50 protein-coding genes and 1 tRNA gene (2 of these 51 cut by a window edge) are annotated in these 56,487 nt (G+C 68.4%); 28 read left to right on the top strand and 23 right to left on the bottom strand.

The window, feature by feature from the left end; all coding sequences use genetic code 11:
* On the top strand, positions 1-2,442 hold the 3' portion of the coding sequence (ligD, locus tag J7528_RS08135) for a DNA ligase D (RefSeq protein ID WP_291872652.1). 150 nt of this gene lie to the left of the window's left edge; only the last 2,442 of its 2,592 coding nucleotides appear in the window; the start codon falls outside the window, past its left edge; the stop codon is at positions 2,440-2,442.
* 59 nt (positions 2,443-2,501) lie between these two features.
* On the opposite strand, the gene J7528_RS08130 is transcribed toward ligD, so the two are convergent.
* The 3 genes from J7528_RS08130 to J7528_RS08120 form a co-directional block, all read right to left on the bottom strand.
* The gene (locus tag J7528_RS08130) at positions 2,502-3,338 is read right to left on the bottom strand and encodes a Ku protein (RefSeq protein ID WP_291872650.1); all 837 of its coding nucleotides are present in this window, start codon (positions 3,336-3,338) and stop codon (positions 2,502-2,504) included.
* A gap of 12 nt (positions 3,339-3,350) precedes the next feature.
* Entirely contained in the window at positions 3,351-4,382 is a 1,032-nt protein-coding gene (locus tag J7528_RS08125) for a DNA topoisomerase IB (RefSeq protein ID WP_291872648.1), read from the bottom strand.
* A gap of 129 nt (positions 4,383-4,511) precedes the next feature.
* Positions 4,512-4,919 carry a helix-turn-helix transcriptional regulator gene (locus tag J7528_RS08120; protein ID WP_291872646.1) on the bottom strand — a complete coding sequence of 136 codons (408 nt, stop codon included), beginning with the start codon at positions 4,917-4,919 and terminating at the stop codon, positions 4,512-4,514.
* A gap of 218 nt (positions 4,920-5,137) precedes the next feature.
* Here J7528_RS08120 and J7528_RS08115 point away from each other — a divergent pair, with 218 nt between their 5' ends.
* Together J7528_RS08115 and J7528_RS08110 are read left to right on the top strand one after the other, a co-directional pair.
* Entirely contained in the window at positions 5,138-6,148 is a 1,011-nt protein-coding gene (locus J7528_RS08115) for an FAD-dependent oxidoreductase (RefSeq protein WP_291872642.1), read from the top strand.
* Positions 6,149-6,170: 22 nt separating this feature from the next.
* A complete protein-coding gene (locus J7528_RS08110) occupies positions 6,171-7,334 on the top strand; it encodes an acyl-CoA dehydrogenase family protein (RefSeq protein ID WP_291872640.1) in 1,164 nt (387 codons plus the stop codon).
* Positions 7,335-7,412: 78 nt separating this feature from the next.
* Here J7528_RS08110 and J7528_RS08105 read toward each other — a convergent pair whose 3' ends face one another.
* Positions 7,413-8,135: an energy transducer TonB gene (locus J7528_RS08105; RefSeq protein WP_291872638.1), complete on the bottom strand. Its 723-nt coding sequence runs from the start codon at positions 8,133-8,135 to the stop codon at positions 7,413-7,415.
* Positions 8,136-8,328: 193 nt separating this feature from the next.
* Here J7528_RS08105 and J7528_RS08100 point away from each other — a divergent pair, with 193 nt between their 5' ends.
* Entirely contained in the window at positions 8,329-9,195 is an 867-nt protein-coding gene (locus J7528_RS08100) for a transglycosylase SLT domain-containing protein (RefSeq protein WP_291872634.1), read from the top strand.
* Between the two features lie 135 nt (positions 9,196-9,330).
* Here the strand turns inward: J7528_RS08100 and J7528_RS08095 are convergent, their stop codons facing one another.
* The 3 genes from J7528_RS08095 to J7528_RS08085 form a co-directional block, all read right to left on the bottom strand.
* On the bottom strand, positions 9,331-10,518 hold the full coding sequence (locus J7528_RS08095) for a CaiB/BaiF CoA-transferase family protein (protein ID WP_291872632.1): 1,188 nt from the start codon (positions 10,516-10,518) through the stop codon (positions 9,331-9,333).
* A gap of 90 nt (positions 10,519-10,608) precedes the next feature.
* Entirely contained in the window at positions 10,609-11,028 is a 420-nt protein-coding gene (gene rnk / locus J7528_RS08090) for a nucleoside diphosphate kinase regulator (protein ID WP_291872629.1), read from the bottom strand.
* Between the two features lie 218 nt (positions 11,029-11,246).
* Entirely contained in the window at positions 11,247-13,043 is a 1,797-nt protein-coding gene (locus J7528_RS08085; RefSeq protein WP_291872761.1) for an ATP-binding protein, read from the bottom strand.
* A 153-nt stretch (positions 13,044-13,196) separates the two neighbouring features.
* On the opposite strand from J7528_RS08085, the gene spbR reads away from it, so the two are divergent.
* Positions 13,197-14,345, top strand: coding sequence for a pole-localized protein SpbR (spbR, locus tag J7528_RS08080; protein WP_291872626.1), 1,149 nt, complete (start codon positions 13,197-13,199; stop codon positions 14,343-14,345).
* 68 nt (positions 14,346-14,413) lie between these two features.
* A complete protein-coding gene (locus J7528_RS08075) occupies positions 14,414-15,178 on the top strand; it encodes an NUDIX hydrolase (protein WP_291872622.1) in 765 nt (254 codons plus the stop codon).
* Positions 15,179-15,312: 134 nt separating this feature from the next.
* On the opposite strand, the gene J7528_RS08070 is transcribed toward J7528_RS08075, so the two are convergent.
* The 4 genes from J7528_RS08070 to J7528_RS08055 are packed head-to-tail and all read right to left on the bottom strand — an operon-like array spanning position 15,313 to position 18,831.
* A complete protein-coding gene (locus J7528_RS08070; RefSeq protein ID WP_291872758.1) occupies positions 15,313-15,939 on the bottom strand; it encodes an ABC-type transport auxiliary lipoprotein family protein in 627 nt (208 codons plus the stop codon).
* A 5-nt stretch (positions 15,940-15,944) separates the two neighbouring features.
* The gene (locus J7528_RS08065; protein WP_291872619.1) at positions 15,945-16,883 is read right to left on the bottom strand and encodes an MlaD family protein; all 939 of its coding nucleotides are present in this window, start codon (positions 16,881-16,883) and stop codon (positions 15,945-15,947) included.
* Entirely contained in the window at positions 16,883-17,719 is an 837-nt protein-coding gene (locus J7528_RS08060) for an ABC transporter ATP-binding protein (RefSeq protein ID WP_291872615.1), read from the bottom strand. Before J7528_RS08060 ends, J7528_RS08065 begins: the two co-directional genes overlap by 1 nt.
* Entirely contained in the window at positions 17,716-18,831 is a 1,116-nt protein-coding gene (locus J7528_RS08055) for an MlaE family lipid ABC transporter permease subunit (RefSeq protein ID WP_291872613.1), read from the bottom strand. The genes J7528_RS08060 and J7528_RS08055 overlap by 4 nt, the downstream gene beginning before the upstream one ends.
* A 254-nt stretch (positions 18,832-19,085) precedes the next feature.
* Between J7528_RS08055 and J7528_RS08050 the strand changes: the two genes are divergently transcribed.
* Positions 19,086-20,639 carry a globin-coupled sensor protein gene (locus J7528_RS08050; RefSeq protein ID WP_291872610.1) on the top strand — a complete coding sequence of 518 codons (1,554 nt, stop codon included), beginning with the start codon at positions 19,086-19,088 and terminating at the stop codon, positions 20,637-20,639.
* A 6-nt stretch (positions 20,640-20,645) separates the two neighbouring features.
* Here J7528_RS08050 and J7528_RS08045 read toward each other — a convergent pair whose 3' ends face one another.
* Positions 20,646-21,698 carry a LacI family DNA-binding transcriptional regulator gene (locus J7528_RS08045; protein ID WP_291872606.1) on the bottom strand — a complete coding sequence of 351 codons (1,053 nt, stop codon included), beginning with the start codon at positions 21,696-21,698 and terminating at the stop codon, positions 20,646-20,648.
* A gap of 249 nt (positions 21,699-21,947) precedes the next feature.
* Here J7528_RS08045 and J7528_RS08040 point away from each other — a divergent pair, with 249 nt between their 5' ends.
* From J7528_RS08040 to J7528_RS08030, 3 genes are all read left to right on the top strand, one after another.
* Positions 21,948-23,204: an MFS transporter gene (locus J7528_RS08040; RefSeq protein ID WP_291872604.1), complete on the top strand. Its 1,257-nt coding sequence runs from the start codon at positions 21,948-21,950 to the stop codon at positions 23,202-23,204.
* A 19-nt stretch (positions 23,205-23,223) separates the two neighbouring features.
* Positions 23,224-24,030 carry an RNA methyltransferase gene (locus tag J7528_RS08035; RefSeq protein WP_291872601.1) on the top strand — a complete coding sequence of 269 codons (807 nt, stop codon included), beginning with the start codon at positions 23,224-23,226 and terminating at the stop codon, positions 24,028-24,030.
* Between the two features lie 77 nt (positions 24,031-24,107).
* Positions 24,108-25,091: an alpha/beta hydrolase gene (locus J7528_RS08030; RefSeq protein WP_291872598.1), complete on the top strand. Its 984-nt coding sequence runs from the start codon at positions 24,108-24,110 to the stop codon at positions 25,089-25,091.
* Here the strand turns inward: J7528_RS08030 and J7528_RS08025 are convergent.
* Complete coding sequence (locus J7528_RS08025; RefSeq protein WP_291872595.1) at positions 25,088-25,816, bottom strand: YafY family protein; 729 nt, start codon at positions 25,814-25,816, stop codon at positions 25,088-25,090. The two genes, J7528_RS08030 and J7528_RS08025, sit on opposite strands and share 4 nt — an antisense overlap.
* 94 nt (positions 25,817-25,910) lie before the next feature.
* On the opposite strand from J7528_RS08025, the gene J7528_RS08020 reads away from it, so the two are divergent.
* Together J7528_RS08020 and J7528_RS08015 are read left to right on the top strand one after the other, a co-directional pair.
* A complete protein-coding gene (locus tag J7528_RS08020) occupies positions 25,911-26,639 on the top strand; it encodes a glutathione S-transferase family protein (protein WP_291872592.1) in 729 nt (242 codons plus the stop codon).
* Positions 26,640-26,952: 313 nt separating this feature from the next.
* Positions 26,953-27,732, top strand: coding sequence for a FadR/GntR family transcriptional regulator (locus tag J7528_RS08015; RefSeq protein WP_291872589.1), 780 nt, complete (start codon positions 26,953-26,955; stop codon positions 27,730-27,732).
* Positions 27,733-27,809: 77 nt separating this feature from the next.
* On the opposite strand, the gene J7528_RS08010 is transcribed toward J7528_RS08015, so the two are convergent.
* Positions 27,810-30,206 carry a TonB-dependent receptor gene (locus J7528_RS08010; protein WP_291872586.1) on the bottom strand — a complete coding sequence of 799 codons (2,397 nt, stop codon included), beginning with the start codon at positions 30,204-30,206 and terminating at the stop codon, positions 27,810-27,812.
* A gap of 353 nt (positions 30,207-30,559) precedes the next feature.
* On the opposite strand from J7528_RS08010, the gene kduI reads away from it, so the two are divergent.
* The 4 genes from kduI to J7528_RS07990 all read left to right on the top strand — a co-directional run bounded on the left by kduI (position 30,560) and on the right by J7528_RS07990 (position 33,838).
* Entirely contained in the window at positions 30,560-31,408 is an 849-nt protein-coding gene (gene kduI / locus J7528_RS08005; RefSeq protein ID WP_291872584.1) for a 5-dehydro-4-deoxy-D-glucuronate isomerase, read from the top strand.
* 29 nt (positions 31,409-31,437) lie between these two features.
* On the top strand, positions 31,438-32,628 hold the full coding sequence (locus J7528_RS08000) for a glycoside hydrolase family 88 protein (protein WP_291872582.1): 1,191 nt from the start codon (positions 31,438-31,440) through the stop codon (positions 32,626-32,628).
* A gap of 31 nt (positions 32,629-32,659) precedes the next feature.
* Positions 32,660-33,415 carry a FadR/GntR family transcriptional regulator gene (locus tag J7528_RS07995; RefSeq protein ID WP_291872579.1) on the top strand — a complete coding sequence of 252 codons (756 nt, stop codon included), beginning with the start codon at positions 32,660-32,662 and terminating at the stop codon, positions 33,413-33,415.
* Between the two features lie 96 nt (positions 33,416-33,511).
* Positions 33,512-33,838 (top strand): hypothetical protein, encoded by a 327-nt coding sequence (locus J7528_RS07990; RefSeq protein WP_291872576.1) that lies wholly within the window; start codon positions 33,512-33,514, stop codon positions 33,836-33,838.
* On the opposite strand, the gene J7528_RS07985 is transcribed toward J7528_RS07990, so the two are convergent.
* The 3 genes from J7528_RS07985 to J7528_RS07975 are packed head-to-tail and all read right to left on the bottom strand — an operon-like array spanning position 33,839 to position 37,870.
* Positions 33,839-35,284 carry an efflux transporter outer membrane subunit gene (locus J7528_RS07985; protein ID WP_291872573.1) on the bottom strand — a complete coding sequence of 482 codons (1,446 nt, stop codon included), beginning with the start codon at positions 35,282-35,284 and terminating at the stop codon, positions 33,839-33,841.
* Complete coding sequence (locus J7528_RS07980) at positions 35,268-36,794, bottom strand: DHA2 family efflux MFS transporter permease subunit (RefSeq protein ID WP_291872570.1); 1,527 nt, start codon at positions 36,792-36,794, stop codon at positions 35,268-35,270. The genes J7528_RS07985 and J7528_RS07980 overlap by 17 nt, the downstream gene beginning before the upstream one ends.
* A complete protein-coding gene (locus tag J7528_RS07975; RefSeq protein ID WP_291872567.1) occupies positions 36,794-37,870 on the bottom strand; it encodes an HlyD family secretion protein in 1,077 nt (358 codons plus the stop codon). The genes J7528_RS07980 and J7528_RS07975 overlap by 1 nt, the downstream gene beginning before the upstream one ends.
* Before the next feature lie 121 nt (positions 37,871-37,991).
* Between J7528_RS07975 and J7528_RS07970 the strand changes: the two genes are divergently transcribed.
* Positions 37,992-38,936 (top strand): LysR family transcriptional regulator, encoded by a 945-nt coding sequence (locus J7528_RS07970; RefSeq protein ID WP_291872564.1) that lies wholly within the window; start codon positions 37,992-37,994, stop codon positions 38,934-38,936.
* A gap of 80 nt (positions 38,937-39,016) precedes the next feature.
* On the top strand, positions 39,017-39,736 hold the full coding sequence (locus J7528_RS07965) for a response regulator transcription factor (protein WP_291872562.1): 720 nt from the start codon (positions 39,017-39,019) through the stop codon (positions 39,734-39,736).
* Here the strand turns inward: J7528_RS07965 and J7528_RS07960 are convergent.
* Together J7528_RS07960 and J7528_RS07955 are read right to left on the bottom strand one after the other, a co-directional pair.
* Positions 39,733-41,730 (bottom strand): ATP-binding protein, encoded by a 1,998-nt coding sequence (locus tag J7528_RS07960; RefSeq protein WP_291872560.1) that lies wholly within the window; start codon positions 41,728-41,730, stop codon positions 39,733-39,735. The two genes, J7528_RS07965 and J7528_RS07960, sit on opposite strands and share 4 nt — an antisense overlap.
* Positions 41,727-42,452, bottom strand: a complete 726-nt coding sequence (locus J7528_RS07955; protein WP_291872557.1) for a response regulator transcription factor — start codon at positions 42,450-42,452, stop codon at positions 41,727-41,729. The genes J7528_RS07960 and J7528_RS07955 overlap by 4 nt, the downstream gene beginning before the upstream one ends.
* Positions 42,453-42,797: 345 nt before the next feature.
* On the opposite strand from J7528_RS07955, the gene J7528_RS07950 reads away from it, so the two are divergent.
* Positions 42,798-44,006, top strand: coding sequence for an MFS transporter (locus J7528_RS07950; protein ID WP_291872555.1), 1,209 nt, complete (start codon positions 42,798-42,800; stop codon positions 44,004-44,006).
* Here the strand turns inward: J7528_RS07950 and msrA are convergent.
* From msrA to gph, 3 genes are all read right to left on the bottom strand, one after another.
* Positions 44,003-44,518 (bottom strand): peptide-methionine (S)-S-oxide reductase MsrA, encoded by a 516-nt coding sequence (gene msrA / locus J7528_RS07945; protein WP_291872552.1) that lies wholly within the window; start codon positions 44,516-44,518, stop codon positions 44,003-44,005. The two genes, J7528_RS07950 and msrA, sit on opposite strands and share 4 nt — an antisense overlap.
* A gap of 113 nt (positions 44,519-44,631) precedes the next feature.
* A tRNA-Val gene (locus J7528_RS07940) sits at positions 44,632-44,706 on the bottom strand.
* Positions 44,707-44,756: 50 nt separating this feature from the next.
* Positions 44,757-45,470 carry a phosphoglycolate phosphatase gene (gene gph, locus J7528_RS07935; RefSeq protein WP_291872549.1) on the bottom strand — a complete coding sequence of 238 codons (714 nt, stop codon included), beginning with the start codon at positions 45,468-45,470 and terminating at the stop codon, positions 44,757-44,759.
* A 70-nt stretch (positions 45,471-45,540) separates the two neighbouring features.
* Here gph and glmU point away from each other — a divergent pair, with 70 nt between their 5' ends.
* The 8 genes from glmU (at position 45,541) to J7528_RS07895 (ending at position 55,483) form a co-directional block, all read left to right on the top strand.
* Positions 45,541-46,917: a bifunctional UDP-N-acetylglucosamine diphosphorylase/glucosamine-1-phosphate N-acetyltransferase GlmU gene (gene glmU / locus J7528_RS07930; RefSeq protein WP_291872546.1), complete on the top strand. Its 1,377-nt coding sequence runs from the start codon at positions 45,541-45,543 to the stop codon at positions 46,915-46,917.
* Positions 46,914-47,597, top strand: a complete 684-nt coding sequence (rpiA, locus tag J7528_RS07925) for a ribose-5-phosphate isomerase RpiA (RefSeq protein ID WP_291872544.1) — start codon at positions 46,914-46,916, stop codon at positions 47,595-47,597. The genes glmU and rpiA overlap by 4 nt, the downstream gene beginning before the upstream one ends.
* A 47-nt stretch (positions 47,598-47,644) precedes the next feature.
* Positions 47,645-49,045 (top strand): glutathione-disulfide reductase, encoded by a 1,401-nt coding sequence (gor, locus tag J7528_RS07920; protein WP_291872542.1) that lies wholly within the window; start codon positions 47,645-47,647, stop codon positions 49,043-49,045.
* Positions 49,046-49,095: 50 nt separating this feature from the next.
* A complete protein-coding gene (locus tag J7528_RS07915; RefSeq protein ID WP_291872539.1) occupies positions 49,096-50,268 on the top strand; it encodes an O-antigen ligase family protein in 1,173 nt (390 codons plus the stop codon).
* A 112-nt stretch (positions 50,269-50,380) separates the two neighbouring features.
* Positions 50,381-51,760, top strand: a complete 1,380-nt coding sequence (locus tag J7528_RS07910) for a class II 3-deoxy-7-phosphoheptulonate synthase (RefSeq protein ID WP_291872536.1) — start codon at positions 50,381-50,383, stop codon at positions 51,758-51,760.
* A gap of 104 nt (positions 51,761-51,864) precedes the next feature.
* Positions 51,865-52,734, top strand: a complete 870-nt coding sequence (locus J7528_RS07905; RefSeq protein WP_291872533.1) for an aspartyl protease family protein — start codon at positions 51,865-51,867, stop codon at positions 52,732-52,734.
* Positions 52,735-52,835: 101 nt separating this feature from the next.
* Positions 52,836-54,626 (top strand): long-chain-acyl-CoA synthetase, encoded by a 1,791-nt coding sequence (locus J7528_RS07900; protein WP_291872530.1) that lies wholly within the window; start codon positions 52,836-52,838, stop codon positions 54,624-54,626.
* A 38-nt stretch (positions 54,627-54,664) separates the two neighbouring features.
* Entirely contained in the window at positions 54,665-55,483 is an 819-nt protein-coding gene (locus J7528_RS07895) for an alpha/beta hydrolase (protein WP_291872755.1), read from the top strand.
* Here the strand turns inward: J7528_RS07895 and J7528_RS07890 are convergent.
* Entirely contained in the window at positions 55,480-56,277 is a 798-nt protein-coding gene (locus J7528_RS07890) for a DUF2306 domain-containing protein (RefSeq protein ID WP_291872527.1), read from the bottom strand. The genes J7528_RS07895 and J7528_RS07890 overlap by 4 nt on opposite strands.
* A 126-nt stretch (positions 56,278-56,403) precedes the next feature.
* On the opposite strand from J7528_RS07890, the gene J7528_RS07885 reads away from it, so the two are divergent.
* Positions 56,404-56,487, top strand: partial view of an AraC family transcriptional regulator gene (locus tag J7528_RS07885; RefSeq protein WP_291872524.1) — the beginning only. Its footprint extends 882 nt past the window's final position; only the first 84 of its 966 coding nucleotides appear in the window; the start codon lies at positions 56,404-56,406; the stop codon falls past the right edge of the window.

The following is a 56,487-nucleotide window of genomic DNA, read 5'->3' as shown; positions in this document are numbered from 1 at the left end:
CTGGAGCACGAGGGTGTGTTCCTGTCATGGGCGGTGACCCGGGGGCCGTCGCGCGATCCGCACGACAAGCGCCTGGCCGTCCATGTCGAGGATCATCCGCTGGCCTATGGCGACTTCGAGGGCACGATCCCGGAAGGCCAGTACGGCGGCGGCACGGTGATGCTGTGGGACCGCGGCTGGTGGGCGCCCGAGCCGGGCTTCGACCTGGAGAAGGGGCTCAAGAAGGGCGAGATCAAGCTGGTCTTCGCCGGCGAGCGGATGAAGGGCGGCTGGGTCCTGGTGAAGATTCACAACGACAAATTCGGTGGCGGCAAGCGCGAGAACTGGCTGCTGATCAAGCATCGCGACGAGTTCGCGATCGAGGGCGACCAGGACTTCCTGGAGGACACCAGCTTCTCGATCGCCTCGGGCCGGACGATGGACACGATCGCCGCCGGCAAGGGCAAGGCGCCCAAGCCGTTCATGACCGACGCGGGGCCGGCGCCGGACGCGGTCTGGAACAGCAGGAGCTCGCCCGAGGCCAGCGGCGAGAAGGCGGCCAAGGACGCCGGCGCGCCGAAGCGCAAGCCGGTAAAGACCAACACCGCCAAGATCCCCGACTTCATCCCGCCGCAGCTGTGCAAGCTGGTCGACAGGCCGCCCGGCGGCGCCGGCTGGGTCCACGAGATCAAGTTCGACGGCTACCGCATGCAGCTGCGGATCGAGGGCGGCAAGGCGGCGCTGCGCACCCGGACGGGCCTGGACTGGAGCGATCGTTTCCCCCAGATGATCAAGGACGCGGCGGACCTGCCAGACGCCTTGATCGACGGCGAGGTCGTGGCGCTGGACGAGGCCGGCTCGCCCAGCTTCGCGGGGCTGCAGGCGGCGCTGTCGGACGAAGCCACCGACGACCTGATCTTTTTCGCCTTCGACCTGCTGCATGCCGGCGGCGAAGACCTGACCAGCCTGCCGCTGGCCGAACGCAAGGACCGGCTGAAGGCGCTGCTGCCCAAGGACGGCGAGCGCATCCGCTATGTCGAGCACTTCAAGAGCGGCGGCGAGGCGGTGCTGCAATCGGCCTGCCGGATGTCTCTGGAAGGCGTGGTCTCAAAGTCGCTCGACGCGCCTTATCGCTCGGGCAAGTCGGCCACGTGGACCAAGGCCAAGTGCCGGGCGGGCCACGAGGTGGTGATCGGCGGCTGGACCACGACGGGCGAAGCGTTCCGCTCGCTGATCGTCGGCGTCTACAAGGACGGCGACCTCGTGCATGTCGGCCGGGTCGGCACGGGCTTTGGCCGTGACAAGGTCGCGAAGCTTCTGCCGGCGCTTAAAAAGTTGGCCCGCAAGACCTCGCCGTTCAGCGGCAAGGGCGCGCCCAGGGGCGGCACGGGCGTGCATTGGGTCTCGCCCGAGTTGGTCGCCGAGATCGAGTTCGCGGGCTTCACGGGAGAGGGTTCGGTGCGCCAGGCGTCGTTCAAGGGACTGCGCGAGGACAAGCCCGCCAAGGCCGTCGAGGCCGAGGCTCCTGCCCCGGTCGAGGAGGCGCAGCTGGTGACGCCGAAAGCCGGCAAGGCCGCGGTGCTGGGCGTGGCGATCTCCAATCCCGACAAGCCGCTGTGGCCGGACGCCGGCGACGGCAAGCCGGGGACCAAGCTGGACCTGGCCCGCTACTTCGAAGCCGTCGGTCCCTGGATGCTGGAGCATGTGAAGGGCCGGCCGTGTTCGGTCATCCGCATGCCCGACGGCATCGGCGGCGAGACCTTCTTCCAGCGTCACTCGGGTAAGGGCGTTTCGGCCCTGATCGACGAGGTGACGGTCAGCGGCGACCGCAAGCCGTATCTGGTCTTCAACACGGTCGAGAGCCTGGTCGCCGCCGCCCAGTGGGGCGCGACCGAGCTGCATCCGTGGAACTGCCGGCCGGACGATCCCGAGGTCCCGGGTCGCCTGGTCTTCGACCTGGATCCCGCGCCGGATGTAGGCTTCGACGCCGTGGTCGAAGGGGCGCGCGAAATTCGCGACCGGCTGGAGGCCCTGGGCCTGGTCCCGTTCTGCAAGACCACCGGCGGCAAGGGGCTGCACGTGGTCACGCCCCTGAAGGGCAAGAGCGTGGACTGGGACGCCGCGAAAGCCTTCGCTCGCGAGGTCTGCGCCCGCATGGCCGCCGATAGCCCCGATCAGTACCTGCTGAACATGTCCAAGAAGGAGCGGGGCGGGAAGATCTTCCTGGACTACCTGCGCAACGACCGCATGAGCACGGCGGTGGCCCCGCTGTCGCCGCGTGGCCGGCCCGGCGCGCCGGTGTCGTGGCCTGTGGCCTGGACCCAGGTGCGCAAGGGCCTGGACCCCTCGCGGTTCAACATCCGCACCGTGCCGGGGCTGGTGAAGGATCTCGACGCCTGGGACGCCTATGCGGAGAGCGAGCGGGACCTGGCGGCGGCGATCAAGAAGCTGGGCAAGGAGTGACCCACATCCACATCCGATCCTCCGTTTCCCCGGCTTTCGCCGGGGAAACGGGAGAGCGGTTAGCTGGCTTTCTTTCGCGCCGCCGGAGCCTTCTTGGCCGCCGGCTTGGCCTTGGCCGGAGCCTTGCCCAGGCTGCTGCGCAGGGCCTCCATCAGGTCGACGACATTGGTGTCCTCGGGCTCTTCGACCACGACCTTGCGGCCCTTGCCCTTCTGCTTGTCCTTGATCAGCGCCCGCAGCGCGTCCTCGTAGCGGTCGTTGAACTGCTCGGGATCGAAGGGGCCTTCCTTCTGCTCGATGATCTTCTGGGCGATCTGGATCATCGCCGCATCGGGCTTCTTGTCGGGGATGTCGTCGAAATAGTCGGCGACGGCGCGGACCTCGTCGTGATTGCGCAGGCTCCAGGCGACCATGCCGTTGTCGCGTGGCTCGATGGCCAGCAGGCGTTCGCGCTGGTGCATGACCACCCGGCCCAGGGCGACTTGGCCGGCCTTGCTCATCGCCTCGCGGATCACGCCATACGCCTCGGCGGCAAGTTTGCCGTCGGGGACCAGGAAATACGGATTGTCCCAGTACAGGCGGTCGATCTCGTCTGCGCTGACGAAGCGCTCGATGTCGATGGTGCGGGTGCTCTCCAGGCGGACGCTGTCGATCTCGTCCTGGGTGACGACCACGTACTCGCCCTTGCTGACCTCGTAGCCCTTGACGATGTCGGCGCGTTCGATGGGGCCTAGGTCCGGATCGGTCGGGATCATCCGGATGCGGTTATGCGTCTTCTTGTGCAGCATGTTGAAGTGCACGTCGCTGCTGGCGTCTGTGGCGGTGTAGAGCGCGACGGGGCAGGTCACGAGCGACAGGCGCAGGTGGCCCTGCCAGGTGGGACGGCCGGCGGCCATGGGCGCTCTCCTCTAGGCTTGGGCGCACGAGGCCTGGGCGGCCTCCAGGAAGCGGATAACGGCCAACTCGAACGCACGCTCCGAGCGGCCGGCCTTCAGCGGCAGCACGCCTTGCTGATAGGCCTCCAGCACCAGCGGGTGGATGTACGAGCCCCGGCAGACGGCGGCGGTGTTGCCCAGCAGGCCCGCGACGGCCTTCACGCAGGTATTGACGTTGCGCTTGGCCTCCGCGGCGCTGCCAGCCTTGGGGATCAGGCACAGAGCCCGCGCGGCGGCCAGGGTGCCGGCCCAGGTGCGGAAGTCCTTCGCCGAGAAGTCCTGGCCGATGGCCTCGCGGATATAGGCATTGACGTCGGCGCTCCCGACCGAGCGACGCTGGCCGTCGTCGTCGAGATACTGGAACAGGCGCTGGCCGGGCACGTCCTGGCAGGCCTTGACGATGCGAGCCAGGCGGCGGTCGCGGAAGCCGGTCGTGTGCGTCACCCCGCTCTTGCCCTTGAACGTGAACGTACCGCCCATGCTGGACAGCTTGGCGTGGCGATCGCGCAGGGTGGTGAGACCAAAGCTCTTGTTGGTTTGCGCGTATTCCTCGTTGCCAACCCGGATCAGGGTCAGCTCCATCAGACGGACGACGGCGGCGATGACCTTGTCGCGCGGCAGGCCCCGGCGGGCGAGGTCGGCCTCGACCCGGGCGCGCAGCTTGGGCAGGGCGCGGCCGAAGGCGATCATGCGGCCGAACTTCAGTCCGTCGCGGTCGCGCCGCCAGGCCTCGTGATAGCGGTACTGCTTGCGGCCCTTCAGGTCGCGGCCGGTCGCCTGGATGTGGCCGCGCGGCGAGGGGCAGATCCAGACGTCGGTCCAGGCCGGCGGGATGGCCAAGGCCTTGATGCGGTCCAGCGTGGCGGCGTCGTCGACCTTGTCGCCGTCCGGATCGCGGTAGGTGAAACCGTCGCCCGCCTTGATCCGGCGCAGCCCCGGATCGTCGTCGTTCACATAGAGCAGGCCGGTCGCCACCGGCTGGAGTTCGAGCGTATCGCGCGGCATGTCGCCAGCCCTCTTGCCTTCGCCGGATCAACGACGGGCGAGGGGGCGGGTTCCGGCGGGCTCCGAATGCGAAAAGGCCCGCGCCTTTAGAGGACACGGGCCTTTCGAAGCGTACTGATCTGGCGAGGCTTACGGGGCCTCGTCGTCCACCATGGCGCGGACCAGGTCGACCACCCGGCGACGCAGGCGACGATCGGCCAGGCGCGGGAACAGGCTGGCCAGTTCCAGGCCTTCCGGCGTGGAGACGAACTCGGTCATGCGCTGGGCGAAGCCGTCGTCGATGCCGCCGTCGGTCTCGTCCAGGCCCTCGAAGAAGTAGGACACCGGCGCCTGTAGCAGCTTGGCGGCGTCATACAGCTTGCTGGCGCTGATGCGGTTGGCGCCGCGCTCGTACTTCTGGATCTGCTGGAAGGTGATGCCCAGGGCGTCGGCGACTTGGGTCTGGGAAAGACCCATCATCTTACGGCGAATTCTCAGCCGGGCGCCCACATACAGGTCCACGGGGTGGGCTGGTTCGACTGCGGGTCGATCGTTCATCCGCCTCTATTCCAATTGCGCCGCGCGGAGGCGGCCTCATGCCAATATTAACGGGTATAGACACAGCTTGGCTGCATCGTCACGTCCGGACGTGCACGGAACGGGTCTTCGCGCCAAAGTGTCGCGCTCGATTTACTATCGTTAATGATGAATAGCCGAAGGATAGACGTGGTCGTTCCGGACTTGACGTCGGCGCCCTCCAGAGGTGTCTGCGCGCCATGACAGTTCAATCGGGCGTGCGTATCGCCGTGGCTGGGGCCGGGGCGCTGGGATCCGCGGCGGCTTTGCGCCTGGCGCGGGCCGGTTTTCAGGTCACCGTCTTCGATCCGGCGGCGCCGGGGGACAACGCCTCGGGCGTGGCCGCGGGCATGCTGGCGCCGGTCAGCGAGGCGCTTTTCGATCCGGCTTCGCGCGATCATTTGGCCCTGATGCGGCGCGCTCGCGACCTGTGGCCGGCCTTTGCCGAGGGGCTGGGAATCGAAATCTACCGCGCCGGCGTGCGAATCGAAGGCTCCGAAACCTGGCGCGGCGAGGTCGGTCGTAAGCTCGAGGACCTGGGCCTGCCGGCTGACGAAACCATTCCCGAGGACTGGCGCATCGAGGCTCGGCCGGCGCTGGCGGCGCTGCGGACGGCAGCGCAGGCGGAAGGCGTGCGGTTCGAGGCTGTGGCGGTCGAAGGCTTTGCGCCTGGCGCTCTGCGTCTCGCCGATGGCCGCACCGAAGCCTTCGACATCCTCGTGCTGGCCACCGGTCCCGGCGCGCGGGACGGCCAACTGGCTCCGGAGACCGCCGCCCTGGCGCCGATAAAGGGCCAGCTCCTGCGGACCTCGGCCGGCGAAGGCGACATGGTCGTGCGGGGCGAGGGGGTCTATCTGGCCCCCGGCGAGACCCTGGCCATCGGCGCGACCATGGAGGCCGGCCGTGACGACCTCGAACCCGACGCCTCGGCGACCCAGACCCTGCGCGCCGCCGCCTGGGCGCTGCGACCGGACCTGGACCTCAACGCCGCCAGCGTCGAGGTCGGCGTGCGCGTCACCACGACTGACGGCCTGCCGCTGGTCGGCTGGAGCAAGGCCCCCGGTGTCATGCTGGCCGTCGGCGCGCGGCGCAACGGCTGGCTGCTCGCGCCGCTTGTGGCCGACATGGTCGCGGCGTATCTGAATGGCGATCACCCGGGCCCGGACGCCGCCGCCATGGACGCGCGACGCTTCGAGAAGCTTGGGGACTAGCAACGCAGGGGAGTAGGGCCGGATGTCCGGATTCTGGTTGACCGAAGAGCAGGAAGCCATCCGCGAAGGCGTCGCCAAGGTGTGCGCGGCCTTCGATGACGAGTACTGGCACCGCACCGACGAGACCGGAATCTTCCCCGAGGAATTCGTCGCCGCCATCGCCGAGGGCGGCTGGCTGGGTGTCGCGATGCCGGAGAGCGTCGGCGGCGCGGGCCTGGGCCTAACCGAGGCGGCCGTGATGATGCAGACCGTGGCCCAGTCGGGCGCGGGCTTCTCGGGCGCCAGCGCCATCCACCTCAACATCTTCGGCCCGATGCCGCTGGTGAAGTTTGGCAGCGACGAGCAGCGCGAGCGCCTGTTGCCGCGGATCATCTCGGGCGAGGACAAGATGTGCTTCGCGGTGACCGAGCCGAACTCGGGCCTGGACACCGCCAGCCTGGAGACGCGGGCCGAGAAGGTCGACGGCGGCTACCGCCTGAACGGCCGGAAGATCTGGACCACCGGCGCCCAGCGCGCCAACAAGATCCTGATCATCGCCCGCACCATGCCCAAGGATCAGTGCGCCAAGCCGCACCAGGGCCTGAGCCTGTTCTACACCGACGCCGAGAAGATCGAGGCCAAGCCGATCCCGAAGATGGGCCGCAAGGCCGTCGAGTGTAACATGCTCTTCATCGAGGACCTGTTCGTCCCGGCGCAGGATCTGGTCGGCGAGGAGGGCAAGGGCTTCCAGTACCTGCTGCATGGGCTGAACCCCGAGCGGGTGCTGTTCGCCGTCGAGGCCATCGGCCTGGGCCGGGCGGCGCTGGCTAAGGCGACCACCTATGCCAATGAGCGGGTCGTGTTCGGCCGGCCGATCGGCCAGAACCAGGGCGTAGCCCATCCGCTGGCCAAGTCGTGGGCCGAGCTGGAAGCCGCCAACCTGCTCGCCTTCAAGGCCGCTGCCCTCTACGACCAGGGCAGAGACTGCGGGGCCGAAGCCAACGCCGCCAAGTACCTGGGCGCCGAGGCCGGCTTCCACGCCTGCGAGAACGCGGTCCTGGCCCATGGCGGTATGGGCTATGCCAAGGAATACGACGTCGAGCGCTACTTCCGCGAGGCGATGATCGCCCGCATCGCGCCGGTCAGCCGCGAGATGATCCTGAACTTCATCTCCGAGCGCGTGCTGGGGCTGCCGAAGAGCTACTAGCAATTAGAAGAGAAAGGGCCGGATCGCCGATACGGAAGCGATCCGGCCCCCTCCGCTTCAAGGAGGCGCGAGGGCGTATCAGGCGCCTGCGTTGAAGCGGATCGGGATGCGGACGGTTGCGCCGTCCACGGCCTCGCCGTTCTCGGTCTGTGGTTTCATCTTGAAGAAGCGCGAGACCTTCAGGGCGGCGGCGCCGAAGCCCTCTTCGCTTGGGGTCTCCGACAGGACCGAACAGTCGCGAACCGTGCCGTTGACCGCCACCACGCAGTTCAAGGTCGCCGAGCCCGACACCCCGCGCCGCTGGGCGCTTTCCGGATAGTAGCGGGCCATGTCGTCGGCCGAGGGCAGCCGCAGCCAGTTGGCGCGCGTGATGACTTTGGCTGGCGGCGAGGGCGGGGCCGGAGGCGCGGGCGGTGTCGGCGTCAAGGTCGTGAGGGGACCCGTCGCCGGCGGCCCATCCGTTCTGATCGTCGGATCGGCCACCAGGGGCGGGGGCGCTTCGAAGGAGGTCTGCAAGGGGATATGCAGCTTCGGCGCGGCGGCCTGCGGCGGCGGCTGATCGGTCGGCGGCGGAGGGGGCGGCGCCTTTGGCGGCGTGTAGAGCGGTTCCAGAACCAGCGGCGGCGTCTCGACCATTGTCGGCAGTGGCGAGACCCACTTCTGATAGGCCAGATAACCGATCAGCCCGGCGTGCAGTGCGGCCGAAACGCCCAGGCCGATCATCAGCACCTTCGAGGGTTTGCGGGGCGGGGCGTCTAGGCCGGGAATACCGGAGCCGCTGGGGTGGAGAGCCAGGTTCATGTCAATCTCCTACGCTGAATTACATCTGTAGGATCAGGTCAGCACGAACCGCTTGGGCTGTAAATTGACATTCGTAATTTGCGTGACGATTTGTCTTACGTCTGTAAGAGTGGGTGCGGCATCTCGTCCCCGGACGCAGGGCTCCGAACGTGGTTAATCCTGAATTAACCATGATCGCCGACTCCTGAGGCCCATGCCCGCCGTCAGTTCCATCCGCAGCGTCGTCGAGTCGGCGATCCAGCGCGCGTCCAGCGCGACTGGTGTCGATTTCACGTTCCTGATGGGCACGGCCAAGCGCGAAAGCGGCTTCAATCCCGCCGCCAAGGCGCGGACCTCGTCGGCTTCGGGCCTGTTCCAGTTCGTCGACCAGACCTGGCTGTCCACGCTGAAGAAGCACGGCGCCAAGTATGGCTACGCCCGCTACGCCGACCTGATCAGCCAGGGCAGCGACGGTCGTTACCGCGTCGACGGCGACGAGGCGCGCAAAGCCGTGCTGGGGCTGAAGACCGATCCGCACGCCGCCTCGCTGATGGCCGGCGAGCTGGCCAGCGACCACGCCTCGTATCTGCGCGGCCGGGTGGGGCGCGACCCCACGGCCGGCGAGCTGTACGCTGCTCACTTCCTGGGTCCGTCGGGCTCGGCGCGTTTGATCCAGGCCGCCACGGCCTCGCCGGGGGCCAGCGCCGCGGCGATGTTCCCGGACGCGGCCCAGGCCAACCGCTCGATCTTCTATCGTGACGGCCGCGCCGCCACGGTAGGCGAGGTCTATGCCAACCTGACCAAGACCGGCGGCGCGACGCGCGTCGACATGGGGCCCGCTCAGGCGCCGGCGGTTCAGGCCGATCAGGGCTTCCTGCAATATGCCGGTGGCCGTCGCCTGGAGCGCATCCGCCAGCAGGAGGCGATGGTCGACCTGATCCTGCGCGGCTCGCAGGATGTCGGCAATCCGTTCAGCGGCGACAGCGCCAGCATGGGCGGCGGTCAGCGCCTGGCCAGCTCGATGTTCTCGGCCGAGATGCTGCGCGTCCTGTCCGACGCCAACGACAAGATCAAGCGCTAGCCTTGATCCGTTTCCCCGGCGAAAGCCGGGGCCCAGATCCAATCCGGTGAGGCTGACTGGATCGACGCGGAGTTTCGGAGCCCACTTCAGCGCCATTCCATCTGGGTCCCGGCTTTCGCCGGGAAGACGGATTGGTTAGGTGGAGGTGGAAACGAGCTTAGCCACCTGGTCCTCCGACCAACCCAGTTCCCTGAACACCACCGCCGTATCCGCGCCCAGTTTCGGCGCGGGACCGCGCGGGCCATCTTCTGAACCCGGGAAGCGGGCTGGGGCCGCCGGGGCCTTGAAGGTTCCGCCGGCGCCGTCGGGCGTGTCCACGAAACAGCCCGCCGCCTCGGCTTGGGCGTCCACGGCCAGCTCGCGCGGGGTCTGGTAGGGCGCCCAGGTGATGTCGCCGGCGTCCAGCGCCTCGGCGGCGTCGTCATAGGCCATGGCTCCGAACGCCTCGTCCAGGATGTCGACCAGCGCCTGGCCGTTCTCGCGGCGGGTCTTGGCGGAGGCAAAGCGCGGATCGTCGACCAGCTCGGGCCGGCCGGCGGCGGCGGCGATGCGGGGCCAGTCCACCGAGCCCTGACGGGGCAGCAGGCAGATCCAGCGGCCGTCGGCGGTCTTGTAGAAGTTGGCCAGTGGCTGCACGGATTCCCGTCGGCCACGGGTGGAGGCCAGCCTCCCGAAGCGCAGCTGAATCGCCATGTCCGAGCCGATCGCATAGACGCCGGTGCGCAGCAGCGAGGTCTCGACCAGCCGACCGACGCCCGTGTTGGTGCGTTCGTGGACCGCCGCCAGGATCGCGGACACCGTCGCCAACGAGGTGACGTGGTCGCCCATGCCGGTGCGGATCGGGAAGGGCTCGGTTCCTTTGGGCGCGGTGATCGATCCGACCCCGGCGCGGGACCAGAACGCCGCCACATCCATGCCGGGCTTGTCACGATCGGGCCCGGTCAAGCCATAGCCTGTCAGGCTGCAATAGATCAGGCGCGGATTGAGCGCCTTCAGGGTCTCGTAGTCGACGCCGGCGCGGGCCAGGGCGGCGGGGCGGACATTGGTCAGGAAGATGTCGGCGGTGGCGGCCAGGGCCTTCAGCGCGTCGCGGCCCAGGTCGGACCGGATGTCCAGCACGACGGCCTTCTTGCCCCTGTTGTCGAGCTCGAAGATCGGGTTGGCGTCCTGGTCCGAGCCGATGGTGTCGAAGAACCGCCGCATCGGGTCGCCCTCGGGGGACTCGACCTTGATCACCTCGGCGCCCCAGTCGGCCATGATCCCGGCAGCGCCGGGGGCGGCGATATAGGTGGCCAGTTCGACGACGCGCAGTCCCTCCAGCATCGCTCTCTCCCTTTTATCGTTGGGGAGGAGTGTGCGGGAGGGCGAGGGAAGGGGAAAGGCTTACCCGGCGGCAAGCCCTTCCATGAGACTTCAGAACACCAGGCGACCCGGCGGTTCGACCTTGAGGATCCGCAGCGCGCGTTCGTGGCCGTCGCGGTCGGGCCACTGGATCGACTGGCCGACGGACAGGCCGAACAGGCCCGCGCCGACCAGGGACAGCACCGAGATCTTGCCGGCGGCGATGTCGGCCTCTTTGGGATAGACCAGCAGCACCGAGCGGGCCGCGCCGTGGGCGTCGTCCTCGAACCGCACGGTCGAGCGCATGCGCACGACGTGGTCGGGCATGGCGTCGTCGGGACGGATCTCGGCGCGGTCGATCTCGGCCAGCAGCAGGTCGGCCGCCAGCGGGGCGGCCTGCTCCATCTGCACGGCCAGAGCAGACAGCTGTTCGGCCTCGGTTTCGGCCATGATGAGGTGTGGACGCACGACGGCGTCCGCTTGCGCGAGCATGGAAAGTTCCAGGCATAGGGATGTTCAGGCGCGACGGCGCGAAGCCGTCAGATGGCGGGATGATGTGTGTTCGCCCCGAACGCCCGCCGCTACAGGGGCGCGGACGGTTCGGGGCTAGGAGCCTGCGAGCAGGCTACCGCCGTGATGGCGAAAACGCCGGAAGGTCGGGCGCGAGAACATGCGCCATTCTCGCCTTCAGGAGGGCGAAGTCAAACCGCTTAAGCGGCTTCCGACTTGGCGACGTTGCGGTCCAGGGCCGAGGCGTCGGCCAGGGCGCGAGCTACGGCGGCGACGCTGACGGGCTTGCGCAGCACGATGTCGGCGCCCGCGTCCAGGAACTCCGAGGCCTCCTCGCCATCGCCCTCGATGACCGCGATGATCGGCGTCTGGCGATTGGGGCCATCGGCGCCGCGCAGCGAGCTTGCCGCGCCCGGGCCGTCCAGCACCGGCATGCGGTGATCCAGCATCAGAAGGTCGAACTCAGCGATCTTGGCCAAGTCGGCGGCGCGGCGGCCATTCTGGGCGTGGACCACCTGGTGGCCCAGCTGCTCCAGGATGGCGCGCAGCATGGCCGCGTTCAAGGCGTCATCCTCGGCGATCAGCACGCGCATGGTGCGCGGCGCGCCCGGCGTCTCGGTGACGATGGCCTCTAGCTGCTCTTCCTCCAGCTCGCAGTCGACGGCGGCGTCGAAGGGCAGGGTCAGGGTGAAGCAGCTGCCCACGCCCACGGCGCTGCGGGCCTCCAGGGCGCCGCCCATCAGTCGCGCCAGCTGGCGCGACAGCGACAGGCCCAGGCCCGCGCCGTTGACGCCGGCCCCGGTGCGCTCGACGCGGCGGAAGGGCTCGAACGCTTGCTCCATCTCTTCGGTGGAGAGGCCAGGGCCTGTGTCGGCGACCTCGACCGCGACCGCGCCGTCGCGCAGCTCGACGCGGACCTCGATGCGGCCGCGAACCGTGTACTTGACCGCATTGCCCAGGATGTTGGCGATGATCTGGCGGGTGCGCAGGGCGTCGGCGACGGCGGCGCCCTTGTCGCGGCCCTTCAGCAGCGGGTCGATATGGACGGCCAGCTCGAGGCCCTTGGTCGCCGCGTGCGGCTTGTCCAGCAGGACCAGATCCTGGACCAGGCGGACGGGATCGAACGGCTGGGTCTCGACGTTCAGGCGGCCGGACTCGGCGGTCTCGCTGTCCAGGGTGGCGTTCAGCACCGAGATCAGGTCCTGGGCCGCGTCCAGCGCGGCGTTCAGCTGTTCGCGCGAAGGGGCTGCTCGACCGCCCTTGCCGGCGGCGGCGGCCAGCACGTGGGTGACGCCGGTCAGGCCGTTGCGGATCTCGTGGCTGAGGGTGGCGACGATGTCGGACTTGCTGCGGGCGGTGCGCTCGGCTTCTTCCAGCACGCGCAGGCGCTCCTCGACCAGCTCCTCGTGCGAGACGGCCAGGTCGTGCTGGCGGCGGACCATCTGGTTCAGGATCATGCCCAGGGTCAGGGCCAAGGCCGTGGCGCCCCAGGTCAGGTCGCCGCCCTGGTGGCCGTCCGGCTGCGAGAACCGGGCGACCAGCGGACCGGCGGCGGCCAGCGGCGCGATGATCAGCAGGGCCGGCAGGTAGGGCGCGGCGAAGAAGGTGCAGAGCACGGCTCCCGCCGTGGCCAGCATCAGGAGGGTGTCGCGGGCGGGACCGGCGCCCTGGGCGAAGGCGGAGATCTGCACGACGCTCAGCGCCCACAGCACCCCGCACAGCACCTGGACCCGGGCGCGACGGTTAAGATCTTGCGACGCATCGTCGCGCAACCAGTTCACGGCGGCGTAGAAAGCGCCCCAGTTGATCGCGAAGACAGCGAAGCTGGCGGTCATCCACACGCGGTTGGCGGCGAATGATCCGACCCACACGAACAGGGGCAGGCTGACGGCGAAAACCCCCAGCGCGTAAGGCAAAAGCGCGGCCTGGGCGTCCAGGGCCTTGGCCAGTCGGGCGCCGTCCATCGGGCTTGTCTTCAGGCGACGCTCGGCGAGCAAGATCACGCTCCTCTTCGTTGAGCGCGAACCTTAGGCCAGCGTGGTTGGTACCCGGTTACGGGACATCGTTAATCCACAGCTTCCTAAGGCAAACAATCATTAAGCCTAACCGTCGACGATGCGACTCCAGACATAGCTCCCGGTAGGCGAACCATGGCCACCACCCGCGCTGCACTTACCGACTCCGACATCCGCATGCTCGTGAAGGGCGCGACGCCTGACGAGCGGGCCCTGGCGGCGCACAAGCTGTGCCGGAACATCGATCGCGCCGTCCTCACCGACGACGAGCGCGAGGTCGCGCACGACATCCTGCGGGTGATGGCCGCCGACGCCGCCGAGCTGGTCCGCCGTGCCATGGCGGTCACGCTCAAGAATTCCCAGGCCCTGCCGGCCGACGTCGCCAACCGCCTGGCGCGCGACGTCGAGAGCGTCAGCCTGCCGATCATCAGCTTCTCGCCGGTGTTCACCGACACCGACCTGGCCGAGATCGTCCGCGTCGGCGGTCCCGTGCGCCAGATGGCGGTGGCCAAGCGTCCCAAGCTGTCGGCCAAGATCACCACGATGCTGGTCGAGCAGGGCAATGAGGACGTGGTCGCCACGGCCTGCGCCAACGACAACGCCCGCTTCTCGGAAGTGGCGCTGCAAAAGGCCCTGGATCGTTTCGCCAAGTCCGAGACCGTGCTGCAGGCCGTGGCCTATCGCACGGCCCTGCCGCTGGCGGTGACCGAGCGCCTGATCGAGATGGTCGGCGACCAGCTTCGCGACCACATCCTGTCCAGCCACGCCCTGTCGGCCGAGCTGACCATGGAGCTGATCGTCGGCGCCAAGGAGCGGGCCACGATCGACCTCGTCGACCAGGCCGGACGCGCCGCCGACCCCAAGGGCTTCGTCGCCCACCTGCACAAGGTCGGCCGGCTGTCGCCGTCGCTGATCCTGCGCGCCCTGGCCCATGGCCACATGACCTTCTTCGAGTGGGCCGTGGCCGAGCTGGCCGGCGTGCCGCACCACCGCACCTGGCTGATGATCCACGACGCCGGCCCCCTGGGCCTGAAGGCGATCTGCGAGCGCGCCGGCCTGCCGCCGCGTCTCTATTCGGCGTTCCGCGCGGGCGTCGACGCCTATCACGGCCTGGAATTCGACGGTGGAGCGAATGATCGCGAGCGCTTCCAGGAACACATGATCCAGCGCTTCCTGACCTCGTCGCACTCCGGTTCGCGTGAAGACAATGAGTACCTGCTGGAGCGTATGGACCGGAGCGCCAACCGGCGTCGGGCGGCTCGCTCGGACCAAGGCGCGGCCTAAGCGCCTAAACTAAACGGGCGTTCGAAAGAGGTCTGGGCAAGCGCACGGACCTGCGCCAGACTTCCCGCATGTCTGACTCCCTGCCGGGCGCGATCCGTCTCGCCGCCACTGTCCTGCTGCTGCGAGACGCGCCTTCGTTCGAGGTGCTGATGGTCAAGCGGCATCACCAGATCGACTTCGCGGCCGGGGCCCTGGTATTCCCGGGCGGCAAGAGCCATCAGGGCGACAGTGATCCGCGCTGGCGGGACCTGGCGATCGGCTTCGATGAGGTTGGCGGCGACGGCGTTGCGCTACGGATCGCCGCTCTACGCGAGGCCTATGAAGAGGCCGGCGTGCTGCTGGCCCGTGACCGGGAAGGGGCCTTCTATGCGGGCGAGGCGGCCAAGGCCATCCGCGACGCGGTGGCCCAGGACAAGGTCGCCTTCATCGACGTGGTTCGGGACCTGGGGCTGAAACTGGACCTCTCAGCGCTGACGGTCTTCGCCCGCTGGATCACACCCAAGCTGATGCCCAAGCGCTTCGACACCTGGTTCTACGTCGCCCACGCGCCGCTGGCTCAGCAGGCGATCTGCGACGGCCACGAAGCGGTCGACGCCGAGTGGATCGCGCCGAGCCTTGCGCTGGACCTGGCGGCGTCGGGCCAGCGCAAGGTGATCTTTCCCACACGCATGAACCTGCAGCTGCTGGCCGAGAGCACCGATCCGGCCGACGCCGTGGCGCGAGCCCAGGCGCGCGAGCTGGTCACGGTCGAACCGTGGATCGACGGGCCGGTCCTGCGGATCCAGGAGAACGCCGGCTACGGGCCTGTGACGGAGCCGCTGGCAGCGCTCTGAGGCCTTCTTAGCCTCCCATCCTCCGATTATCCCCGCGAAAGCGGGGATCCAAGCCGAGGCTCAGGAAGGGCGCTGCGCTAAAGCCTCAAACGCCGCTTGGATCCCCGCTTTCGCGGGGATGCTCGGTGTAAGGGTTATTTCAGCCCGCTGCCCGACCCATTCACCCACGCCACCACGTCGCCCAGCACCTTGGCCGTCGCCTGGTCGAAGGCCGGGACGATGGCGCCGACGCGGTTGTCGGCGGCCTTCACGCGGGCTTCGAAGATCTGGTCGCCGATCAGGGCGCGGTCCTGGCTGCGGTTCAGCACGCCGCGCACCCGCACGACCACCTCCGGCGCGGCCTTGGGGCCGTTGACGTAGTCGGCCTCGAAGGTGCGCACTTCCAGCCGCAGCATCATGTCGGCCTTGGCCACTTCGCCGCGACCGATCAGACGGGCGCGGCCGGGGTCGTTCTCGAAGGCGCGAGCGGTGGCTTCCTCGAACAGCACGAAGGCCGGCGACACCCAGCGGGCGTCGGCGATATAGGCCATCTCGCCATTGGTGCTGGTCAGGATGCGGTCGCCAGCGGCGGCGCGGGTGAAGGACGAGGGCGTCTTCAGCACCCCGAACATCGCGCCGGGCGGGCCCTTGGGCACGCTGACCTCGGCCTCGCCGAAGCGATACAGGCTGGCCGGCTTGGCCTTCGGGAAGACGCTGATGCAGCCGGAGAGGCTGACCACCAGCGCGGCGGCGGCCATAGCGCGGGCGGTATTACGGATCATCGGACTCACGGCTTGACCTCCACTTCCTTGGCGGGCGCCTTGCCGACCAAGCCTCGAGGGTTCTGTTCGACGTCGGCCACCAGGCGGTCCAGGGACTCGGCGGCCGACTGCAGGGTGACGATGGCCGACGACAGCTGCGGCAGGCCGGTCGTGGCGAAGTCGGTGGTCGGGCCTTCCAGCTTGCCGACCATGCCGCGGGCGTCCTTGGCGGCGGCCTTCAGCTCGGCGGCGGCGTCGCCCAGTTCCTTCAGGGTGCGCTTGCCGTCGCCATCGACCAGGCCGTTGGCGCTCTTGGACAGCTCGGTGATCGACTGGGCGGTCTGGTCGATGCTCTGCAGCGCCTTCTGGGCGTCGGCGATGATCTCCTTGCGCTCGCGCAGCTCGGCGGTGACCGCCTGGACGTCGCTGAGCGAGGCGCTGAAGGTCTTGATGTTCTGGTCGGACAGCACGCGGTTGACGCGGTCCAGCGCCTCGATGGTGCGGGTCAGCACCGTGCCGCCGCCTTCCAACAGGTCGGAGAGGGCGCTGCGCTGGCTGCGCAGGACGGGCACCTTGCCGTTCTTGACGGTGTCCTTCAGCAGCTCCTTGTTCGGCGAGCCAGCGGTGATCTGGACGTAGTTGACGCCCGTGATGCCCTGCGGCTCCAGCGTGGCGTAGCTGTCGACCTTGACCGGCACGTCCGAGGTCATGCGCACGCGGGCGATGACGCGGTTCGGATCGGTCTTGTCCAGTTCGATGCGGCTGACCTCGCCGACCTTGATGCCGTTGAAGTGCACCTCGCCGCCCGTGGACAGGCCGCGCACCGGACCGACGAACAGGATGTCGTACAGGTCGTAGTCGCGCGTGAAGCTGACCTTGGCCAGCCAGACCACGAAGATCACCAGGCCCATGAACAGGGCCAGCGATATGGCCCCGACCAGGGCGTAGTTGGCGTTTCTTTCCATCAGAAGTCCGTCCTTGCCTCGGCCGGATCCTCGGCGGTCGCGGCGGCGCGACCCCGGGGGCCCAGGAAGTATTGCTTGATCCAGGGATGATCCGAACGCTCGAGCTCGCGCACGGGCGCCACGGCGACCACCTTTTTGTCGGCCAGCACGGCCACGCGGTCGGTGATCGCGTAGAGGCTGTCCAGGTCGTGGGTGATCATGAAGACGGTGAGGTCCAGGCTGTCGGAGAGGTCCTTGATCAGCGCGTCGAAGGCCTCGGCGCCGATGGGGTCCAGGCCCGCCGTGGGCTCGTCCAGGAACAGCAGCTCGGGATCCATGGCCAGGGCGCGGGCCAGGCCGGCGCGCTTGCGCATGCCGCCCGACAGCTCGGCGGGCTTGAGCAGGGCCGCGCGGGCCGGCAGGCCGACCATGGCGATCTTGAGATCGGCGATTTCCTCGATCTCGCGACGCGGTAGCTTGGTGTGTTCGTACAGCGGCGCGGCGACGTTCTCGCGCACCGTCAGGTTCGAGAAGAGGGCGCCTTGCTGGAAGAGGACGCCCCAGCGCCGCTCGACCGACGACCACCGCCGGCGCGAGGCCACGCGCATGTCGCCGCCGAACAGCCGCACCGTGCCGCCGTCTGGGACCTTCAGGCCGATGATGGTGTTGAGCAGCACCGACTTGCCGGTGCCCGAACCGCCGACGACGCCCAGCACCTCGCCCCGCTCGACCTTCAAATCGAGGCCGTCGTGGATGACGTTCTCGCCGAAGCACGAGAGCAGGCCCTGCACTTCGATCGGATGTTTTTCGGTGTCGGCCGTCTCTACGGCGGGAGGGATCACGGCGGGGCCGGTCATATGTCCAGCTCCATGAAGATCAGGGCGAAGACCGCGTCGATCAGGATGATGGCAAAGATGGCGTGCACCACCGCCGCCGTCACGCGCCGGCCCAGGGACTCGACGTCGTTGCCGACCTCCATGCCCTGGCGGCAACCGATCGCGGCGATCACCGCGGCCATGACGGGCGCCTTGCACATGCCGATCCAGAAGTGCGTGACGCCGACGAAGTCGATGATCCGCTGCAGGAAGAAGGTCGGCGACAGGTCCAGCACGACCCAGACGACCAGGATGCCGCCGGCCAGGCCGGCGATCGTGGCCACGAACACCAGCAGTGGGATCGTGAAGAGCAGGGCGGCGAATCTGGGCAGGACCAGCGCCTCGTAGGGGTCCACGCCCATGACCTGCATGGCGTCGATCTCCTGGTTCATCTTCATCGAGCCGATCTCGGCCGCGAAGCTGGAGGCCGAGCGGCCGGCCAGCAGGATGGCGGTGATCAGGATGTTGAACTCGCGCATCACCGAGATGCCGATCAGCTCGACCGAATACACCTGGGCCCCGAAGTCGGTCAGCATGTTGGCGCCCAGCAGGGCCACCACCGCGCCGATGAAGAAGGTCGTGACGGCCACGATCGGCATGGCGTCCAGGCCCGCGCGCTCGCACAGAGCCACGGTCGGCGCCCAGCGGATGCGGCGGGGATCGGCGATACTGCGTCCCAGGGCGACCAGCAGGTGGCCCAGGAACACCATGGTGCCATAGGCGTCGTCGAACAGGCCAAAGACGCCCTTGCCGATCCGGGCCAGCAGGGCGTGAAAGCCGCGCGAGCGTACGGTGGGCTCGGGCTCGACCTGGATGGCGGCGCCGACCAGCTCCAAGAGACGCAGCACTTCGCGGCGGGCCTGGACCTGCTCGGGCCTCAGGCGATCGCCGGCGGCGCGCAGGATGGCGTAGGCGCCGGCGGTGTCGCAGCGATTGACGCCGGTCAGGTCCAGATCCAGATCGCGCGCCTTCGCCAGCGCGTCGTCCAGCCGAAGCCCGGCGTCGAACAGACCCCGCGCGGTCCAGTCCCCCGACAGCACCGCCGCCGTACGGCCGTCCTGTTCGGTCAAGGTGAAGTCCGCCGGAAGCGCCATGAAGTCCTTGAGGCTCGTTTCCTGGTTATATCCAAGCCCTGCCGTGGACCTGACAAGTCCAAAACGCGCCAAGGCGCAGCTTGTTGCTGCTTAAGGCGATATCGTGACGAAACGCACGTGGCGCCTGGCTTTTGGCTCGATCCCCATGCGCGGTGCGGCCACGGGGCGCATCGCGCCGAACTTCAATGTTGGTTAACGGATTCCCGTCACTGACATGGTCAACGAAACCTTACCCTCGAGTCGGAGTCCAAGACATGAGCGCTCACAAGCTTGATAAGCGGATGGCCTTCATGCGCTTCGACGAGCGCTCGCGGACGGCCCTGCGCGCGATCAAGCCGGTGATCGACGCCGAGATCGCCGGAGCCCTGGGCAAGTTCTACAATCAGGTCCGCCTGTTCCCCGAGACGCGCGGAAAGTTCCGCGACGACGCCCACATGAACGGCGCCGAGCGCGCCCAGGCCGCCCACTGGCGCCGGATCGCCCAGGCGGACTACGGCGAGACCTATGTCCGCGACGTCGAGCGCATCGGTCGCGCCCACGTCGACGCCGATCTGGAACCGCAGTGGTACATCGGCGGCTACGCCCTGGTGGCCGAGGAGCTGATCCGCGCCGTCGTCGCCAAGCGCGCCAAGGGGATGTTCAGCAACGCCGCCAAGTCGGACGCCGAGCTGGCCGACGGCCTGTCGGCCCTGACCAAGGCCGTGTTCCTGGACATGGAACTGGCCATCTCCTGCTACCTGGAACTGCTGCAGGAAGAGCGCGACGCCCTGGAGGCCGAGCGCGAAGCCGCCGAGGCTCGCCAGGCCCAGGCCGTGAAGGCGGTGGGCGAGGCTCTGGCCCGCCTGGCCGCCGGCGATCTGACCGCCCGCGTCGAGGGCGACCTGGCCCCCGAGTTCCACAGCCTGAAGACCGACTTCGAGCAGGCCGCCGGCGCTCTGGCCGAAGCCATGCGTTCGGTCGAGCACTCGGCCGGCGGCATCCGCTCGGGCGCGGACGACATCGCCCGCAGCGCCGAGGACCTGTCGCAGCGCACCGAGCAGCAGGCCGCCACGCTGGAGCAGACCGCCGCCGCCGTCGAAGAGCTGACCGGCGCTGTCGGCAAGACCGCTCAGAGCGCTCGCGAGGTGTCCTCGCGCGTCGCCGAAGCCTCGACCGAAGCCGAGCGCTCGGGCCAGATCGTCACCCGCGCCGCCGAGGCCATGACGAAGATCGAGGCCCAGTCACAGCAGGTGAACCAGATCCTGGGCATGATCGATGAGATCGCCTTCCAGACCAACCTGTTGGCCCTGAACGCCGGCGTCGAGGCCGCCCGCGCGGGCGACACCGGCAAGGGCTTCGCCGTCGTGGCGCAGGAAGTGCGGGCCCTGGCCCAACGCTCGGCCCAAGCGGCCAGCGACATCAAGTCGTTGATCACCGAGAGCAGCCGCCAGGTCAGCGAGGGCGTCGAGCTGGTCAGCCAGACCGGCGAGGCCCTGCGCGGCATCCATGAGAAGGTCGGCGGCATCGACGAGCTGGTCAACGCCATCGCCGCTTCGGCCAGCGAGCAGGCCACGGCCCTGGGGCAGGTCAATTCGGCCGTGAACCAGCTGGACCAGGTGACCCAGCGTAACGCCGCCATGGTCTCGCAATCGACCGAAGCCACCCACGCTCTGCGGGTCGAGGCCGCGGACCTGTCGAACCGCGTCGGCGCCTTCCGCCTGGGCGGTCGCCAACAAAGCTTCCAGCCGACCGTCCGCGAGCAACCGGCCGAGAACCCGGTCCACGCCGCCCGCGCTCGCGTCGCCGCTTTCGCCCGTCCGGGGCGGTAAGATCGTCTACTTCGGCGGCGGCGCCGTCGAAGCGCGGTGGATCAGTTCGAAGGGCAGGAGCACGTCGACCGGCCGTTCAGGCGGTTCACTGCTCTTGGCCCGGGCGATCAGCAACTTGGCCGCCGCCGAGGACATCTCCGCCACCGGCTGACGCACCGTGGTCAGTTGCGGCCGGCTGAAGCGTGAACTCGGACTATCGTCGAAGCCCGCCACCGAGATGTCGCCCGGCGTCATCAGCCCGGCCTCCGCGATCGCGGCGATACAGCCCAGCGCCATGTCGTCGTTCGACGCGAAGATCGCCGTCGGGCGGTCGGGCAGGGCCAGCAAGGCCTTGGCCTGCTCCAGTCCCGACTGGAAGGTGAAGTCGCCCTGGCGCACCCAACTGTCGGCCACGGGCAGGCCGCGAGCCTTCATAGCCTCCAGATACCCCTCGCGCCGCGCCTGGCTGGCGCCGTAGCGCGGCTCGCCGACGATGAAGCCGATGCGCTTGTGGCCCAGGTCGGCCAGGTGCTGGGTCATCTCGCGGGCGGCGGCGATGTCGTCCATGTGCACGCGCGGCCCCAGGCCTTCGGCGTTCTCCGGACCGACGCGGACATAAGGCGTGCCGGCCTTGTCCAGGATCTCCAGCACCGCCGGGTTGTCGGAAGAGGGCGGGGTCAGGATCACGCCGTCCGGCTTCAGGGCCGCCAGGAAGCCCGCGACGTCCTGGCGGCAGTTCGGGCCGTCATTGTCGATCAACTCGATCAGCAGGTGATAGCCCTGGTCGCGGCACACCAGCGTCGCACCCAGCTGGATGCGCGACAGGTAGTCGGCGCCGCGCTCGCTTTGCCAGTGGTCGATGGTCAGGGCCGCGTCGACGAAGACGGCGATCACGAACGAGCGCGAACCGGCCAGGCTGCGCGCCGACAGATTCGGGCTATAGCCGAGCTCGCCGGCCGCCTCGAGCACGCGATCGCGCATGGCGGGCCGAACGTTCGGCTCCTTGTTCATCACCCGCGAAACAGTCTTGATCGAGACGCCCGCCTTCGCGGCGACGTCGTAGATCGTCACCGAAGCCATCAGCTCGCCCCGACTACTTTGAGATTCACGCCCATTTGCTCAGACTAGAGCGTCTCGGCGACAGAAGGAAACTCCCTGCTTTACCGTACGGAATCTCTTGTCTCGCAAGGGAGCGACGGTCAGTGTGCCCAGGACACGGCGTCAGATCGTGCAGGGCCTGTCCGTTTTCGATGTCATCGGAAGCGGGCGAACAGGCCCTGATTCAAAGAGTTCGGAGCATGGCGACGCCATGCTCTCGGGGGAGGTGAGATGGCGTTTGACGAGGGAGCGCGGCCCAAAGTGCCGGTGCGGGCGAATTTCATCGCCGCGTACACCCTCGCGCAGGTCGGCGCCTTTGTATCCTTCCAGCCGCTTCTGCAGGTGCTGCTGCCACTGAAGGCCGAGTCGATCGACGCGGCGTCCAAGGCGGTGGTGCTCAGCCAGGTCGCCTTCTGGGGCGCTCTGGTCGCCAGCATCGCCAATCTGCTGGCCGGGGCGATCAGCGACCGCACCACCTCGCGTTTCGGCCGTCGTCGCCCCTGGATGGTGGTCGGCGCGATCGGCGCCTCCCTGGCCTATCTGGCGATCATGAACGCCAAGACACCGCTGGCCCTGATCGGCGGCGTGATCCTGTTCCAGCTGACCTTCAACCTGTGCTTCTCGGCCCTGGTGGCGGTGATGCCCGATCGGGTGCCCGACAATCAGAAGGGCATGGTCGCGGCTTTCCTGAGCCTGGGAAATCCGATCGGCACCGCCTTCGGCGCGGTGATGATCGGTGGGCTGCTGGTCGTCGAGTGGCAGCGCTACGCCGCGATCTCGATCGCTTTGCTGCTGGGCCTGGCGCCGTTCGTCCTGCGGCTGAAGGACCCGCCCTTGGCCAAGGCCGATGTGCCGCCGTTCCACCTACGAGAGTTCATCGCCGGCCTGTGGGTCAGCCCGCGCAAGCATCCCGATTTCGCCTTCGCCTGGGCCGGCCGGTTCATGGTGTTGGTCGCCTTGAGCCTGGTGCAGAGCTACATGCTCTATTTCCTGCAGGACGTGGTCGATTATCCCAAGCTGTTCCCCGGTCACCGCTCCGAGGAAGGCCTAGCGATCCTGGCCACGGTCTCGACCATCTTCAACGTCATGTGCGCCATGGCCGGCGGGGTGCTGTCGGACCGCATGCGGCGGCGCAAGCTGTTCGCCTTTGGCGCAGCCCTGACCATCGCCGCCTCGATGGTGGTGTTCTCGTTGACGACGGACTGGACCGTGCTGCTGGCGGCCTATGTCGTCTATGGCTGCGGGGCGGGCTGCTTCTGCGCCGTCGATATCGCCCTGGTCACCCAGGTGCTGCCGTCGCAGAAGGACGCCGGCAAGGACCTGGGCGTCATCAACCTGGCCAATACGCTGCCCCAGGCCCTGGCGCCGGCCTTGGCCGTGTGGAGCCTGGGACCCAACCACGTGAACTTCAACGTGTTCTTCCTGATGGCCGCGGGTCTGGCCCTGACTGGCGGTCTGGCGATCCTGCCGATACGAGGGGTGCGCTAGCCACCGCCGAGACGTTTCCTTGCCCCAGTTCCGCGTCGTCACCGATCCCGACGATCCCGCCGTCGCCCCGTTCAGGGCGATCAAGGAGCGAGACCTCGTCGGGCGCGAGGGCCTGTTCATCGCCGAGGGCGAGACCGTGCTGCGGGCCTTCGTTCGCGATGCGCCAGAGCGGGTGGTGTCGCTGCTGATCGACCCCAAGCGCCAGGACAAGCTGGCGCAGGTGTTCGAAGGCCTGCCGGACGAGACGCCAGTCCATTTCGCCGACCAGGCCGTGCTGGACGCCATCGCCGGCTTCCACTTGCATCGCGGCGTGCTGGCGGTGGGGCGCAAGCCCGAGCCGATTGCGGCGCGAGACCTGCTGGCCGGCTTGCCCGAACGGGCGGTGGTGCTGGTGCTGTGCGGCATCGCCAACCACGACAACATCGGCGGCATCTACCGCAACGCCGCCGCGTTCGGCGCCGATGCGGTGGTGCTGGACGCCGACTGCTGCGACCCGTTGTACCGTAAGGCCATCCGTGTCTCGGTCGGGGCGGTGCTGTCCGTGCCGACGGCGCGACTGGAGCGGGGCGAGGACATCGCGCAGCTGCTGGCCGCGACCGGTTTCGAAGGCCTGGCGCTCAGCCCGTCGGCTTCCGAGATCCTGGCGCACCTTAAGCCCGCGCCGCGCACCGCCGTGCTGCTGGGCGCGGAGGGACCGGGTCTGACCCCTGAGGTGATGGCGCGCGCCAGGACCATCGGCATCCCGATGGCCAATGGCTTCGACTCGCTCAACGTCGCCACCACCAGCGGCATCGTCCTGCACCACCTGCGGTTCGCTCAGGGCTGAGAAAGTGGGCTAGGAAACCGGTTTCCTTGGCTCTAGGCTTTGGCCCGACAAATCACCCGTCAGAAGGCTTTGATCCCATGCTGAACCGTCGCGGCGCCCTTGCGGCTTTCGTCACCGGCGTTCTGGGATCCCTGGCGGCGCGCAAGGCGGAGGCCGCTCCCGTGCAATCGAACACCCCTCTGGCTGACCCAACCGAGGTCATCACCCTGTGGCCCAACGGCGCGCCAGGCGGGGAGGGCGTCACGGCCGTCGAAGCGATCATCGACCGCACCGTGGCCGGCGGCCCGCGCGACCGGGCGCAGACCCACACCCGCAAGCCGACCCTGGTCGTCTTCCGGCCCAAGAAGCCAAACGGCGCGGCGGTCATGCTGATTCCGGGCGGCGGCTATGAGCGCGTGGTGCTGGACAAGGAAGGCTATGAGACCGCCCGCTGGCTGAACGGGCAGGGCTACACCTGTTTCGTGCTGTTCTACCGCATGCCGGGCGACGGCTGGGCGGCTGGCGGCGACGCGCCGTTGCAGGACGCTCAGCGGGCCATCCGCATCATCCGCTCCAAGGCCGCCGAGATGGGCTTCTCGCCCGACCGCGTGGCGATCATGGGCTTCTCGGCCGGCGGTCACCTGGCGGCCAACCTGACCGTCCGATACGACGCGGCGACCTACACCGCGATCGACGCCGCCGACCAGCTGCCGACCAAGCCAAACCTGTCGTGCCTGATGTATCCGGTGATCAGCACTGACCCCGCCATCGCCCACGCTGGCTCGCGCAAGCAGTTGCTGACCGCGATCAACACGCCCGAGCGCGCTCTGGAGCTGTCGCCCGAGAAGCAGGTGCGTGAGGGCCTGTCGCCCGTGATCGTGATCCACGCCGCCGACGACAAGACCGTGCCGGTCGAGAACGCGCTGGTGATGTTCTCGGCCCTGAAGGCCAAGGCCGTCCCGACCGAGATGCACATCTTCGAGGAAGGCGGCCACGGTTTCGGCATGCGCTTCACGCCGGACAAGCCCGTGTCGGCCTGGCCCGGCCTGTTCGAAGCCTTCGCCAAGCGGCACGGCGTTTAAGCTCCGCAGTCGGCGGTCTTTTCCTTCAGCTTCCAGGCGGCGATCTCGGCGTCGCGGAACTTGACCCACTCGCCGCGCAGGACGGCGGGGCGCTTGCCGTGGCGCTCGTCCAGGAACTGCGCCCCGACCACGCGATCGGTGCGGAAGGTGCGGAACGCCTCGCGCAGCTCGCACCAGGCGATGATCATCCGCACGGTCTCGCGATAGCCGACCGTCACCGGCCAGATCACCCGTGCGCTGACCGCCCCGGCGCCGTCGCTGTAGTCGAGGCGGATCTTGCGGCCAGCGTGGATCCAGGCGCGGACCTGGGCGACGTCGATGCGGTCGGTCTCGGGCTTCCAGGCCGGGGAGGCGGCCGCCGCCGGTTCCAGCACATAGGGCCGCAGGCGGTCGGGCACGGCGGCAGCGATCTTGCTGATCAGGTCGTTGGCGGCCTTGGCCAGGACCGGATCGCCGCGCCCGGCCACCCACTGCGCGCCCAGCACCGCGGCCTCGATCTCGTCAGGGGTCAGCATCAGGGGCGGCATGTCGAAGCCGGCCTCCAGCACATAGCCCACGCCCGCCTCGCCACGGATCGGCGCGCGCTGGCCGACCAAGGCGGCGATGTCGCGATAGACGCTGCGCTTGGAGGTCTCCAGCTCGGCGGCGATGGCGTCGGCGGTCACCGGCGCGCGGCTGCGGCGCAGGATCTGGATGATCTGGAAAAGGCGTTCGGCGCGTCTCATGGCCTTACATATCGCTGATCGCTACTGACAGCATGCTGGCAGTAGACTGGCGGTAGCAAGTCGTCACCACGACATTCGAGATCGGAGAGGGACGATGATCACGCTGTTCGCCGCCGGAGCCGGGTTCGGGCTGCCCGAGATCAGCCCCTATGTGACCAAGACCGAGGTCCAGCTGATGATGGCCGGCCTCGCCTACAAGAAGACTAAAGGCAGCCGCGAGACCGCGCCTAAGGGCCAGTTGCCGTGGATCGAGGACGCCGCCCAGGCGATCGGCGACTCCACCTTCATCCGCGCCCATATCGAGCAGAAGTACGACATCGACCTGGACATGGGGCTCTCAGGGAAAGAGCGCGCCCAGGCCTGGGCGATCGAACGGATGATCGAGAACCAGCTGGGCTGGGTGAACGCCTACTTCCGCCACCTGGAGCCGGCCAATTTCGCCAAAGGCGCCGCGCGGTGGTTCGACCAGGCGCCGGAGCACCTGCGCGACGACCTGCGACGTGGGCTGCTGGAGGCGATCGCGACCAATGTCCGCGCGGTCGGCGTGGGTCGGCACCTGCGGGAAGAGGTGGTCTGGCTGGGCAGCCTGTCGCTGCGCTCGCTGGACGAGCTGTTGGAGGACAAGGCCTATCTGATGCGCGACAGCCATCCGGTCGGCGTCGACGCCACGGCCTTCGCCATGCTCGCGGGGATCATGACGCCGCATTTCGACTCGCCCCTGCGCCTTGAGGCGGAAAGCTATCCGCGTCTGGTCGACTATGTCAGCCGGATGATGGCCCAGTTCTATCCGGCCCATCCCTGGAACCTGCGTCAGGCGGCCTGAGACCGCTAACAAATTGGTCGTACAAATCTGAACAAATTGGTCAGGCCATTTTTGATTGCATGCTTGGCCAGTTTCGCTAGGGTGACCGGGCGTGATCGGGCGTTTCGTTCGATCTCTTGCTCGTCGACCACAGGCGCTGCGTATCTTGCGCCGACCTCCTCCCGGGGCGGACGACGATGGCGGCCGGAGTCCTTACCCTCCGGCCGCTCGCCGTCTCTTGGTAAGGCCACTTGCTCGCGGCGCTTGTGAGGCGGCCGAAGCGGCGCTAGTCCTGTGGGACGCGTCGTTCTTGGCGCTTGTCACGGCGTTTGCGATGTCGACCCCTTCGGACACTCCGTCCACGGACTCCACGCGGCTCTACCAGCAGGTGGCGGCCTCGATCAGCGCGTCGATCGCCGATGGCGCGTTCCAGCCTGGCCACCGCCTGCCGTCCGAGCGCGACCTGGCCGACGAGTTCGGCGTCAGCCGCCCCACCGTCCGCCGCGCCGTCATCGCTCTGGAGATGCGCGGCCTGCTGGAAGCCCGCCAAGGCTCGGGCGTCTATGTCCGCCTTGACCAGCCGCCGCCGCCGGCCAAGGACCTGGACATCGGGGCCTTCGAGCAGGCCGAGGCCCGTCGCCTGTTCGAGGGCGAGGCCGCCGCCCTGGCCGCCACCCTGATCACCGATGACGAGCTGGCCTATCTGGAGACCCTGGTCGTCGAGATGAACAGCGACGCGGCGACCAAGGAGCAGTCCGAGCTGGCCGACCGCCAGTTCCACATCTCGATCGCCGCCGCCACGCGCAACGTCGCCGTGGCTCGGATCGTCGAGAACACCTGGGACCTGCGCTACCGCTCGCGCCTATGCATGCAGATGCTGGAAAAGGCTCGGCACGTGCGCAAACGGCCGCTGAAGGACGAGCACCAGGAGATCGTCGAGGCCCTGCGCACCCGCGACCCCAAGGCCGCCCGCGCCGCCATGCAGGCGCACCTGGGCGGGCTGATCGAGAACCTGCTGCTGACCGCTGAACTCGAGGCCATTGAGCGCACCCGCGAGAGCCTGGCCGCTAAGCGCGAAGAGATCGCCCTGCGCGCGGCCAGTGCCGCCAAGTAGATCCTCCATAAAAAACGGGCCGGATCCCCGAAGGAACCCGGCCGCGCAGGAGGGGACCGAATGAAGAAGGGGAGGTCCTAGAAGTTCACGTCCAGGCGGGCGCCGAAGTAGCGGAACGCGTCGCGGCCGGGGAACCAGGTGCGGCCCTGGGCTGTCGGGATGGCCGGGTTGCTGTAGCCCGAGGTGCCGTTGCCCAGGCCCTGCGCATAGCGCTTGTCGAACAGGTTGTTGGCGAAGGCCGAGACCGTGTAGCGGCCTTCACGGTCGGTGATGCCGACCTTCAGGTCCACGATGCTGTAGGCCTTCTGGATCGTGCGAGGATCCTGGCTGAGCGAGAAGTTGACGTCGTCCTGCCAGCGATAGGTCGCGCCGATGAAGCCCTTGAAGGGCATGCCCGGCAGCTCGATGTCGTACTGGCCGCCGATGTTGAACTTGAACTTCGGGGTGTTGTTCAGGCGACGGCCGGCCAGGTTCTGCACGCGGCCGTTGGTGGTCGGGGTGCGGTAGCACTCGCCCGGCTTGCCGATATAGCCGGCCGGCTGCAGCGGCAGGTCGGCGGTGGCCGGCTGGGCGTTGTTGCAGGGGCCGTTGGCGAAGTCGACGACCTTGGCGTCGGTATACGCGAAGGCGCCGTTCAGGCGGAAGTTCGAGGTGATCCGCGCCACGGCGTCCAGCTCGACGCCTTGGGTGCGCAGCTGGCCCACGCTGTTGAGGAAGGTCAGGAAGGTGCCGTCCGGCAGGAACGACGTCACCGAGGTCTGGAAGCCCTTGTAGTCGGCCCGGAAGACGGTGGCGTTGAAATAGACGCGGCGGTTCAAGAGGCTGCTCTTGAAGCCCAGCTCGTAGTTCTTGGCCGTCTCGGGCGGCACCGGCATCTGGGCGGCGATCCGCGCGTCGAAGGTGCTGACCAGGTCGTAAGCCTGACCCTTGTAGCCCGTCGAGAAGGTCGCGAACGTCATGATGTCGGGCGTGATCTTGTACTGCGCGCCGATCTTGCCGGTGAAGGCGTCGTCCTCGTCCGACCGGCCAAACAGCTGGTGGGTGGTCGCAGCGCCGATCGCCGTGCTGGCGAAGATGGTCTTGTCGAACTTGTAGCTGATCTTCTGGCGGTTGATGCGGCCGCCGCCGGTCAGGGCAAGCTTGTCGGTGATGTCCCAGGTGGCGTTGGCGTAGGCCGAGTAGTTCTCGTTGGTGCTTTCGGCCAGGTAGCGGGCCAGCTGCAGCACCGGGCCGCGGTTCAAGAAGCGGTCGAGATCGTTCTTGGCGTACCAGAGGCCGGCCACGTAGCGCAGCCGCGTGTCGCCCGGCGAGGTCAGGCGGAACTCCTGGGTCCAGCTGTCGGCGTGGAAATAGCCGTCGATATGCGCGCCGCTGTTGACGCCTGACGGGCTGGCCACTGGGAAGCCCAGCAGGAAAGGCTGGTCGGTGCCGTCGATGTCCTGGAAGTCGACCATCTTCCAGCGATCGTGCGAGGTGATCGACGACAGGGTGTGGCCCTTCAGGACCGAGCCCTCGCCGAAGTCGTAGTCGATGCGGGCGGTGGTGCCGAAGACGTCCGAATTGCCGCCGCCGATGCGGTCGTCGGCGCGGACGAAGTGGTTGTTCTTATCGAAGGTGATGCCGCGCAGGGTCAGGGTGGCCGGGAAGGCGGGGGCACCCTGATAGAACAGGCCAGGCGTCAGCTCGGTGATCGCGCTGGTGCAGCAGCTCGAGACATTGTGATTGTAGCGCGGGGCCAGGCTGAGGGTCAGGTTCTCGGTCGGCGTCCACACCAGCTTGGCGGTGGCGGTGAAGCCCGCGCTGCCGTTGACGTTCTTGCCAGTGGTCAGGTTCTTGAGGTTGCCGTCGTAGTCGCTCTTGGCGACGGTCAGGCGCATCAGCAGGTCGTCGCCGCGGACGGGACCCGACACCGTGAAGCCGGCCCGCTTCTCACCGTCGTCGGTGACCAGGAACATGGCCTTGCCGGAGAAGTCCTTGGTCGGGGCGGCGGTGGCGATGTTCAGCACGCCGGCGATGGCGCTCTTGCCGAACAGGGTGCTCTGTGGGCCGCGCAGCACCTCGACCCGCTCGACGTCGATCAGGTCCTTGAAGGCCGCGGCCTGGAAGCCGACCGGCACGTCGTCGATGACCACCGCCACGTCGCTCTCGACGGCGATGCCGTTCGAGAAGGTGCCGATACCACGCATGTTGATGCTGAAATTGCCCGGCTGGCTGCCGTAGTTGATGACCAGGCCCGGCGACAGCTTCACCAGGTCGCCCAGCTCGCGGACGTTGTTGCGTTCCAGCACGTCGGCGGTGACGGCGGTCACCGACACAGGCACGTCCTGCAGGCGCTCGGCCCGCTTGGTCGAGGTGACGATGATCTCTTCGAGCTGGGCGGTGTCGGTGCTCGCCTGCTGAGCAAAGGCGGCAGCGGGGGCGGCGACCACGGTGGCGGCCGTGGAGGCAAGCAGCAGCAATCGAATGCTGGTCATGGTCCTGGTGTTCCTGCGCCTGCCGCCAGCTCTTTGTCCGGACGGCTAATTGGTATGCCCAACTGATGGCGCCTGGTCAGGCCACTTGTCAAGCGGAGTCGTTTCAAGGCTGAAATGTGGCCTGACGATTGAAATTGTTGCCTTATCGAGCAACAGAAAAACCTGAAGCGGGCAAATGACAACGTTGGACAGAAAAACCGTTTGTCCTTCGGGCTTTACGGCGTGGTCTCGAAATTGGTAAGGTCAGTTTCGCAACCACAAACGAGACGGGGGATGGATGCGCAGTCGAGCGGCCGCCAGCGGGTCGGTGGCCGGCGTCATCGATCGTCCCCATACGAGGCCGTGATCCGCTTATGAGCGTGCAGATGGACTACCGTGAAAGCACCGACCGGGCGGGCATGAGCCGCATGACGGTGCGCGAGCTGCGCGACACCTTCGTCATCGGCAGTCTGTTCCGTCCCGGCGAGCTGGGCCTGTCGTATCTGGAGATCGAGCGGGCGGTGGTCGGTTCTGCTACCCCGACCACGGCGGCCCTGACCCTGCCGACTCACAAGGAGCTGGCCTCGCGCTTCTTCTGCGAGCGTCGCGAGGTAGGGGTGATCAATATCGGTGGTCCGGGCGCGATCACCCTGGACGGCCAGCGCTTCGAGATGGCGCGCCACGACAGCCTGTACATCGGGCGCGGGACGCAGAGCGTCAGCTTCGAGAGCGACAACGCAGCCGATCCGGCCAAGTTCTACCTCGTCAGTTATCCGGCCCACGCCAGCTATCCCAGCAAGCATGTGCGCCGCGACGAGGCCCGCACGATCCAGGCGGGGGAGGCGGGGACCGCCAACCGCCGGGTGATCCGCCAGGCCATCCGCCCCGGCATCGTCGAGACCTGCCAGCTGGTGATGGGCTTCACCGAACTGGAGGACGGCAATGTCTGGAACACCATGCCGCCGCACACCCACCGCCGGCGAAGCGAGATCTACATGTATTTCGACGCCGCACCCGGCCGCGTCATGCACCTGATGGGCGAGCCGGCCGAGCCGCGCGCGGTGTTCATGGACGACGGCGAGGCGGTGTTCTCGCCCAGCTGGTCGATCCACAGCGGGGTTGGCACCGCCAGCTACAGCTTCGTCTGGAGCATGGGCGGCGAGAACCTCGAGTTCGACGACATGGACATGCTGGCGGTCTCGGACCTCGGTCCCGGCGCCTAGAAGAATAAGTACGGGAAGAAACGCTCAACATGACCTTCAAGACGCTCCTGAAGGCCGCCGCCGCGGTCGCCATCCTGGCTGGAACCGCCGCGCCCGCTCTGGCCGCTCCGAAGGCCGCTGTGGTCAGCGCGCCCGTCTCGGCCATCGACGCCGCCGGCCGCAAGGTCGCCGCCTGGCAGCTGGCCCACATGGACAATTTCGACTACGTGCCGGTGACCTCGTTCCGCAAAGACACCGAGGCGCCGCGCGACTGGATCCAGGCGGCTTTCTACATCGGCCTCTACACCTTCGCCGATGAGACCCAGGACCCGTACCTGGCCAATGCCGTGATTAAGCACGGCGAGGCCGAGCAGTGGGGCTTCGACCACCGCCCGCGTCACGCCGACGCCGACGCCACCGGCGCGGTCTGGGTCTGGGCCGCCGGCCGCACGCACGATCAGAGCAAGCTTGGCCCCATCCGCGCCCGCTTCGACGCGGTGCTGGCCGATCCGTCCAAGGTGTCGCTGGACTTCACGCCCAAGCCGGCCAAGGGCGACCCCTACTGCCAGGCCCGCTGGTGCTGGAGCGACGCCATCTTCATGGCCCCGCCGGCCTGGGTGAGCCTGACCAAGGTCAGCGGCGACAAGCGCTACCTGGCCCATGCCGACAGCGAGTTCTGGGCCACCCACGACTACCTGTTCGACAAGGCCGAGCACCTCTATTTCCGCGACAGCCGCTTCATCACGCGGCGCAGCGACGCCGGCCAGAAGATCTTCTGGGGCCGCGGCAATGGCTGGGCCTTCGCCGGCCTCGCGCGGATCCTGCAGGACCTGCCGGCCAATCACCCAAGCCGTCCGAAGTACGAGCTGGCCTTCAAGCAGATGGCCGCCAAGATCGCGACCCTGCAGGGCGCCGAGGGCTATTGGCCCGTCTCGCTGCTGGAGCCGCAGAAGGCGCCGGAGACCAGCGGCACGGGCTTCTTTGTCTACGGCTTGGCCTGGGGCGTGAACCACGGCCTGCTGTCGCGCGCCAAGTACGGCCCGGTGATCGACAAGGGCTGGAAGGCTCTGGACGCAGCGATCGAGCCGGATGGCCGCCTCGGCTGGGTGCAGCGCGTGGGCGTGGCGCCTGACCAGGTCGGCCGCGACGACACTCAGCTGTACGGCGTCGGCGCGTTCCTGCTGGCCGCCAGCGAGGTGCGCAAGCTGGGCTCATCTTCCCAAGGTCAGACCAAGCAGTAGAATAGCCCGTCAGAATCCATAGCGAGACCCGATGCGCGGCGCGCCCGACCCTCAGAAGCTCTACCAGCAGGTCGCCCGCTCGATCGCGGCCTCGATCGCCGAGGGGCGCTACGCCCCCGGCGACCGCCTGCCGTCTGAGCGGGGGCTGGCTGACTCGTTCGGGGTCAGCCGTCCGACCATCCGCGACGCCATGATAGCCCTCGAGTTCCAGGGGCTGGTCGAGGCCCGGCAGGGCTCGGGCGTCTATGTCACCGCCCGCGCCAAGCCTGAGCCCGACACGGCTGAAGCCGAGGTGAGCGCCCTGGAACTGACCGAAGCCCGCCGCCTGTTCGAGGGCGAGGCCTGCGCCCTGGCCGCCGCCGCCGTCAGCGACGAGCAGATCATGGCTCTGGAGCGGATCTGCCGGGATCTCGTCAGCTTGGCGGGCGCTGAGGACGGCGAGCGGCTGGAGCACGACTTCCACCTGGCCGTGGCCCACGCCACCCGCAACGCCGCCATCGTCGCGGCGGTGGAAGAGATCTGGACCCTGCGCCGCCAGTTCCCCGAATGCGGCGCCCAGCTGCGCCGGGTGCGCCTGGCCGATCCGGAAGGCTTCGCCGAGGACCACCGCCGGGTGGTCGCGACCTTGCGCGACCGCGATCCCAAGGAAGCCCGCCGGGTGATCCACGAGCACCTGAACCGCACGGTCGAGGCCCTGCTGTCGATGGCCGAGCGCGACGCCCTGGAACGCACCCGCCAGGAAATGGCCGAGCGTCGTGACGAGCTCTTGCGTCGGACTGCCATCTGAAGTTGTCTGGGGCGCGATAATTCGCCGCACAAATCAAGGCCTTGCGGCCGTGGGGCGACGCGTGCTGACCTCCCTCCCAGGAATCAGGGGGTAATGATGTCGGATAAGTTGGCGCCTGCGAGCGTGGAAACGGTGCTGAAGGCGATCTCGTCGGAGATGTCGCTGGCCGCCGTCGCCTGCGGGCATCTGGACGTGGCGCTGGGCAAGATCCTGGAAGTCGTGCCGGACGAGCACCGCCTGTCGGTGATGCAGGAGCTGCACACGGTCGACCTGTTGGCCCAGCACATCACGGCCCTGACCGACTTCACCGGCAACCTGTCGCAGCAGCACGGCCAGGGCGTCCTGGAGGTCAACGACAGCCTGAACGCCATCACCCTGGGCGACGTCGCCGCCCGCCTGCGGTCGTCGATCGCTCCCGAGTAACTAGCTAGTCCGCCAGTCGGCGCCGGTTGCGGCAAACAGGCGGATAGCGTCCACGAGCCGCTGACCCTCGGCCCGCGCGCGGGCCGAGCGAGTGCTGTTGAGCGTGCGCTGGGCGTCGATCACCTCCAGCAGCGTGCCGCCGCCCTTGTCGAAGGCGACCTTGGCCAGGCGCAGGCGTTCGCCCGCCTGCTGCTCGGTGCGGGCATGGGCGGCCAGGGCGGTCTCGTCGGCCGACAGGGCCGAGAGGGCGTCGGCCACCTGCCCGAACGCCGTCAGCACGGTCTGCTGGTAGCGGGCCGAGGCCGCGCGGGCCGCCTCGCGCGCCTGCTGGCGCCGGGCCTTCAGCGCGCCGCCGTCGAATAGCGGGGCGGTGAGGCCGGCTCCGATATCCCAGCCGCTGGCGTCGTACGAGAAGAGGTCGCCTGGCTTCAGCGCGCCCTGGGTCAGCGACGCCGACAGCTTGATGTTCGGATAGAGGTCGGCCGTCGCCACGCCGATGTCTGCGGTGGCCGCGTGCAGCTGCGCCTCGGCGGCCAGGATGTCCGGACGCTTGCGCACCAGCTGCGAGGGCAGGGCGACCGGGACCGGGGCGCTCAGGGCCATGGTCGAAAGGTCGAAGGCCGGGGCGGCCCAGTCGGCCGGGGCCTTGCCGACCAGCACGGCCAGGGCGTGGCGGGCGGCGGCCAGTTCGCCTTGAAGGGCCGGCAGCTGGGCGCGGTCTTCTTCCAGCTGGCTGGCGGCCGAGACCTTCGCCAGGCTCGTCGAGCCGCCCAGGGCGTTGGCCTTGCGGATCAGGTCGATATTGGCCTGGTCGTCGGCGATCATCTGCTCGACGCTGGCGATCTGGCTACGCAGGGTGGCGATGGTCGCCGCCTGCATCGCGACATTGGCGGTGAGGCTGAGATAGGCCGCTTCCGTCCGCCGACCCTCGGCCTCGACCCGCGCCGCCGCGCCCTCGATGCGCCGCTTGTTGCCGCCCCACAGGTCCAGGTCGTAGCTGACCGCGCCACCGACCGAATACAGGCTGAAGGTCGGATTGCTGAGCTGGATGTCGCCGAAACCCGTGAAGCCGAAGGCCTGCAGGTTGGCGCGCTCGCGGGCGACACCGGCATTGCCGGTGACCTGCGGTCCGGCGACACCGCGCGCCTGGGCCAGGGCCGATTGCGATTGCGCCAGGGTGGCGTCGGCCTCGGCCAGGGTAGGGCTGTCCTTCAGCGCCTGGCGGATGACGGCGTCCAGCTCGGGCGAGTTCAGGGCCGTCCACCAAGGACCGGCATTGGCCGCTTCGGCGTCCAGGCGAACGGCCGCCGGGGCGGTCTCGCCCGCGCCCAGTGTCGAGACGGTCTTCGGCGCGTCGGGGGCTTGGAAGTTCGGGCCGACCGTCGTGCAGGCGGTCAGGGACGTTGCCGCCAGGAGCGCGGCGATCAGCTTAGTGGTCGGAGACATTGGCGGCCTTCGCCCCCTGTTTCGGGGTGCGCATGAGAAGGATGAGCGGCGCGCAGGCGATGGTGATCACCAGCATCAGCCGGAAGTCGTCGAGATAGGACAGCATCGCCGCCTGCCGGCCGATCAGGCCGTTGAACGCGGCCATGGCGGCCTGGCTTGAGAACAGGTGCGGCATGTAGGCCTGGTACAGCGGGTTGTCGGGCCGGGCGTGCTCGACCAGCACCGCGTGGTGCTTCTCGATGCCGCTGACGAACAGGGCCTGCATGATCGAGATGCCGGCGGCCGAGCCGATGTTGCGGATCAGGGTGAACAGGCCCGCGCCCTCGGCCCGGTGCTGGGGCAGCACCTTGGCGAAGGCGATGGTCGACAGCGGCACGAAGATCAGGCCAGTGCCGACGCCCGACAGGAAGCCCGAGGTCACCAGCAAAGTGGTGTCCATCTCCAGATTGTAGTGGCTCATCTGCCAGAGCGAGAGGGCGCTGATCGCCAGGCCGATGCTGAGCAGCAGCTTGATGTTCATCCGCCCCATCAGCTGGCCCACCGCGAACATGGCGATGAACGAGCCCAGGCCTCGGGGCATCGAGACCAGCCCCGTGAAGGCGACCGGATAGCCCAGCAGGGTCTGCATCAGCGGCGGCAGCAGGGCCAGGGTGCTGTACAGCAGGATGCCGATGAAGAAGCCGAACAGGCAGCAGGTGATGAAGTTGCCGTCGGCCAGCAGCTCGCGCGCCACGAACGGCTTCTCGGCGGTGGCCAGCTGCACGCCGAAGATCCAGAGCGCGATGATGGCGACGATCAGCTCGATCCAGATCTCGCGCGAGCCGAACCAGTCCTGGCTGGGGCCGCGGTCCAGCATCAGCTGGAAGGCGCCGATGGCGATGGCCAGGGCCAGAAAGCCCAGGGTGTCGAACTTGCGCTTCTCGCTGCTCTTCTTCTCGGACAGGAAGAAGAACACGCCGCAGAAGGCCAGGATGCCGATCGGCAGGTTGATGAAGAACACCCACCGCCAGTCGAGATTGTCGGTCAGCCAGCCGCCCAGGCCGGGGCCAAGCAGCGGGCCGAGCACCGCGCCGGCGCCCCAGACGGCCATGGCCTGGCCGTGGCGCTCGGGTGGGTTGATGTCCAGCAGCACGGCCTGCGACAGCGGGATCAGCGCCGCGCCGAACAGGCCTTGCAGCAGGCGGAAGAGGACGATCTCGACCAGGTTCTGGGCCACGCCGCACAGCATCGAGGCCGCGGTGAAGCCGATGATCGAGACGATCAGCACCATCTTGCGGCCCATGCGCTCGGTCAGGAAGCCGGTCAGCGGCGTCATGATCGTCGAGGCCACGATGTAGGAGGTCAGCACCCAGGTGATCTGGTCCGCCGACGCCGAGACGCTGCCCTGGATGTGGGGCAGGGCGACATTGGCGATGGTGGTGTCCAGCGAGATCATGATCGTCGCCAGCATCACCGAGATGGTGATGGGCGTGCGATTGGCGATATCGCGGGCGTGACCTTCGTGAGCCATCAGTGCTTGCCCGAACGGATGTCCACGGTGGCCTTGGCGCTGAGGCCGCCCGACAGGTTGGCCGGTGGAGCTTGATCCAGGGTCAGGCGCACGGGCAGGCGCTGGACGACCTTGACCCAGTTGCCGGTGGCGTTCTCGGCCGGCAGCAGGGCGAAGCTGGAGCCGGTGCCGGGGCTGAAGCTGGCCACGTGGGCCTTCAGCGGCTTGTCATAGGCGTCGACCTTGATCGTCGCCGGCTGGCCGACACGCATGTGGGCCAGCTGGTCTTCCTTGAAGTTGGCCTCGATCCAGGGCTGGCCCGAGATCAGCCAGAACACCGGCTGCGAGGCGGTGACGCGGGCGCCGACCTGCAACTGCTCGACCTTGGCCACCACGCCGTCGGCGGGGGCGACCACGGCAGCGTAGGAGCTGTCCAGCTTGGCGCGCTCCAGCTTGGCGACGGCTTCCAGCACGGCCGGCTGGCGTTCGGTCGGGGTGTCGGCGCTGCCGCCCAGGTCGGCCAGGGCGGTGACGACCTGCTGCTTGACCACCGCGATCTGGCGCTGGGCCTGGTCGGCGGCGTGGCGGGCTTCATCCGCTTGCGCCTTGGTGGCGACGCCGGCGGCGGCCAGGTCGCGCTGGCGGGCGGCCTCGCGCTGGGCGTAGGCGGCGGTTTCCTGGATGGCGGCCAGGTCGGCCATCCGCTGAGCATAGACCGCGCGCTTGCCCTGGACGTCGAAGCGGGCCTGGGCCAGGGCGGCCTCGGCTTCGGACACGGCGACCTGATAGTCGGCCGGATCCAGGCGGAACAGCACCTGGCCCTTCTTGACCGGCTGGTTCTCGTGGACCGCGATCTCGACGACGCGGCCGTCGATGCTGGTGCTGATCGCCGTGCGGCTGGTCTGGACGTAGGCGTTGTCGGTGGTCTCGGACTTGCCGCCCGTCAGCACAACGACGCCGGCCCCGATCAGGATGATGGCGGGCACGCCGATCATCAGCGGCCAGCGCAGCCGCTGGCCCAGGGTCCTGCTTCGCCGCCGGTTGGCCGCGTTCGCTTCGGCGTCCGCGATAGCTTCGTAACCTTCAGCGTCGCTCACGCGCTGCTCCACGTCTCGATAGGTTTTGGGGAATCCTCGAGGTTCGTTCGGGCCGCGAACCTTCGCCGGTGAAATAGGACTCCGCCTGTCATGAGGGAAATGATATGTCTTCACGACAGCCATGAACGCCGTGAATTTCAGAACCGCCGACCTCAATCTCTTCCGGGTGTTCGTCACCCTGCTGGAAGAGAAGAACGCCACGCGCGCCGGCGAGCGCCTGGGCCTGTCCCAGTCGGCCGTCAGTCACGCCCTGCGCCGTCTGCGCGAGATGGTCGGCGACGACCTCTTCATCCGGGGGCAGACGGGCCTGCGCCCCACGCCGCGCGCGCTGGAGATCGCCGACACCGCTCGCACGGCCCTGAAGCTCTTGGAGACGGCGGTCACCGCCCAGAAGTTCGACCCGGCGGTAGACCACCACACCTTCACCATCGCGACCGGGACCTACATCTCGTACGTCCTGGGCCCGCTGATCGCCGAGCGGGTGCTGGCCCAGGCGCCGAACATCCAGATCCACTTCCGCGGCCTCTATACCGGCATGACCGAGGACCTCGACACCGGCAGCCTGGACATGGTCATCGGCTGTTTCGAGGCGATCCCTGGGCGGTTCACCCACACCAAGCTGTTCGAGGAGAGCGGCGTGTGGGTGCTGCGCAAGGACCATCCGGCCCTGGCCGCTGGCGTCGACTACGACACCCTGGCCCGCCTGCCGCGCCTGGGGGTGAAGGGCGGCGACGACGATCCCGACCGCACCTCGGCCGGCCACCTGGGTCTGCGCCGCATCACCTCGTGGGGCGAGAGCTACGCCCTGGGCGACAATCCCTACCAGCCGTTCTCGGTGCAGGACTCGTTCAGCGCCATGAACATGGTCAGCCGCTCGGACATGACCTGCATCCTGCCGCGCCGCTTGGCCGAGATGGCCGCCACGCGCGGCAAGGTGGCGATGATCGAGCCGCCCAACGCCCCACCGCCAACGCCGTTCGGGGCGGTGCTGCGGACCACCGACGGGCCGGACTCGCCCAATGCCTGGTTGCTGCGCCTGTGCCAGGAAGCGGCGCGGAAGATCTAGCCGCAATCGCGCCACAATTGGCGATCTAGCGATACAAGCAGGCCAAGTTTTCCGCCCAAGGCGCCAGCTAGACCTTGGCCATGCGGTCCAGGGTCCTGCTTGTCGATTCCGATCCCGAGGGTCTGGCCGGCCTGGCCCAGTTCCTGGCGCGCCACGACCTGGAGGTGCTCCAGGCCAGCTCGGTGCGGGAGATGGATCAGGCGCTGGCAGAGGCCGAGGTCGATGCGGTGATCCTCGACCTGATGCGGCCGGGCGAGAAGGGTCTGGCGGTCTGCGGCAAGCTTCGCGCGCACCCGTCGGCCCCCGCTGTCATCGTGGTCAGCGCCGTCGCCGACGAGGCCGATATTGTCGTCGGGCTGGAGATCGGGGCCGACGACTATGTCGCCAAGCCCTGTCGGTCGCGCGAGCTGCTGGCGCGCCTGCGGGCCGTGCTGCGCCGGCGGGGAGAGGCCGTCAGCGTGGCGCGCGACCGGGCTCGCTCGGAAAGCTACCACTTCGAAGGCTGGCGACTGAGCGCGGCCACCCACCAGCTGTTCGATCCCAACGCGCGGCCGATCGACCTGTCGCCGGCGGAGTTCAACCTGCTGCGCGTGCTGGTCGCCAAGCCGCAGGAGGTGGTGCCGCGCAGCGAGCTGGCGCCGGGGCGGCCCAGCGGCGAGGCGCGCGACTTCCAGATCAACGTCGCCATGAGCCGCCTGCGCCGCAAGCTGGTGCGAGCCGAGGGCGGGGCGCGGCTGATCCGCACCGTCCGCCACGGGGGCTATCTGTTCACCGTACCGGTCGAACGGATCTCGCCCTAGGCCGCCGCCCGCAGCGAGCGAGCCTGCGGCAGGCGCAGCTGCGCCACCAGCCCCTGGTCCGCCGCCAGCAGTCGCAAGTCGCCGCCATGGGCGCGGATCGTCGAGCGCGACACCGCCAGCCCCAGGCCGACCCCGGACTTGCCCGAGGCCCGCGCCGCTTCGCTGCGGTAGAAGGGCTGGAATGCCTGCTCCAGGTCGTCGGGCGACAGGCCGGGGCCCTTGTCGGCGACCTCGATGAAGGCCTCGCCGTTGCGCACGTCCAGGCTGACGGCAGCCTGTTCGCCGTACTTCAGGGCGTTGTCGATCAGGTTCTCGACTACTCGCTGGACGCCGACCACGTCGATCTCGGCCAGCACCGCCACGCCGGGCTCCAGCTTCACAGCGCCGGAGGCGTCGTCGACCACCACCTCGAGCAGCGAGCGCAGATCGACCACTTGGCGCGTGGCTGTATGGGTTTCGTCGCGCATGAAGGCCAGCACCGAAGCGATCATCTCCTCCATCTGGTCCATGTCGCGGCCTATGGCCTGGCGCAGGGCGGGGGAGGCGCGCTCCAGCTTGAAGCGCATGCGGGTCAGGGGCGTGCGCAGGTCGTGCGAGATGGCGCGGATCATGCCGGTGCGGTCGTCGACGTAACGCTTGAGGCGCTGCTGCATCAGGTTGAAGGCGTCGGCGGCCTTGCCGATCTCAGCAGGACCCGACAGCGGCGGCAGGTCGGCCGAGGGCTCGCGGCCCAGGCGGTCGGCCGACTCGGCGAACACCTTCAGCGGCGCGGCCAGACGCCAGGCGACGAACAGGGCCAAAGGCGCGATCAGGGCGACCGACAGGCCAAACCACAGCAGCACCCGGCGCTGCCAGCTGTTGGGGAAGCCTTCGGGGCGCGGGCGCACCGTGGCCCAGCGTCCGTCGCCCATCTTCATGGCGGCGACGAACTCGCCTTCGACATAGGGCGCGCGGCCCAGGCTGAAGCCGCTGGCGATCGAGGGCGGCGGCAGGGTGTGCTCGGCCACGGGGGCGGGCAGGGGCGTGTCGGCCTTGGGCAGGCTGGCGCGGGGGATGCGGGTTAGCGCGGGTTCGACGACGGGACGAGCCGGCTCGATCGGCTCGGGCGTGGCGACCGGCGGCGCGGCGGCCGGGGCGATGACGACCGGGGCCGGCGGGGCGACGGTCGTGGAGACAGGCGCGGTTCGCGCTGGCGCCTCGGTGGTCGCCGTGCTGGTGAAGACGAAGCGCGGCGCGGGACGTGCGAAGACAGCGGCGTCTAGCGGCGAGCGGATGATCGGTCCGCGCGCGGGGCCGTTCAGGACATCCGGCCGGCCCACGGGCGTCCGGCTGCCCATGGCGGGCGAAGCGCTTGGCCCCCGGATCGCCGCTGCGCCGTCCGGGAATGAACCCGACGGACGCGTCATGGGGCGGGACATCTGCGGCTGTTGCGGCATCGACGGGCGCTGGAACACGCGCTGGGACGGCGGGAACGCGCCGCCCGGCTGCCCCATAGGACCGCTCCGCCCCATCGGCCCACCGCCCGGCATGCGGCCCGGTCCGCCCATCGGCATTGATGGCGAACCACCGGCGCCGCCGGCTTGGCCCACAGTGATCATCCGCGACCGGCCCTGCTCGGCGCGAGCCGGAGGCGGCGGCATGGGCGCGCCAGCCAGGGGCGGCGGGGCGTAGAACAGCAGGCGCACGTCGGTCTGGGCCGCGCCGACCAGCTTGGCCAGGTCCCGGGTCGCGGCGGGCGAGACCACCCAGCCGGGGCTGGCCAGGCTGGGGGCGGTGTCCTCGAAGGACAGCACCAGCGGGCGATCGCGATCGTTGGGCGTGTCGCCGCCGCGTAGGGCCGCGCCGATGTCGCTCAGGCTGTACTGGCTGGGCGGGGCCGGCGGGAAGAACACCGTCAGCACCAGGGTCACCACCTGGGCGGCGGCCAGAGCCCCGACCACGATGGCCAGGATGCGGGCCCACAGGGGCGGACTGAGGCGCTTGCTCCAGGTCATTGCCCGACCACTCCGGCGTCCAGCATGTAGCCGACGCCGCGATAGGTGCGGATCAGCTCACGCTCGGTCTGGTCCTGGATCTTACGACGCAGGCGGCTGATGTGCAGGTCGACCGCGCGGCCCATCTCGTCGGCCTCGTCGGTGCGCAGCAGGGCGATCAGGTCCTCGCGCGGCACGACCTGGCGGGCGCGGTCCAGCAGGGCGCCCAGGATGGCCAGTTCGCTGCGGGTCAAGAGCAGGATGGCCCCGTTCGGCGCCTGCAGCTGGCGGGCGGCCAGGTCCAGGCGGAAGTCGGCGAAGCGATAGACGCTGGTCTTGCGCGCCGTGGCCCCGGCGGGGCGGCGGCGCAGCAGGGCTTTCACGCGGGCCAGCAGTTCGCGCGGCATGATCGGCTTGACCACATAGTCGTCGGCGCCCAGCTCCAGCCCCAGGATGCGGTCGATGGGATCGCCCAGGGCGGTCAGCATCAGGATGGCGGGGCCTTCGCCGCCGGCCAGGTCGCGGCACAGGGACAGGCCGTCCTCGCCGGGCAGGTTGACGTCCAGCACCGCCACCTGGATCGCCCGTTCGGCCAGGATCTGGCGCGCGGTGGGCACGTCGCCGGCCTCGTGTACGACATGGCCGTTGTCGACCAGATAGGCGGTCATTTCGCGGCGCAGTTCGAGGTCGTCCTCGACCAGCAGGATTTCGGCGACAGGGGCCATGTCGGTCTGCGGAGTCATGGGCTGAACCATAGACCATGAGCGTGGGCGGGCGGACGTCTCGTTTGCCGTCCGTCGCGGGCCGAACGTCGCGCCCGCGTGGTGGTCACGGCCTGCTGGCCTAAGTTGCTCACTGCCGATCTCCGCGCCGCCCCTCGGAAGTCGGCGGGTGCATCAGACCATCCGATTGTGGGCGTCGTCGGGCGCGTTCGTATTGCGAATGTATCAAGCCGCGTCAGCGCGGACACAGTCGACTCACGACCAGCGAGAACTTCTGGACGGCCGCTTCGAAAAACTGGCCCGGAGCGACCGAGCGCCGGGCCTCCGCAAGCCTACTTAAGGGGTCGAGTATCCGGAGGGTTTTTCATGTCTTCAGTCGCCGTGGAGCAGGACGATAGTCGTCCCGCCGCGTGGGCCGCCGTCGGCACCCTGACCCTGGGCGTCTTCGCGCTGGTCACATCCGAGTTCCTGCCCGCCAGCGTGCTGACGCCACTGGCCCGCGACCTGGGCGTCAGCGTCGGGGCGGCCGGCCAGGCGGTGACCGCCACGGCGGTGGTCGGGGCCTTCGCCGCGCCGCTGACGCCGGTGCTGACCGGCCGCTTCGATCGCCGCGTGGTGATGTGGGGCCTGATGGCGCTGCTCAGCGTCTCGAACCTGCTGACCGTGTTCGCCAAGGACCTGCCGACCCTGCTGGTCGCGCGCGTGCTGCTGGGCGCCAGCCTGGGCGGCTTCTGGTCGATGGCCGCGGCCCTGGCCATGCGCCTGGTGCCGCCCGCCGCCATGCCCAAGGCCATGTCGCTGATCTTCACCGGCGTGTCGGTGGCCACGGTCTCGGCCGCGCCGATCGGGGCCTATGTCAGCGACACCCTGGGCTGGCGCGCGGCCTTCATCATTTCCGGCGCGGTCGGCGCCTTGGCGCTGCTGGCCCAGTTGGCGACTCTGCCGCGCCTTGCCCCCACGTCGACGCCGCGCCTGCTGGGCCTGGTCGAGGTCGCACGACGGCCGGCTGTAGCGACCGCTTTGATCGGCGTGCTGCTGGTGATCTCGGGCCACTTCGCCGGCTTCACCTATGTGCGACCGGTGCTGGAGCAGGTGGCGCACCTGGACCTGAAGGCGATCTCGCTGACCCTGCTGGCCTTTGGCGTCGCTGGTTTCTTCGGCAATCTGGCCGGTGCCGCCTTGGTCGGTCGTGATCCGCGTCTGGCGGTGCTGACCGGCGCAGCCCTGTTGGGTGTTTCGGCCCTGGCCATCGTCACCCTGGGCCATGTCGGCTTGCTAACCGCCGTCGCCCTGACGGTCTGGGGCTTCGCCTTTGCCATGCTGCCGGTGGGCTTCCAGTCCTGGGCGACCTCGGCCGCGCCGGACCAGGCGGAACTGGCCGGCGGCCTGCTGACCTCGACCTTCCAGGTGGCGATCGCCGCCGGGGCGGTGTTCGGCGGCGTGCTGGTTGACCAAATGGGGCCGCTCAGCGCCCCGGGCTATGCGGCGGTCTCGGCGCTCGCCGCGGTGGTCCTGGTGCTGGCGCTGCGTCGTCGTGCGGCGCGGACGCCAGCCCAGGTCCCCTGCGAGGCCTAGCCGGCCGTCGCGGCGGCCCGCTTGGGCAGGACCCAACCCGGACGGATGAAGTGGCAGGTATATCCGTTCGGGATCCGCTCCAGGTAGTCCTGGTGCTCGGGCTCGGCTTCCCAGAAGTCCCCGGCGGGCGCGATCTCGGTCACGACCTTGCCGGGCCACAGGCCCGAGGCGTCGACGTCGGCGATGGTGTCCTCGGCGGTCTCGCGCTGGCCTTCCGACGTGTAGAAGATCGCCGAGCGATAGCTGCGGCCGATGTCGTTGCCCTGGCGGTTGCGGGTGCTGGGGTCGTGGATCTGGAAGAAGTATTCCAGGATCTGGCGGTAGCTGATCACCGCCGGATCGAACTCGATCTCGATCGCCTCGGCGTGGTCGCCGTGGTTGCGGTAGGTGGCGTTGGGCACGTCGCCGCCGGAATAGCCGACGCGGGTCTTCAGCACGCCCGGATAACGCCGCAGCAGGTCCTGCACGCCCCAGAAGCAGCCGCCGGCGAGAATGGCGGTTTCGGTGCTCATCGGTTCAACCCTTTCTGATCCCGGATTTCCGGCCTGGATGAAGTGGGAACGCGCGAGCGGATTTCCAGGGCCTGGGCAGGCCCCGCGATCTCAAATGTAGAGAAGGGAAGGAATGGTGGATGCGACAGGGATTGAACCTGTGACCCCCTCGGTGTGAACGAGGTGCTCTCCCGCTGAGCTACGCATCCGCCGTGTGGAGAGGTCCGCCGAAGGGGACCGATCCGCGAGAGGAGGGGGTCTATAGTCTGGTGTTCGGCGCGGGGCAAGAGGCCAAAAGCGTCTTGCAGGCCTCAGGCACCTCCAAAAAGCTGTGGATGATCAGATCCGCGCCCAGGGTCTCGACCGGTTCCTCGGTGTAGCCGAAGCTGACCAGCACGCTGGGAACCCCGGCGTTCTTGGCGCCGAGGGCGTCGTTGATGCTGTCGCCGACCATCACGGCGCGGCCGATGTCGCCGCCCGCGGCGGCGATGGCCGCGGCGACGTGGCGACCGTCGGGCTTGGCGGCGGGGGCGCTATCGGCGCCGATCACCGCGTCGAAGTAGGGCAGCAGGCCCACGGCCTCGAGTAGGGCGTCCGACAGATTGGTGAGTTTGTTGGTGCAGACGACGAGCTTGCAACCGGCCGCCTTCAGCTGGGTGAGGACCTCGACAACACCGGGGAACGGCGCGCTCTCCTGGGCAATGCGGGTCAGGTAGTGGGCGATGAAGCGCTGGACCAGCGGCGGGGCGCGTTCGGCGTCCAGCGGCGCGCCAGCGGCGGCGAAGCCGCGCTCCAGCAGGGCGCGGGCGCCGCGGCCGACCATCAGCCGCACGTCGTCGAAGGGCAGCGGGGGCAGGTTCTCCTGCGCCAGGATCGTGTTCAGCGCGCCGACCAGGTCGGGGGCGGTGTCGACCAGGGTGCCGTCGAGGTCGAAGGCGATCGTCGCCCCGTTCAGGTCATGAAGCTGGCTCATGGGACTGGCGTTTCCGCCAATTGGGCGGCTAATGCAACGCTGAACGCTCTTCAGGGAGTCGCGCCCGTCCATGACTGATTCCGCCACCACCTCGACCCGCCCGCGCGCCGCCGTCATCCTGGCCGCCGGCCAGGGCACGCGGATGAAGTCCCCGACTCCGAAGGTGCTGCACAAGCTGGCCGGTCGGACCCTGCTGGATCACGCCATCGACGCGGCACAGGGCCTGGGCTGCGAGCGGATCGTCGTCGTGGTCGGCGCGCACAGCCCGCAGGTCGGCAAGAGCGCTCGCAAGCGTCTCGGTCCCGACGCCACCGTGATCCAGGACCCGCCGCTGGGCACCGGCCACGCCGTGCTGGCGGCCAAGGACGCCCTGGCAGATTTCGACGGCGACGTGGTCGTCACCTATGCCGACTGCCCGCTGACCACCGCCAGCGTGATCGCGCCGCTGTTCGACCAGCTGGCCGGCGGCGCGCACGTCGCGGTCCTGGGCTTCGAGGCCGCCAACCCGACCGGCTATGGCCGCCTGATCCTGGCGCCAGGCCACGTGCTGCTGCGCATCGTCGAGGAGAAGGAAGCCGATCTAGCCACTAAGCAGGTCAAGCACTGCAATTCCGGTGTGCTAGCCGCTGATCGGGCGATCCTGTTCGACATCCTGGCCAGCGTCCGCAACGACAACGCCAAGGGCGAGTACTATCTCACCGACGTCGTCGGCCTGGCCCACGACCGCAAGCTGGTGACCCGCGCGGCCTTCGCGCCGGAGGCTTCGGTGCAGGGCGTCAATTCCCAGGCCGAACTCGCCGCCGCCGAGGCCGTTTGGCAGAAGGCCCGCCGCAACGCCCTGATGGTCGACGGCGTCACCATGCCCGCGCCCGACACCGTCCACCTGTCGTGGGACACCAAGATCGCCGGCGGGGCGGTGGTCGAGCAGTTCGTGATCTTCGGCCCGAATGTCAGCGTCGCGGCCGGCGCGCAGATCAAGGCCTTCAGCCACCTGGAAGGCGCGGCGGTCGGCGAGGGGGCTCTGATCGGTCCTTATGCTCGCCTGCGTCCGGGCGCCGAGATCGGTGCCGAGGCCCACATCGGCAACTTCGTGGAAGTGAAGAACGTCAAGGTCGGGGCCGGCGCCAAGGCCAACCACCTGAGCTATCTGGGCGACGGCTCGGTGGGCGAGAAGGCCAATATCGGGGCCGGCACGATCTTCTGCAATTACGACGGCTTCGAGAAGTTCCAGACCCATGTCGGCAAGGGCGCCTTCATCGGCTCCAACAGCGCCCTGGTCGCGCCCGTGCGGGTGGGCGACGGGGCGATGACCGGCTCGGGCTCGGTGATCACCAAGGATGTCGAGGATGGGGCGCTGGCCCTGTCGCGCGCCGAACAGACGACCAAGGCCGGATGGGCGACCAAGTTCCGCGCCCTCAAGCAAGCCAAGAAGGACAGCAAGAAATGAGCGCCGACGACCAGAAGCGCATCTCGGGCGAAGCCGCCGCCGACCTCGTCGAGAGCGGCATGACGGTGGGTCTGGGCACGGGCTCGACGGCCGCCTGGTTCGTCAAGGCGCTGGCCGCGCGCGGCCTGAAGGACATTCGCGGTGTGCCGACCTCGGAAGCCACCGCGACCCTGGCGCGTGAACTGGGCATCCCGCTGGCGGCGCTGGACGACGTGAAGTCGATCGACCTGACCGTGGACGGCGCAGACGAGGTCGGTCCGGGCCTGTCCCTGATCAAGGGCGGCGGCGCGGCCCTGCTGCGCGAGAAGCTGGTCTGGGAAGCCTCCAGCCGCTGCGTCGTGATCGCCGACGCGGCCAAGAAGGTCGACGCCCTGGGCAAGTTCCCGCTGCCGATCGAGGTGGTCCGCTTCGGCCACGTTCACACCAGCTGGCGCCTGGCCGACATCGCCGCCGAGTTCGACCTGCCACCGCCGCGCCTGCGCCAGGCCGATCGCGGCATGGTGGTCACCGACGGCGGCAACCTGATCTACGACATGGCCTCGGGCGTGATCGCCGATCCGGCGGCCTTGGCCGCGGCGCTGAAGAGCATCACCGGCGTGGTCGACCACGGCCTGTTCCTGGACCTGGCCGACGAAGCCCTGATCGGAACCGATCAGGGTGTGGTGCGCCTGGCGCCCTGACGTCCTACATACAGCGCCGACAAGCTTGAGCTATTCCGGAGGCCACCGTGGCTGACTACGACTACGATCTCTTCGTCATCGGCGCCGGTTCGGGCGGCGTGCGCGCGGCGCGGGTGGCGGCCATGAGCGGCGCCAAGGTCGGCGTGGCCGAGGAGTATCGGGTCGGCGGCACCTGCGTGATCCGCGGCTGCGTGCCCAAGAAGTTCATGGTCTATGCCAGCGAGGTCACCAGCCAGCTGAAGACCGCCAAGGGCTATGGCTGGACGATCGAGAACGCCAAGTTCGACTGGAAGGGCTTCATCCACGACAAGGACGTCGAGATCGCCCGTCTGTCGGGGATCTATGTCACCAACCTGCAGAAGGCCGGCGCCAACCTGCTGCACGGCCGAGCCCAGGTCATCGACGCCCACACCGTCGAGGTGCTGCCCAAGGAAGGCAGCAAGGACGCCGGGACCTACACCGCCAAGAAGATCCTGATCGCCACCGGCGGCCGTCCCGTGAAGCCCGACTTCCCGGGCGCGGAGTATGGCATCACCTCGGACGAGGCGTTCCATCTGCCCAAGCTCCCCAAGAGCATCATGGTCGTCGGCGGGGGCTATATCGCCGTCGAATTCGCCGGCATCTTCGCGGGCCTGGGCGTGCAGACCACGCTGCTGTACCGCGGGGCCAACATCCTACGCGGCTTCGACGACGACGTCCGTTCGCACCTGGCCGACGAGCTGGGCAAGAAGGGCATCAAGGTCGTGCTGGGCTGCTCGCACACCTCGATCGAGAAGCAGGAAGACGGCACGCTGCTCAGCACCCTGACCAGTGACCTGACCTTCGAGACCGAGGCGGTGATGTTCGCCACGGGCCGTGAGCCCTATGTTCAGGGCCTGGGGCTTGAAAAGGCCGGCGTGAAGCTGAACGACAAGGGCGCGATCGCGGTCGACGAATTCTCCAAGACCAACGTGCCCAGCATCTGGGCCGTCGGCGACGTCACCGACCGCATCAACCTGACGCCGGTGGCCATCCGCGAAGGCGCGGCCTTCGCTCAGACCGAGTTCTACGACAACCCGACCACCTTCGATCACGACATGGTCGCCTCGGCGGTGTTCAGCCAGCCGCCGGTCGGTTCGGTGGGCATGACTGAAGCCGAGGCGCGTCACGCGTTCGGGACCGTCGACATCTACCGCTCGGTATTCCGTCCAATGAAGATCACCTTCTACGGCGGCCAGGAGCGGTGCCTCATCAAGCTGGTGGTCAAGGCCGACGATCAGAAGGTGGTCGGCGTCCACGTGGTGGGCCCGGACTCGCCCGAGATCATCCAGATGGCCGCCATCGCCGTGAAGATGGGCGTGACCAAACAGCAGTGGGACTCGACCTGCGCGGTCCACCCGACCCTGGCCGAAGAGCTGGTCACGATGCGCGAGAAGTACGTCCCCGTCGAAGTCGGCGGGGTTGGATGACGCAGCCGACCGCCTGGGGGGGCGAACAACGGACGCGCTGGCTGGGGGGCTTGGCGGTCTTTCTGATGGTGACGACGCCGTTGGTCGGCTACCTGGCGCCGCTGGGGTCGGCCACGGTGCTGACCCTGGTCGGCCTGCTGGCGACGCCCGGCCTGGCGCGCTCGCGCCCGCCGGTGTTGCCGATGTTCGCGCTGCTGCTGCTGGTGCTGTGGGCCGTGATCAGCATGGCCTGGAGCCCGGCCGCGCCGCACTGGGGCGACTTCAAGCGTAGCAAGGATCTCGAGGACCTGACGATCCTCAAGCTGGTGCTGGAGGTTGGTCTCTACGCGGCCGCCTATGCCGCGCTGGGCGCAATGTCCACGCGCTCGGCCCGCCTGGCCAGCCGGGTGATGGTGGTCGGCGTGATCCTGCTGGCCCTGGTGACCTTCCTGGACGGCGTGTCGAAGGCCGCACTCTATCAGGTCTTGCGCAAGCTGACCGGGGATCCGGTCAGGCCCGACATCGCGGTGGTGAAGGTGTCGATGGGCGCCTACACCATGGTGCTGCTGTTCTGGCCCATGGTGCGCCTGCTGGACGCCTGGAAGTTCCCGGGCCGCAATATCCTGATCGCCCTGACCGCCCTGATGATCGTGGTCGGCGCGCACCTGACCGGCGCCGACGCGCCGATCGCGGCGATGCTGCTGGCGGGCGTGGCCTGGCTGGGTGTGCGCTTGATTGGCAAGGCGTTCGTCCGCGCCATGATCCCTGCCGTCTCGGCGATCTTCATCTTCGCGCCGATGGCTATCCTGTGGGCCGTGCGCTCGGGCCTGTTCGCCTGGCTGCACGTGCTGGCCCCGCCGTCGTGGGACGCGCGCCTGAACATCTGGGCCTATGCCGCCAACCTGACGGTCGACCACGCCCTGCGCGGCTGGGGCTTCGACGCGGCTCGGACCTTCCCGGGCATTCCGCTGCACACCCACAACGCCGCCTTGCAGCTGTGGCTGGAGCTGGGCTCGGTCGGCGCGGCCCTGGCGGCGGCTTTTTTCGCCTGGATCCTATACCGCATCGTCGGCTGGGCCGGGGTGAGCCGTCGCGATGGCGCGATGGCGACGGCGACCCTCACGGCCTTCCTGGTCATCGGCGGCGTCAGCTTCGGGGTCTGGCAGGAATGGTGGGTGGCGCTGGGCGTCATTGCCGCCATCGCCTGCGGCATCGCGCAAAAAACCAGCGCCTCGGCCAAGTAGCGTCGCAACGAATTTTCCGCTTTAGGTGCGTCTGCGGTATCGTCCCGCACGATTTTGCCTTTTCCTCCCTTTCGCGGTATCTACGCCGCCCCTTGCAGCTATCGAGCCCGTCATGACCACCCGCTGGACCCCCGCGACCTGGAGAGCCAAACCCGCCAAGCACATGCCCACCGACTATCCGGACATGGGCGCGGTGGAACGGGTCGAGCAGGCGCTGCGCCAGATGCCGCCGCTGGTCTTCGCGGGCGAGGCGCGTCGCCTGAAGAGCCTGCTGGGCGATGTGGCGGAAGGCCGGGCCTTCCTGCTGCAGGGCGGCGACTGCGCCGAGAGCTTCAAGGAATTCCATGCGGACAACATCCGCGACACCTTCCGCCTGATCCTGCAGATGGCGGTGGTGCTGACCTTCGCCGGCGGCAAGCCGGTGGTGAAGGTGGGCCGCATCGCCGGCCAGTTCGCCAAGCCGCGCTCGGAGCCGACCGAGGTTCAGGGCGATGTGACCCTGCCGTCGTATCGCGGCGACATCATCAACGGCATGGACTTCAACGAAGGCGAGCGCGTTCCCGACCCGGACCGCCTGCTGAAGGCCTATGGCCAGTCGGCCTCGACCCTGAACCTGCTGCGCGCCTTCGCCAACGGCGGCTATGCCGACCTGCACAACATCCACCGCTGGACCCTGGGCTTCGTCGGCGACAGCCCGCAGGGCGCGCGTTACCGCGAGCTGTCGGACAAGATCACCGAGAGCCTGGCCTTCATGGCCGCGATCGGCGTGACGCCGCAAAGCCATCCGGGCATGCACCAGGTGGAGTTCTTCACCAGCCACGAGGCCCTGCTGCTGGGCTTCGAGGAAGCCATGACCCGCGTCGATAGCACCTCGGGCGACTGGTACGACACCAGCGCCCACCTGCTGTGGATCGGCGAGCGCACCCGCCAGCTGGACGGCGCTCACATCGAATTCATGAAGGGCGTGAAGAACCCGATCGGCCTGAAGTGCGGTCCGACCATGGAGGGCGACGACCTGCTTCGCCTGATCGACGTGCTGAACCCCAACAACGAGCCCGGCCGCCTGACCCTGTACGGCCGCTTTGGTTCGGACAAGATCGCCGACCGCCTGCCGCGCCTGATGAAGGCCACCAAGGCCGCCGGCCGTTCGGTGGTCTGGGCCACAGATCCGATGCACGGCAACACGCTGAAGGCCTCGACCGGCTACAAGACCCGTCCGTTCGACCGCATCCTCAGCGAAGTGAAGAGCTTCGTGGAGATCGCCCAGGCCGAGGGCGTGCATCCGGGCGGTGTCCACCTGGAGATGACCGGCCAGAACGTCACCGAATGCCTGGGCGGCGCCCGCGCGGTTTCGGAGACGGATCTCGCCGACCGCTACCACACCCACTGCGACCCGCGCCTGAACGGCGAGCAGGCGCTGGAGCTGGCCTTCCTGGTGGCCGAGAAGCTGAAGGCCGCCCGCGACGATCAGCGTCGTCTCGCCGCCGGCTGACTTTGTCGCTCCGTGAACGGCGCTATCTGGCGCCGGCTCACGCCGCCGTATAGCGTCCTCCCTCGGGGAGGACGTGTATGGACGACATAGAGCGTCGCGCACTGATGAGGCTGATCGCCGCCGGAGCCATCGCGCCGGGTGCGGCGTTTGGCCAGGCGAGCGACGCGCCCGACCCCCTGAAATATCTCGACACGGCCCAGCGCCTGACGGTGAAGGCCTATGTGAACGGGCAGGGACCGTTCGACTTCCTGGTCGACACCGGGGCCAGCAGTTCGGTGATTTCCACCGAACTGGCCGATCAGCTGGGTCTGGTCCGCACAGGCGCCAACAAGCTGCACAGCATCGCCGGCGTCCAGTCGGTGGCGACCGCGCGGGTCGAGAACCTGACGGTTGGCAAGCGTTCGCGGTCGAATACGACAGTGTCGGTCCTGCCGCGGTCGCTGCTGCGCATGGACGGGGTGCTGGGCCTGGAATGGCTGGGCCGGGCCAGCCTGCTGCTCGATTTCCAGCGGCAGAAGATGGTGGTGGGCGAGGGGCTGCCGCTGTCCGACAGCCAGACCGTCGCGGTCAAGTCGCGGCTGACCCGCAGCGGCCTGATGCTGATCGATGCGTTCATCCCAGACCAGCGCCTGATCGCTTTCGTCGACACCGGCTCGACCACCTCGGTGGGCAACCCGCCGCTGCTGGAGGCGGCGCGCGAAGGCAAGTCGATCGTAGGCGAACTTTCCGATACGGAACTGCGCAGCGTGACCGGTCAGGTCCTGGCCGCGCGGGCCACGGTGGTGTCGCGCCTGATGCTGGGAAAGCTGACGTTACGGAACATTCCACTGTTGATCGGGCAGGTTCACACTTTCGACTACTGGGGCTTTCGTGATGAGCCCGCCATCGTCATCGGCATTGATATCCTGAAGAAATTCCAGACGGTCGCCATCGACTCCAAGCGGGGCGAGGTACGGTTCCGGGTTCCCGACTAGTCCAGCTTTTCTGCGAGAACGCCGAAAGGTTTGCGATGCAGCACTCGGCGTCTTGACCCGTCGCGCGGCGCTCTCCAATGGTTGTTTGAAGGGAGAGCCGAATGCGTTTGCGTCAAAAAATCCGGCGGGAGATCAAGTTCCTCAAGGGACTGTCCCGGACGCTCAAGCGCGTTAAGTCCATTGCTCCCGACAGCACGAACCTGATCTGCGACGACCTCGAGGCCGCGGTCGACAAGTGGCGCGAGCGTCGGGCGATCACGTTCGAAGGCAAGACCGTCACCTATGCCGAGCTGGACGCCATCGCCAACCGCTACGCCCACTGGGCCAAGGGGCAGGGGATCACGCGCGGCCAGACCGTGGCGCTCTTCATGCCTAACCGGCTGGAGTACATGGCCATCTGGTACGGCCTGTCGAAGGTCGGCGTGGCCACGGCCCTGATCAACAACCAATTGACCGGCGCGGCGCTGGCGCACTGCCTGAACATCTCCCAGGCTATGCACTGCATCGTCGATCCCGAGACTTCGCCGTGCTTCGAGGACGTGAAGAGCCAGCTGCAGCGCCACATGCACCAGTGGGTGCTGGGCCCGGCGACGGGCGAGCAGCGTGACCTAGTCAAGGCGCTGAAGAGCTGCAGCCAGCTGCGTCCAGACCGCGAGACGGCCCGCGACGGCATCGTCGCCAAGGACACGGCGCTCTACATCTTCACCAGCGGCACCACGGGCCTGCCCAAGGCCGCGCGCATTACCCACATGCGCGCCCAGCTCTACATGCGCGGCTTCGCTGGCTCGACCGGGGCCAATCAGAACGACCGCATCTATGTGACCCTGCCGCTGTACCACGCCACCGGCGGCCTCTGCGCCCTGGGCGCGGGCCTGCTGAACGGCGGCTCGATCGTGCTGCGCAAGAAGTTCTCGGCCACCCACTTCTGGCCGGACGTCGTGAACGAGAACTGCACGATGTTCGTCTATATCGGCGAGCTGTGCCGCTATCTGGCCAACCAGCCGCCGCACGAGCTGGAGCGCGCCCACAAGCTGCGCATGATCTTCGGCAACGGCCTGCGTCCCGACGTCTGGAACGAGATGCTGGACCGCTTCAAGGTCGGCGAGGTGCTGGAGTTCTACGGCGCGACAGAGGGCAATGTCTCGCTGTTCAACTTCGACGGCCGCCGTGGCGCGATCGGCCGGATCCCGGGCTATCTGAAGAAGAAGTTCAACATCCGGATCGTGAAGTTCGACGTCGAGAGCGAGACGCCGATCCGCAGCGCCAACGGCTGCTGCATCGAGGTGGCGCCCGGCGAGGTCGGCGAGTGCATCGGCCATATCGGCAGCGACGCGCGCTCGAACTACACCGGCTATGCCGACAAGGCCGCCACCGAGAAGAAGATCCTGCACGACGTCTTCGCCAAGGGCGACAACTGGTTCCGCACCGGCGACCTGATGAAGGTCGACAGCGACGGCTACATCTATTTCGTCGACCGCATCGGAGACACCTTCCGCTGGAAGGGCGAGAACGTCGCCACCAGCGAGGTGTCCGAGCGCATCGCCGGCTTCGAGGGCGTGCAGGAAGTCAACGTGTACGGCGTGCCGGTCGGCGACCTGGACGGCAAGGCCGGCATGGCCTCGCTGGTCGTCGAGGGCGAGTTCGACATGGTCGCCTTCGCCAAGCATGTCGACGAGCAGCTACCCACCTATGCCCGCCCGATCTTCGTGCGCCTGCAGAAGGCGATCGAGACCACCGGCACCTTCAAGTACCGCAAAATGGACCTGGTCAATGACGGCTTCGACCCCGCCAAGACCAAGGATCCGCTGTACTTCCGCGATCCGGCCAAGGGCTATGTGAAGATCACCAAGGCCCTGCACGCCAAGATCGAAAGCGGCGCCTTCAAGCTGTGACCACACGGCGCGCGGGCCTTGCCGCGCTGGCGGCGCTGATGACCTCGGCCTGCTCGCCGCTGTCGGTCTTCGCGACCCTAACGCCCAAGGACGCCGCCAAGGTCGAGGGGCGGGGCTCGCGCTACGCCGCCGGTCCTCGTGGCGGGATTGATGTCTATGCGCCGCCGACCGCTCACGGCGCGGCGCCGGTGGCGGTGTTCTTCTACGGCGGGTCCTGGGATAGCGGTCGGCGGCAGAACTATGGCTGGGCCGCGCGGGCCCTGGCGGCCCAGGGCTTCCTGACCATCGTCCCTGACTATCGGCTGTATCCGGAGGTCCGTTTCCCGAGCTTCCTGGACGACTGCGCGCAGGCCGTCCGCTGGGCGATCGATCATGCCGGCGCGCTGGGCGGCGATCCCAAGCGCATCATCCTGGTCGGCCACTCGGCGGGCGCCTACAACGCCGCCATGCTGGCCCTGGACCCGCGATACCTGGCGGCCGCCGGCGTCGCGCCCGGCGCGGTCAAGGCCTTCGCGGGCCTGTCGGGACCCTATGCCTTCTTGCCGCTGGACGGGCCGATCACGCAGCGGACGTTTGGCGAGGCCGCCGACCTCGAGGCCACCCAGCCGACCCGCTACGCCCGCGCCGATGCGCCGGCGGCTTTCCTGGCGACAGGCGACAAGGACACCACGGTCTATCCCCGCAACACTCGCAAGCTGGCCGCCGCGCTGCGTGACGCGGGCGCCAAGGTCGAGGAGCACCACTATGCCGGCCTCGACCACGCGGGTACGGTGCTAGCGCTCTCGCGACCTTTCCGACGCAAGTCGACCTTGCTGGCCGACATGGCCGCGTTCCTGAAGAGCGCGGCGGGCGCCTAGAGATACGGACCCCACAGGAAGGCGATCGCGCCGAACACCCCGATGGCCGTGAACGCGGCGGCGAGCGCCAGCACGGTCGCAGTCAGGCTTTTCAGGCCGTTGCTGTCGCTTCTCTGAGCCGCCTCATACAGCTCCAGCACCGCCAGCGGGATCAGGTAGCTTCCGAAGGTCAGGACGATGTCTGTGGGGCCGGACATCTTGTCGGTCATGCCGACCGGCCCACGGTTGATGACGATCCAGCCCATGATGCCGACCCGCAGGAACCAGACGCCGCTGACGGCCATGAAGGTCCGCATGGCCCAGCGCCGGTGCTGCTCGAACCGGCGCTTGATCGCGTGCCGCCAGGCCAGGGCGACGAAGACCAGGATCAGCACCGCGTTGATCAGGATCGCCACCGCCGAGATCACCGACAGATAGGTCCCGCGCACCACCGCCAGCCAGACGCCGCTCAACGCCATGAACAAGGCGATGACCATGAAGGTCCGGCCGCTCCAGCGGTGCAGGCGCGGCCATTTGCGGCGCAGGGCGGGGACCAGCTGCATCAGGCCACACAGCGTCACCACCGAGGCCAGCAGGACGTGGGCGGCGAAGACCACATTGCCCAGGTTATCGCCTTGGATGTAGCCGTCGATCAGCGGCTTGTCATTCCAGCCGGCGAAGTTCCCGGTCGCCGTACGCACGCCGTAGAAGGCGAGGATGAAGCCGATGAAGACCATCTGACCGACGGCCGCGACGGTGAACCAGAGGACGCTGGCCCCCCGTAGGGCCTTCTGGGGAAACGATAGGGACGACATGGAAACTCCTGACACGACCTCGGGATTGAGGCCGACGGCAGGGATGGCGGCGCGCTCAGCGCCGGGTCTCGCCGATTTGGAATTCGGCTAGAGATATTTTCGGAAAGCTGGGGCAGGTTCGCAGCCATGACCTTGGCCACCACATCCGGCGCTTCGATCGCGGGCCTGAGGCCCTGGCGGCCGCGCGGGCGGCTGCAGGTGGTGACGACG

It is taken from the genome of Caulobacter sp., assembly GCF_017744445.1.
Taxonomy (GTDB): Bacteria; Pseudomonadota; Alphaproteobacteria; order Caulobacterales; family Caulobacteraceae; genus Caulobacter.
This window is presented reverse-complemented; position numbering and strand designations above follow the sequence as displayed.

Coding starts and splice junctions, on each gene's coding strand:
- J7528_RS08130 (WP_291872650.1), bottom strand. CDS start 3,338: ATGGCCGCCGGCCGTCCCACCTGGCAGGGCCACCTGCGCCTGTCGCTC.
- J7528_RS08125 (WP_291872648.1), bottom strand. CDS start 4,382: ATGCCGCGCGATACGCTCGAACTCCAGCCGGTGGCGACCGGCCTGCTC.
- J7528_RS08120 (WP_291872646.1), bottom strand. CDS start 4,919: ATGAACGATCGACCCGCAGTCGAACCAGCCCACCCCGTGGACCTGTAT.
- J7528_RS08115 (WP_291872642.1), top strand. CDS start 5,138: ATGACAGTTCAATCGGGCGTGCGTATCGCCGTGGCTGGGGCCGGGGCG.
- J7528_RS08110 (WP_291872640.1), top strand. CDS start 6,171: ATGTCCGGATTCTGGTTGACCGAAGAGCAGGAAGCCATCCGCGAAGGC.
- J7528_RS08105 (WP_291872638.1), bottom strand. CDS start 8,135: ATGAACCTGGCTCTCCACCCCAGCGGCTCCGGTATTCCCGGCCTAGAC.
- J7528_RS08100 (WP_291872634.1), top strand. CDS start 8,329: ATGCCCGCCGTCAGTTCCATCCGCAGCGTCGTCGAGTCGGCGATCCAG.
- J7528_RS08095 (WP_291872632.1), bottom strand. CDS start 10,518: ATGCTGGAGGGACTGCGCGTCGTCGAACTGGCCACCTATATCGCCGCC.
- rnk (WP_291872629.1), bottom strand. CDS start 11,028: ATGCTCGCGCAAGCGGACGCCGTCGTGCGTCCACACCTCATCATGGCC.
- spbR (WP_291872626.1), top strand. CDS start 13,197: ATGGCCACCACCCGCGCTGCACTTACCGACTCCGACATCCGCATGCTC.
- J7528_RS08075 (WP_291872622.1), top strand. CDS start 14,414: ATGTCTGACTCCCTGCCGGGCGCGATCCGTCTCGCCGCCACTGTCCTG.
- J7528_RS08070 (WP_291872758.1), bottom strand. CDS start 15,939: ATGATCCGTAATACCGCCCGCGCTATGGCCGCCGCCGCGCTGGTGGTC.
- J7528_RS08065 (WP_291872619.1), bottom strand. CDS start 16,883: ATGGAAAGAAACGCCAACTACGCCCTGGTCGGGGCCATATCGCTGGCC.
- J7528_RS08060 (WP_291872615.1), bottom strand. CDS start 17,719: ATGACCGGCCCCGCCGTGATCCCTCCCGCCGTAGAGACGGCCGACACC.
- J7528_RS08055 (WP_291872613.1), bottom strand. CDS start 18,831: ATGGCGCTTCCGGCGGACTTCACCTTGACCGAACAGGACGGCCGTACG.
- J7528_RS08050 (WP_291872610.1), top strand. CDS start 19,086: ATGAGCGCTCACAAGCTTGATAAGCGGATGGCCTTCATGCGCTTCGAC.
- J7528_RS08045 (WP_291872606.1), bottom strand. CDS start 21,698: ATGGCTTCGGTGACGATCTACGACGTCGCCGCGAAGGCGGGCGTCTCG.
- J7528_RS08040 (WP_291872604.1), top strand. CDS start 21,948: ATGGCGTTTGACGAGGGAGCGCGGCCCAAAGTGCCGGTGCGGGCGAAT.
- J7528_RS08030 (WP_291872598.1), top strand. CDS start 24,108: ATGCTGAACCGTCGCGGCGCCCTTGCGGCTTTCGTCACCGGCGTTCTG.
- J7528_RS08025 (WP_291872595.1), bottom strand. CDS start 25,816: ATGAGACGCGCCGAACGCCTTTTCCAGATCATCCAGATCCTGCGCCGC.
- J7528_RS08020 (WP_291872592.1), top strand. CDS start 25,911: ATGATCACGCTGTTCGCCGCCGGAGCCGGGTTCGGGCTGCCCGAGATC.
- J7528_RS08015 (WP_291872589.1), top strand. CDS start 26,953: ATGTCGACCCCTTCGGACACTCCGTCCACGGACTCCACGCGGCTCTAC.
- J7528_RS08010 (WP_291872586.1), bottom strand. CDS start 30,206: ATGACCAGCATTCGATTGCTGCTGCTTGCCTCCACGGCCGCCACCGTG.
- kduI (WP_291872584.1), top strand. CDS start 30,560: ATGAGCGTGCAGATGGACTACCGTGAAAGCACCGACCGGGCGGGCATG.
- J7528_RS08000 (WP_291872582.1), top strand. CDS start 31,438: ATGACCTTCAAGACGCTCCTGAAGGCCGCCGCCGCGGTCGCCATCCTG.
- J7528_RS07995 (WP_291872579.1), top strand. CDS start 32,660: ATGCGCGGCGCGCCCGACCCTCAGAAGCTCTACCAGCAGGTCGCCCGC.
- J7528_RS07990 (WP_291872576.1), top strand. CDS start 33,512: ATGTCGGATAAGTTGGCGCCTGCGAGCGTGGAAACGGTGCTGAAGGCG.
- J7528_RS07985 (WP_291872573.1), bottom strand. CDS start 35,284: ATGTCTCCGACCACTAAGCTGATCGCCGCGCTCCTGGCGGCAACGTCC.
- J7528_RS07980 (WP_291872570.1), bottom strand. CDS start 36,794: ATGGCTCACGAAGGTCACGCCCGCGATATCGCCAATCGCACGCCCATC.
- J7528_RS07970 (WP_291872564.1), top strand. CDS start 37,992: ATGAACGCCGTGAATTTCAGAACCGCCGACCTCAATCTCTTCCGGGTG.
- J7528_RS07965 (WP_291872562.1), top strand. CDS start 39,017: ATGCGGTCCAGGGTCCTGCTTGTCGATTCCGATCCCGAGGGTCTGGCC.
- J7528_RS07960 (WP_291872560.1), bottom strand. CDS start 41,730: ATGACCTGGAGCAAGCGCCTCAGTCCGCCCCTGTGGGCCCGCATCCTG.
- J7528_RS07955 (WP_291872557.1), bottom strand. CDS start 42,452: ATGACTCCGCAGACCGACATGGCCCCTGTCGCCGAAATCCTGCTGGTC.
- J7528_RS07950 (WP_291872555.1), top strand. CDS start 42,798: ATGTCTTCAGTCGCCGTGGAGCAGGACGATAGTCGTCCCGCCGCGTGG.
- msrA (WP_291872552.1), bottom strand. CDS start 44,518: ATGAGCACCGAAACCGCCATTCTCGCCGGCGGCTGCTTCTGGGGCGTG.
- gph (WP_291872549.1), bottom strand. CDS start 45,470: ATGAGCCAGCTTCATGACCTGAACGGGGCGACGATCGCCTTCGACCTC.
- glmU (WP_291872546.1), top strand. CDS start 45,541: ATGACTGATTCCGCCACCACCTCGACCCGCCCGCGCGCCGCCGTCATC.
- rpiA (WP_291872544.1), top strand. CDS start 46,914: ATGAGCGCCGACGACCAGAAGCGCATCTCGGGCGAAGCCGCCGCCGAC.
- J7528_RS07910 (WP_291872536.1), top strand. CDS start 50,381: ATGACCACCCGCTGGACCCCCGCGACCTGGAGAGCCAAACCCGCCAAG.
- J7528_RS07905 (WP_291872533.1), top strand. CDS start 51,865: ATGAGGCTGATCGCCGCCGGAGCCATCGCGCCGGGTGCGGCGTTTGGC.
- J7528_RS07900 (WP_291872530.1), top strand. CDS start 52,836: ATGCGTTTGCGTCAAAAAATCCGGCGGGAGATCAAGTTCCTCAAGGGA.
- J7528_RS07895 (WP_291872755.1), top strand. CDS start 54,665: ATGACCTCGGCCTGCTCGCCGCTGTCGGTCTTCGCGACCCTAACGCCC.
- J7528_RS07890 (WP_291872527.1), bottom strand. CDS start 56,277: ATGTCGTCCCTATCGTTTCCCCAGAAGGCCCTACGGGGGGCCAGCGTC.